49 protein-coding genes (2 of these 49 only partly in view) are annotated in these 57,671 nt (G+C 28.6%); 6 read left to right on the forward strand and 43 right to left on the reverse strand.

The features are described 5' to 3' along the window. From KGF41_RS06660 to KGF41_RS06695, 8 genes are all read right to left on the reverse strand, one after another. Positions 1 to 544, reverse strand: partial view of a sensor histidine kinase gene (locus KGF41_RS06660; RefSeq protein WP_227827227.1) — the start only. 848 nt of this gene lie to the left of the window's left edge; only the first 544 of its 1,392 coding nucleotides appear in the window; it begins with the start codon at positions 542 to 544; its stop codon lies off the left edge, out of view. A gap of 132 nt (positions 545 to 676) precedes the next feature. Beyond that, on the reverse strand, positions 677 to 1,432 hold the full coding sequence (locus tag KGF41_RS06665) for a lantibiotic immunity ABC transporter MutG family permease subunit (protein ID WP_227827226.1): 756 nt from the start codon (positions 1,430 to 1,432) through the stop codon (positions 677 to 679). 1 nt (position 1,433) lies between these two features. Further along, complete coding sequence (locus KGF41_RS06670) at positions 1,434 to 2,153, reverse strand: lantibiotic immunity ABC transporter MutE/EpiE family permease subunit (protein ID WP_227827225.1); 720 nt, start codon at positions 2,151 to 2,153, stop codon at positions 1,434 to 1,436. Position 2,154: 1 nt separating this feature from the next. Further along, complete coding sequence (locus KGF41_RS06675) at positions 2,155 to 2,862, reverse strand: lantibiotic protection ABC transporter ATP-binding protein (RefSeq protein ID WP_227827224.1); 708 nt, start codon at positions 2,860 to 2,862, stop codon at positions 2,155 to 2,157. Between the two features lie 127 nt (positions 2,863 to 2,989). Then, positions 2,990 to 3,520 (reverse strand): hypothetical protein, encoded by a 531-nt coding sequence (locus KGF41_RS06680; RefSeq protein WP_227827223.1) that lies wholly within the window; start codon positions 3,518 to 3,520, stop codon positions 2,990 to 2,992. Between the two features lie 101 nt (positions 3,521 to 3,621). Beyond that, positions 3,622 to 4,695 (reverse strand): DUF4097 family beta strand repeat-containing protein, encoded by a 1,074-nt coding sequence (locus KGF41_RS06685; RefSeq protein WP_227856516.1) that lies wholly within the window; start codon positions 4,693 to 4,695, stop codon positions 3,622 to 3,624. Continuing rightward, positions 4,688 to 5,614, reverse strand: coding sequence for a DUF1700 domain-containing protein (locus tag KGF41_RS06690; RefSeq protein WP_227827221.1), 927 nt, complete (start codon positions 5,612 to 5,614; stop codon positions 4,688 to 4,690). Before KGF41_RS06690 ends, KGF41_RS06685 begins: the two co-directional genes overlap by 8 nt. Next, the gene (locus tag KGF41_RS06695) at positions 5,601 to 5,933 is read right to left on the reverse strand and encodes a PadR family transcriptional regulator (protein ID WP_009889116.1); all 333 of its coding nucleotides are present in this window, start codon (positions 5,931 to 5,933) and stop codon (positions 5,601 to 5,603) included. The genes KGF41_RS06690 and KGF41_RS06695 overlap by 14 nt, the downstream gene beginning before the upstream one ends. Positions 5,934 to 6,122: 189 nt before the next feature. On the opposite strand from KGF41_RS06695, the gene KGF41_RS06700 reads away from it, so the two are divergent. Continuing rightward, positions 6,123 to 7,253 (forward strand): MGDG synthase family glycosyltransferase, encoded by a 1,131-nt coding sequence (locus KGF41_RS06700; protein ID WP_227827220.1) that lies wholly within the window; start codon positions 6,123 to 6,125, stop codon positions 7,251 to 7,253. A 143-nt stretch (positions 7,254 to 7,396) separates the two neighbouring features. On the opposite strand, the gene KGF41_RS06705 is transcribed toward KGF41_RS06700, so the two are convergent. Continuing rightward, positions 7,397 to 9,295: a glutamine synthetase gene (locus tag KGF41_RS06705; protein ID WP_227827219.1), complete on the reverse strand. Its 1,899-nt coding sequence runs from the start codon at positions 9,293 to 9,295 to the stop codon at positions 7,397 to 7,399. Positions 9,296 to 9,608: 313 nt separating this feature from the next. On the opposite strand from KGF41_RS06705, the gene KGF41_RS06710 reads away from it, so the two are divergent. Continuing rightward, a complete protein-coding gene (locus tag KGF41_RS06710; protein WP_227856517.1) occupies positions 9,609 to 10,385 on the forward strand; it encodes a 3'-5' exonuclease in 777 nt (258 codons plus the stop codon). Positions 10,386 to 10,477: 92 nt separating this feature from the next. Here KGF41_RS06710 and KGF41_RS06715 read toward each other — a convergent pair whose 3' ends face one another. Both KGF41_RS06715 and galT read right to left on the reverse strand, forming a co-directional pair. Then, positions 10,478 to 11,230, reverse strand: a complete 753-nt coding sequence (locus KGF41_RS06715; protein WP_227827478.1) for an exodeoxyribonuclease III — start codon at positions 11,228 to 11,230, stop codon at positions 10,478 to 10,480. 135 nt (positions 11,231 to 11,365) lie between these two features. Continuing rightward, the gene (gene galT / locus KGF41_RS06720; RefSeq protein ID WP_227827217.1) at positions 11,366 to 12,316 is read right to left on the reverse strand and encodes a galactose-1-phosphate uridylyltransferase; all 951 of its coding nucleotides are present in this window, start codon (positions 12,314 to 12,316) and stop codon (positions 11,366 to 11,368) included. Positions 12,317 to 12,690: 374 nt separating this feature from the next. Between galT and KGF41_RS06725 the strand changes: the two genes are divergently transcribed. Continuing rightward, positions 12,691 to 13,887 (forward strand): pyridoxal phosphate-dependent aminotransferase, encoded by a 1,197-nt coding sequence (locus KGF41_RS06725; protein ID WP_227827216.1) that lies wholly within the window; start codon positions 12,691 to 12,693, stop codon positions 13,885 to 13,887. An 87-nt stretch (positions 13,888 to 13,974) separates the two neighbouring features. Here KGF41_RS06725 and KGF41_RS06730 read toward each other — a convergent pair whose 3' ends face one another. The 3 genes from KGF41_RS06730 to KGF41_RS06740 all read right to left on the reverse strand — a co-directional run bounded on the left by KGF41_RS06730 (position 13,975) and on the right by KGF41_RS06740 (position 17,235). Then, a complete protein-coding gene (locus tag KGF41_RS06730) occupies positions 13,975 to 14,427 on the reverse strand; it encodes a MarR family winged helix-turn-helix transcriptional regulator (protein WP_227827215.1) in 453 nt (150 codons plus the stop codon). Between the two features lie 310 nt (positions 14,428 to 14,737). Then, entirely contained in the window at positions 14,738 to 16,183 is a 1,446-nt protein-coding gene (purB, locus tag KGF41_RS06735; RefSeq protein ID WP_227827214.1) for an adenylosuccinate lyase, read from the reverse strand. A 140-nt stretch (positions 16,184 to 16,323) separates the two neighbouring features. Further along, the gene (locus tag KGF41_RS06740) at positions 16,324 to 17,235 is read right to left on the reverse strand and encodes a tyrosine-type recombinase/integrase (RefSeq protein WP_227827477.1); all 912 of its coding nucleotides are present in this window, start codon (positions 17,233 to 17,235) and stop codon (positions 16,324 to 16,326) included. A gap of 255 nt (positions 17,236 to 17,490) precedes the next feature. Between KGF41_RS06740 and KGF41_RS06745 the strand changes: the two genes are divergently transcribed. Both KGF41_RS06745 and lepB read left to right on the forward strand, forming a co-directional pair. Further along, positions 17,491 to 18,315, forward strand: a complete 825-nt coding sequence (locus KGF41_RS06745; RefSeq protein WP_227827213.1) for an undecaprenyl-diphosphate phosphatase — start codon at positions 17,491 to 17,493, stop codon at positions 18,313 to 18,315. A 39-nt stretch (positions 18,316 to 18,354) separates the two neighbouring features. Further along, on the forward strand, positions 18,355 to 18,885 hold the full coding sequence (lepB, locus tag KGF41_RS06750; RefSeq protein WP_227827212.1) for a signal peptidase I: 531 nt from the start codon (positions 18,355 to 18,357) through the stop codon (positions 18,883 to 18,885). Positions 18,886 to 18,962: 77 nt separating this feature from the next. Here the strand turns inward: lepB and KGF41_RS06755 are convergent, their stop codons facing one another. The 29 genes from KGF41_RS06755 to KGF41_RS06895 all read right to left on the reverse strand — a co-directional run bounded on the left by KGF41_RS06755 (position 18,963) and on the right by KGF41_RS06895 (position 57,304). Then, a complete protein-coding gene (locus KGF41_RS06755; protein WP_227827211.1) occupies positions 18,963 to 20,750 on the reverse strand; it encodes a UvrD-helicase domain-containing protein in 1,788 nt (595 codons plus the stop codon). A gap of 381 nt (positions 20,751 to 21,131) precedes the next feature. Further along, a complete protein-coding gene (locus tag KGF41_RS06760; RefSeq protein ID WP_227827210.1) occupies positions 21,132 to 23,471 on the reverse strand; it encodes a diguanylate cyclase in 2,340 nt (779 codons plus the stop codon). Between the two features lie 536 nt (positions 23,472 to 24,007). Then, entirely contained in the window at positions 24,008 to 25,549 is a 1,542-nt protein-coding gene (rny, locus tag KGF41_RS06765; RefSeq protein WP_227827476.1) for a ribonuclease Y, read from the reverse strand. Between the two features lie 175 nt (positions 25,550 to 25,724). Then, complete coding sequence (gene recA, locus KGF41_RS06770) at positions 25,725 to 26,771, reverse strand: recombinase RecA (RefSeq protein ID WP_227827209.1); 1,047 nt, start codon at positions 26,769 to 26,771, stop codon at positions 25,725 to 25,727. A gap of 289 nt (positions 26,772 to 27,060) precedes the next feature. Further along, entirely contained in the window at positions 27,061 to 27,603 is a 543-nt protein-coding gene (gene pgsA / locus KGF41_RS06775) for a CDP-diacylglycerol--glycerol-3-phosphate 3-phosphatidyltransferase (RefSeq protein WP_227854578.1), read from the reverse strand. Continuing rightward, the gene (gene rimO, locus KGF41_RS06780; RefSeq protein WP_227854579.1) at positions 27,590 to 28,924 is read right to left on the reverse strand and encodes a 30S ribosomal protein S12 methylthiotransferase RimO; all 1,335 of its coding nucleotides are present in this window, start codon (positions 28,922 to 28,924) and stop codon (positions 27,590 to 27,592) included. The genes pgsA and rimO overlap by 14 nt, the downstream gene beginning before the upstream one ends. Beyond that, positions 28,918 to 29,976 (reverse strand): tRNA 2-selenouridine(34) synthase MnmH, encoded by a 1,059-nt coding sequence (gene mnmH, locus KGF41_RS06785; RefSeq protein WP_227839909.1) that lies wholly within the window; start codon positions 29,974 to 29,976, stop codon positions 28,918 to 28,920. The genes rimO and mnmH overlap by 7 nt, the downstream gene beginning before the upstream one ends. A gap of 2 nt (positions 29,977 to 29,978) precedes the next feature. Beyond that, positions 29,979 to 32,390: an FtsK/SpoIIIE family DNA translocase gene (locus KGF41_RS06790; protein ID WP_227827205.1), complete on the reverse strand. Its 2,412-nt coding sequence runs from the start codon at positions 32,388 to 32,390 to the stop codon at positions 29,979 to 29,981. Positions 32,391 to 32,512: 122 nt separating this feature from the next. Beyond that, a complete protein-coding gene (locus tag KGF41_RS06795; RefSeq protein WP_227434232.1) occupies positions 32,513 to 33,247 on the reverse strand; it encodes a ClpP family protease in 735 nt (244 codons plus the stop codon). 111 nt (positions 33,248 to 33,358) lie between these two features. Then, a complete protein-coding gene (dapG, locus tag KGF41_RS06800; protein WP_227827203.1) occupies positions 33,359 to 34,582 on the reverse strand; it encodes an aspartate kinase in 1,224 nt (407 codons plus the stop codon). Positions 34,583 to 34,591: 9 nt separating this feature from the next. Further along, positions 34,592 to 34,837 carry a YlmC/YmxH family sporulation protein gene (locus KGF41_RS06805; protein ID WP_003419503.1) on the reverse strand — a complete coding sequence of 82 codons (246 nt, stop codon included), beginning with the start codon at positions 34,835 to 34,837 and terminating at the stop codon, positions 34,592 to 34,594. A 34-nt stretch (positions 34,838 to 34,871) separates the two neighbouring features. After that, entirely contained in the window at positions 34,872 to 36,119 is a 1,248-nt protein-coding gene (locus KGF41_RS06810) for a M16 family metallopeptidase (RefSeq protein WP_227856518.1), read from the reverse strand. Positions 36,120 to 36,275: 156 nt separating this feature from the next. Then, positions 36,276 to 37,019, reverse strand: a complete 744-nt coding sequence (locus KGF41_RS06815) for a polysaccharide deacetylase family protein (RefSeq protein WP_227827201.1) — start codon at positions 37,017 to 37,019, stop codon at positions 36,276 to 36,278. Positions 37,020 to 37,403: 384 nt separating this feature from the next. Then, positions 37,404 to 38,804: an MDR family MFS transporter gene (locus tag KGF41_RS06820; protein WP_227850158.1), complete on the reverse strand. Its 1,401-nt coding sequence runs from the start codon at positions 38,802 to 38,804 to the stop codon at positions 37,404 to 37,406. A gap of 47 nt (positions 38,805 to 38,851) precedes the next feature. Next, a complete protein-coding gene (locus tag KGF41_RS06825; protein ID WP_227854606.1) occupies positions 38,852 to 39,268 on the reverse strand; it encodes a MarR family transcriptional regulator in 417 nt (138 codons plus the stop codon). A 250-nt stretch (positions 39,269 to 39,518) separates the two neighbouring features. After that, complete coding sequence (pnp, locus tag KGF41_RS06830) at positions 39,519 to 41,630, reverse strand: polyribonucleotide nucleotidyltransferase (RefSeq protein ID WP_227836148.1); 2,112 nt, start codon at positions 41,628 to 41,630, stop codon at positions 39,519 to 39,521. 124 nt (positions 41,631 to 41,754) lie between these two features. Then, positions 41,755 to 42,600 carry a DegV family protein gene (locus tag KGF41_RS06835; RefSeq protein ID WP_227854582.1) on the reverse strand — a complete coding sequence of 282 codons (846 nt, stop codon included), beginning with the start codon at positions 42,598 to 42,600 and terminating at the stop codon, positions 41,755 to 41,757. A 238-nt stretch (positions 42,601 to 42,838) separates the two neighbouring features. Beyond that, positions 42,839 to 43,096 (reverse strand): 30S ribosomal protein S15, encoded by a 258-nt coding sequence (rpsO, locus tag KGF41_RS06840; RefSeq protein WP_227434225.1) that lies wholly within the window; start codon positions 43,094 to 43,096, stop codon positions 42,839 to 42,841. A gap of 103 nt (positions 43,097 to 43,199) precedes the next feature. Next, a complete protein-coding gene (locus tag KGF41_RS06845) occupies positions 43,200 to 44,129 on the reverse strand; it encodes a bifunctional riboflavin kinase/FAD synthetase (protein ID WP_227856519.1) in 930 nt (309 codons plus the stop codon). A 131-nt stretch (positions 44,130 to 44,260) separates the two neighbouring features. Next, positions 44,261 to 45,166 carry a tRNA pseudouridine(55) synthase TruB gene (gene truB, locus KGF41_RS06850; RefSeq protein ID WP_227827196.1) on the reverse strand — a complete coding sequence of 302 codons (906 nt, stop codon included), beginning with the start codon at positions 45,164 to 45,166 and terminating at the stop codon, positions 44,261 to 44,263. Between the two features lie 12 nt (positions 45,167 to 45,178). After that, on the reverse strand, positions 45,179 to 46,162 hold the full coding sequence (locus KGF41_RS06855) for a DHH family phosphoesterase (protein WP_227839921.1): 984 nt from the start codon (positions 46,160 to 46,162) through the stop codon (positions 45,179 to 45,181). Then, entirely contained in the window at positions 46,143 to 46,523 is a 381-nt protein-coding gene (gene rbfA, locus KGF41_RS06860; protein ID WP_227434221.1) for a 30S ribosome-binding factor RbfA, read from the reverse strand. Before rbfA ends, KGF41_RS06855 begins: the two co-directional genes overlap by 20 nt. 42 nt (positions 46,524 to 46,565) lie before the next feature. Next, positions 46,566 to 48,506 carry a translation initiation factor IF-2 gene (infB, locus tag KGF41_RS06865; protein ID WP_227827194.1) on the reverse strand — a complete coding sequence of 647 codons (1,941 nt, stop codon included), beginning with the start codon at positions 48,504 to 48,506 and terminating at the stop codon, positions 46,566 to 46,568. 21 nt (positions 48,507 to 48,527) lie between these two features. Beyond that, positions 48,528 to 48,839, reverse strand: coding sequence for a L7Ae/L30e/S12e/Gadd45 family ribosomal protein (locus KGF41_RS06870; RefSeq protein WP_227434219.1), 312 nt, complete (start codon positions 48,837 to 48,839; stop codon positions 48,528 to 48,530). After that, positions 48,829 to 49,110, reverse strand: coding sequence for an RNase P modulator RnpM (gene rnpM / locus KGF41_RS06875; protein WP_227434218.1), 282 nt, complete (start codon positions 49,108 to 49,110; stop codon positions 48,829 to 48,831). Before rnpM ends, KGF41_RS06870 begins: the two co-directional genes overlap by 11 nt. 6 nt (positions 49,111 to 49,116) lie before the next feature. Then, positions 49,117 to 50,271 (reverse strand): transcription termination factor NusA, encoded by a 1,155-nt coding sequence (gene nusA, locus KGF41_RS06880; RefSeq protein ID WP_227827193.1) that lies wholly within the window; start codon positions 50,269 to 50,271, stop codon positions 49,117 to 49,119. Positions 50,272 to 50,300: 29 nt separating this feature from the next. Further along, on the reverse strand, positions 50,301 to 50,762 hold the full coding sequence (gene rimP, locus KGF41_RS06885; protein ID WP_227856520.1) for a ribosome maturation factor RimP: 462 nt from the start codon (positions 50,760 to 50,762) through the stop codon (positions 50,301 to 50,303). A gap of 212 nt (positions 50,763 to 50,974) precedes the next feature. Next, the gene (locus tag KGF41_RS06890; RefSeq protein ID WP_227827191.1) at positions 50,975 to 55,273 is read right to left on the reverse strand and encodes a PolC-type DNA polymerase III; all 4,299 of its coding nucleotides are present in this window, start codon (positions 55,271 to 55,273) and stop codon (positions 50,975 to 50,977) included. 213 nt (positions 55,274 to 55,486) lie between these two features. Continuing rightward, on the reverse strand, positions 55,487 to 57,304 hold the full coding sequence (locus tag KGF41_RS06895; protein WP_227856521.1) for an SH3 domain-containing protein: 1,818 nt from the start codon (positions 57,302 to 57,304) through the stop codon (positions 55,487 to 55,489). 314 nt (positions 57,305 to 57,618) lie between these two features. Between KGF41_RS06895 and KGF41_RS06900 the strand changes: the two genes are divergently transcribed. Beyond that, positions 57,619 to 57,671 carry the beginning of an NAD-dependent protein deacylase gene (locus KGF41_RS06900; protein WP_227827189.1) on the forward strand. Its footprint extends 685 nt past the window's final position, so only the first 53 of its 738 coding nucleotides appear in the window; the start codon lies at positions 57,619 to 57,621; the stop codon falls past the right edge of the window.

The raw sequence follows: 57,671 nt of genomic DNA on the forward strand, positions 1-57,671 counted from the left end.
TTTTACCAAAGGATTTTGATAGTATAACCATTTCAATAAAAAATGCTATAACAAAAATAATAATCCCTAATACTTCTGGTTTTGGTAAATATTTTCTTAAAGCTGGAGAATTAAATTCTGATACTATATCATATCTTATTATACATACTTCATTTGGTCTAAAAAGTTTTATATAATTGTCTGACGAATGGCCGCTTTTTACTTCGATACCTTTCATTAAATTCCAGGTTTCTTTTGCTTCTTCATTATTAAAAGTTCCTGAAGTTAATCTACCATCTAAAGTATAGATTCCATAATCACAAAAATCTGGTATTATATCTTTAGTTACTTTTTCACTTGAAATAATTTCATCTTTATATTTATAGATTTGCTTTTCTGCATAATTGGATGGCAATACTACTCCTAATGATAATAACACAGAAAACAAAAATACTAAAAGAATTCCCAAAGTAATTGTTATAACAAAGAATACAGATAAATATCTTACAAAAATAGTTCTTAACTTTACAACTTTTTTATTATTAAACTTTTTTTCCCAAAACATTCGTATCATATCCTCCAAACAGTTTAATTAACAAATAAACAACTATGTATCTGATTATTTTTATCTCTTTTATGCTATCAAATTATACTATAATATAATAATACAAATAATCTAAATAAACAATTAGTTATTTTATTCTTCAGATTTCTTACCTTCCCATTTAGAAAACCAAATACATAAAATTACAAATGCAAAAATAGTTGCAAAACCACAAATTAAACCTATTAACTGAAACTCTTGAATGGATTCAATTTCTTTAGAACTTGAAAAAGATGCCCAAACACTTACAAATCTAACGCCCCATGCACAAGGAATATATTGCCATATACCATCTCCTAGTCCAGTTAGTAATAGTGCTGAGAGTAAAGTTTCCACTATACCTACTCCAATTGATGCTCCTTTTCCAAATCTCAAACTTAAGAATAAATGTAATATATATTCAAATAGATTACTTCCAACTAAAATTAAAATTGAAATCATATAAAAACTTAGTGTAAAAAGATTATCATTAAAAATAGTATTTATACCAAATTTAAAACCTAAAACAGAAACTAATGTTGCTCCAAAACCAAGGCATATTAAAATTATATATTTACTCATGAGTGTAAGGTATTTTGGATTAGATGCTGTTAGTATATGCTTATAATTTCCTGAGTAATATTCTTGTTCAACACACATTGAACACATAATACTTGATAATAAAGGAAAAGCTATAGCTATAACTTGTAAATATACTACTATCTTTGATATACTATCATAACCTGAAATATTGTAATATCCTAAAAATAAGCCTATTCCTACTAATACAATACAAAAGTGTATTAGTACTATGTAAGTTCTTTTTAGTTTTATCAAGTCAGAATTAAATAGTCTTATTAGTTGTGCCATATTATTTCACCTCTCTATTTTTAAACCAAACACTTGTAGCTAAAGTAAATAATATAAATAAAACAATAGATATTAATATCCCTGGTAAAATAACATTAGTACTTAAAAGTTCATTCCCTTCTGGTACAGGAAGCCCATTTGGTAAAATATGCAATACCGCAGCCATTAATCTTGATGGAATTGAATATGGAAATAAGTACCATGAACTTGTAGTTGAAAAAACAGCTACTCCAAGCACAGTGAAAAACATATTTATTAAAACTGTAATAAACAAACCAAATTTTGAAGCTAAAAACATACAAAGTGGAATTTGCCACATAAATAGTAAGATAAGTACTATAGTTCCAATAATATTTTGATTTATTAAAATAGTTTTCTTATAAACTACTCCAATAAAAACTATCCCTATCATGAAAATAATTGAAGATATACAAAGTATAATGGTACAATAAAGTATTTTTCCAGTCCAGATATTTTTTTTGTCAACTGGCAATGACAAGACACCTTGATACTTCTTTTTTTCATCTTTTTGTACTACTAAAGAACAAATTAAAGTTATTGCTCCTGGAAGAAACATAGTATACCACCAATTGTAAGTACCATTTTGTCCTCCACCTAGTCCAAAACAGATAAGTATAGAAAATATTGGGGCTATCCAAGACAATCTCATTCCAAAAGTTCTTTTCATCTTTTGGAACTCTGCTCTAACAAATCTTTCCATCTTACTTACCTCTCTTTCTATTTTCAGCTACAACTTTCATAAAAAGTTCTTCTAAATTTTGTTCTTTTGATACTTCTCCTTGATACCCTATTACTCCATTAGAAATTATTCCAATTTCATCTACAACTTGCTCAACCTCAGACAAAATATGACTTGATAAAATAACTGTAATTCCTTGCTTTGGAAAAGAACGAATCAATTCTCTAAGTTCTTCAATTCCAATAGGGTCAAGTCCATTTGTAGGCTCATCTAAGATTAAAAGTTTTGGGTGATTTAATAATGCGATAGCAATACCAAGACGCTGCTTCATACCTAGAGAAAACTGACCTGAACGCTTTTTAAAAGTATCTCTTAAATCAACAATCTCTAAAACTTCTTCAATGCGAGAGTCAGGAAGACCAAGTAATGTAGTATGAACTTTTAGATTCTCTCTTGCTGTTAAATTCTCATATATAGCAGGTGATTCAATAAGAGACCCAATGTTTGCTAAGTCTTTTCTAGTCCATCTATGACCTTCAAATAATATCTTTCCAGAAGTGGGGTTTAAAATCCCTGTTATCATTTTTAATAAAGTAGATTTCCCTGCTCCATTTGGTCCTAATAATCCATAAATAGAATTATGTTTAATTGCAATTGAAATATTATTAACTGCAGCCTGCTCCTTAAATTTTTTAGAAACTCCTTTTACCTCCAAAATATAATTACTCATAATTTTCATCCTTTCTTTTGTCAAACTTATTTACAAGAATCATTTTAAATCATAAATATAAGGATTTTATAAGGATTAAAAAATTATAAAAAAAAATGATGTGCTTTTAAATAAAACACATCATTTCTTATGTTAACTCTATTAATTCTCCATTGTAGTATATCTCTACTTCTTCAACCCAAATACTATTATCATCTTCTTGAATGACATTTTTGATAATATTATTTATAGTATATATTATATTTTGTTCATTTAAATAATCCTCTTTCCAAGAAACTCTCCCCTTTTCATCAGGTTCAACTAAGTTTATCTTTACTAGACTATCTTTTTCCTGAACTTCAACTTCCATATCTAAACCATTAAAATACTCATGTGATAAAGTATCTAAGATTAACTGTAGTTTATCTTTTAATGTACTTTCTTCATCTATTTGCAAGTATTTTACTATCTTTTCATCCTTTGAAACTATCTCTATAGGTATTTTAGCTGTTTTTTTAGGATTAATTGTATCAGTTTCTTCTTTGATGTCTTCACCTTTCTTTACAACTGCAGAATCTCTAGAATCAACCAATTCTACTTTGTCAACTTTATAATCCATACATGCTGTACTCAATAAAGTAGTAGCAATTATTAAAAAACTTACTGCTATTTTATTCATAAGTATCCCTCTCCCAATTCTATTTCGATACTTATTATACCATAGTATAGACTATATTTTTATACTTTTAGGTCAATTTATTAATTATAGTAATAAATTATTTACATTTCTAATTTATTTGAATTTATTTTTATAGTATACTCTTGTTCTAAATTCGACAAGTTTTCATTTAAAAGCCCTTTTATTTCTCTTATATTTTTATATGAGTTATGATTTTCTTCACTGTGTTCATATCCATCTGAACTATCACTGTAGTCTTCTGCTTCATCATTAATATCTTCTATTCTTTCTTTAGACTTTATGTCGCAATTAAACTTATACTTATTTACTGGTAGAGTAAGACTTACTTTAGAATTTGGAACATCTATATCTAAATTTTTAGCAATTGGAAAATCACAATATATGCTAAAGTTGTTATCATAATGCGAATTCCTACCTATTTTTTCCTTTATGTTTATATTTTCAGGTATATATTGTTCTACATTATTGACAAATATGTCTTCATATTCTGAAGATATATCTAATGATTCTGATTCTATATTTACGTTTTTAACACCTAAAACTGATTTTGTAGATAATTCAAGATTATTACTAGATATTAAATTTAATGTATCTAGCTTATTTATATTATTTTCAGTTATAACTCTCTCAAATCTTCCATAAGAACTCTTATATGTTATATTATTTGAAGCTACATTATCATATACTAATAGAGAAGAATCTACACTTGATACATTTATATCTACATTATTTGGTACATAGATTACTATTTCCCTATAATCTCCTGAAAACATACTATTTATAGATGTATTAAATAATTGGTCAAAATTTTTAATTTTTTTAACACGATTTTCATATTTTCGTTCACCTTTTACAACTAATGTCTTATCCTTTAAAGTTACATTATATTTGTAAAACTCATTATTTCCCCTTGTTGTCACACGTACATCTTCACTTGAGTGTCTCTTTATCGTAACATTTATATTGTCAACAGATACATCTAACTTGTCAATATTTACTTTTTCTTGATAAAGTTTATTTTCTTTTTTAAATTCAGCTTCTTTTTCGAGTCCAAAGTTTATTAAACTTGGCATAACTAAAATCCCTGACCATGTTGTTCCAATTATACCTATTACTAATAAAACCGCAGCAAATATGGCAAGTTTCTTATTCATGTTTATCTTCTCCTTTCTTATCATCTATCTCTTCAAAATCTTTATACATTGACTCAAAATTTATGCTATCATCATTGTAATTATCAGATTCCTTTATATCTTCTTTTTCTATATTGTAATAATCATCATATAAATCTTCATCACTATCTTTATTCAAATCTTTCTCACTTAAAGTATCTTTATTTCTTTTTTCCATCTTTTCATTTGCATTTATATAAATGTTTTTTCTCTTTATCCAATTTATATAACTACTTAACAATTGTTTGCCTAACTTTATAACAAACAGTAAAATTTGCCATGCCAGTATCTCTAAACCTATAAATGCTATAGTCGCAAATATACAAAACATTGTAACATCTGGAACCATTGAAATAAATTTAATTACAAATGGAATTGATATGACAAAAGCAATCAATGTACATACTAACCCAATAGCAACTGAAATAATAGCACATACAAATGCAAATGCTGGAATAATCAATAATAAGGATAAAAATACTAATAAAATCTTTATAGCTTCTCTAGATACTCCTACAACACCTTCTTCTATACTTGGAGTAAGTTTATCATTTACTCTTTCTTTCGATTTATTGTATTTTTCTTTAGCTTCATCTTTTAAAATAGAATATCCCTTTTTCATATCTAACTTGAATTTACTAAACTTATCATTTAAAATATCTGTGTTTATTATTTTTTCATCTTCAATGTTTTTTTCTTTCGTCTGTAGAATAAGTTCTCTTGCTATAGATTTTGGTGAACCAAGTGATGATATTATCTCCATATCACTCTTTCCTTCTATAATCCCATCTACAAAATATTCTTCATAATCTCTCAATATATCATTAACTTCGCTCTCAGAAAAATCCTTTCTTAGATAATCCTTTAAAATTTCCAGAAACTCAGTTTTATTCAAGTTCATTACCTCCCTCATCTTCACTTATTAAAATCTCAACAGCCTTTACAAATTCTCTCCATTCTTCCATCAAATTGGATAAGTTTTCTTTTCCTAGTGAAGTTATTCTATAGTATTTTCTAGCAGGACCCTCATTAGATTCTAGTATATATGTTTCAAAATACAAATCTTTTGTCAGTCTTCTTAGAATAGGATATATCGTTCCTTCATTTACATCTATTACTTTAGAAATATTATGTACTATTTCATATCCATACATATCTTTTTTAGATATTAGCGCGAGTACACAAATTTCTAAGACACCCTTTCTAAATTGTGTGTTCATATACTCCATCCTTTCTTTAAATACACAGTATTGTGTTTTACAAGGTACTATGTTAAAACTTCTTATGCTTTCATAATAACACAGTACTATGTTTTACACAATAGTTATTTTTTAATATTATTATTGATTAAATTCTTCTGTAAATGTATAATACTCTAATCAGATATATTTTATGAAAGTGGTGATAAATTGTCTAAAACAAAAGAAGATAAAACTATATTAATCTTAACAGCTCAATTTGGTGCTGGTCATATAAGTGCTGCAAAAGCAGTTAAGGAATGTATCATTGAAAAATATAGTAATTACAATGTTGTTATACAAAACTTTATAAATGCAAGTATCCCTATGATGAATAAGCCTATGGTGAAGCTTTATGAAAACAATACAAAATATACTCCTGGATTATATAATTATTATTACTATTTTAAGAAATCGTTTGACTCAAGACATGATTTCTCTCATAAATTATATACACCTAAACTTTCTGAGTATATTTCTGATATAAATCCAGATTTGATTATCTCTACATTTCCACTAGCAGCTGCTTGTGTAAATAATTTTAAGATAAAAAATCCTGACATAAATATACCCACATTGACAGTTATTACAGATGTTGTAGACAGTATGGAATGGGTTTTTGAAAATACAGATTTATATTTTGTTCCATCTCCAGAGATAAAAAATAGATTTTTTCAAAAAGGAATAAACCCAGATTCCATAAAAGTTACTGGAGTTCCTGTAGATAAGAGATTCCAGATTGAAAGTAAAGAACCTTGTTATGGAAAATATAGATTATTGCTTTTAGGAGGAGGAAGAGGTCTATTTGATATAGATGAGGATTTTATGCATTGGATAGATGACTTTATTGAAGAACATATTAATTCCATAGAGATTACAATAGTTACAGGTAAAAATAAAAAACTATATGATAATTTAACTCATAAAAAACCTCTAAAAAATATAAAAGTACTTGGATTTGTAAATGATATGTACAATCTAATAGAAGAATGTGACTTAATGTTGACTAAACCTGGAGGAGCAACTATATTTGAAGCAATCCAGTCTCAAACTCCAGTGCTCGTAAAAATGCCAAAAGTTGGTCAAGAAATTGAAAATGCCAAATTTATAATAGATAAGGGTCTTGGAATGATTTACAGCGATGACCTAGACCTAAAAAATATATTTTATAAGTTAGTGTCAAATGAATTTGATTCTATAATAAATTTTATGAAAAAGAATCTAGAAGAATTTAAAACAGTCATTCATCCAGATGAAATTGCTGATTATATATCAGAATTAATAGATAATCAATATAATTAATTTAGATTAATTTTATTGTAAAACTTAAAATCAAAAATTAAAGGCAATTGAGTATGGTTTTTACATTTGAGATTTAACTCAAAATGATTTAATCATACTCAATTGCCTTTATAATATCAAAATCAAATTATTATTATTTTATCTTAATATATATTTTTCTTGTATTGCATATATAATTGTTGTATTTCTTCCATGCTTCTCTTTAGTTCTATTTGTAAATCCGAAGCTGTTTGATAATCTTTATTTTCTACAGCTTCTCTTACTCTAGTAAATAGTGATTCTCTAGTTAAAGTATCTTTCATAATATTAAACTTTAAGTCTGATATTGAATTCCAAACTACTTCATCAAGTGCATCCATATTTTCTTTTGTGTGTACTTTTACAATACTTCTTATCTTTTGAATTCCCGCTTCTATTATTCTAGTTTTTAATTTTTTTTGCCACTTATCTATTGCCCCAACTTTAAATGATTCTATTATGCTATCAGTAAATACATCCCCTTGTTTTAAAGATTTTAATTTAGAAGCATATATCTCTAGATTTTTCATATTTTCATAAACTGTTGCTGGAGGTGTTCCAAATCTTGCATTTCTTTCTTCTAAATTATAATGTTCAAATACATCATTTTCATCTCTATATGCTCTGTCTTTTTCTAAATAGAAACTTTCTTCTCCCACATTTTTAGATAATTCTTTTTCTAGTTCTTTAGTACTAAGTCCACTCTTAGCTGCTGCTTTTATACCATCTAACATTGTTTGATAACATCCTGCTATTACTAGATAAGTATTAGATAGAGGACTTGGTGATCTTAACTCAAATCTTACAGTCTTTGGATTCTTTATATCTCTTATTAACCCAACAAGTACTGACCTATTTCTAGATGGCATTTCATAACTATGACCTAAAGATGTAACTATACATACAGGTGCTTCAAATCCAGGAACTAGTCTATTAAATCCATCATTAGAAGCTGTTACAATTGGATTTAATACTTCATAATTATAAAGAAGTCCCATAAGAGCTCCATACCCTAATTCACTTAGATAATCTTCTTTTAAATCTTTTGGAGCAAATAAGTTTTTGCTACTTCCATCTTTTAATTTTGCACTTACTCCTACATGTGTATGACCACCACTTCCTGCAACTCCATGAATTGGCTTTGCTTTAAATGTGACTTCTAATCCATGTGATGTAAATACATCTTCTATAACATCTCTTACTAATAATTCATTATCTGCCGCTTGTAATGGTGTAGAAAACTTCCAAGAAACCTCTAATTGCTCCATAGCATGGTTTGTCTTTCCATCTATACTTATAGAACTTTGAATTCCACCAACCTCTTTATGAGCCATTTCAGGGCTTACACCTAGCTTTTGAAGTATTATTAAACTTTGTTCTAGACAAGTTCTTATAATACCATGAGTTCTTTTCCAGTATTGTTCTTTTAAGCTTTGTGATACATATAATTTTTCTAAGTCAGCCTTATCTTCAGGAGTATTAACCCAAAATTCAAGTTCTGTAGCTGCTGTTAACATTATTTCTTCTATATCATCTACTGAGTTTATTCCTATATTGTTTATTACATGTGGATATTCTCTAAATATTTCAAACATAGATTTCTTAAAATATTTATCTGCTTTTTGAAGAATTCCCCTAGAACATACTTTTTTATTATCATGTATTAGAAATGCAGGTATCTTTAATGTTCCTACAGGTAATCCTGCTTCTTCATCTATGTATTCCATATTGTAATCTACATACCAATGACAACTTTTATCTGGCATTAAGTCTACTTTTGCATTATTTAGTGTTGCTATATTATAAAGCTCAACACTTGAACCATCAGTTTGTATAGCTGATTCTAAGAATTTATCTATATCCTCTAAAAATAATTCTACAGGAATTTTTTCGTCTGTTGCATTTCCTCCTAAGTCAACACCCATTAAAGAAACGAATCTTATGTTTTTATTGCTCTTTAGGATTTCTCTTATCTCTTCATTGGTATGCTTATCTTTCTCTATTACATATAATAAACTCTCCATCTTTTCACTCTCCTATGATTTTTGTGTAAATTTTATTTTATTAAATATACAAGATAGAATTCATTTTTCCTTATGTTTATGAATTTTTCTTGCAAAACATTCGTGTTTTATTCGTGTTTTTATTTATATTATTATATATCAAGTACAAAAAGTTCGCAATATTTTTTCTTGGAAAAATATTATACATACAATAGTTTAACATTTTTATAAATATGGGGTATACTAAAATAAAAGTATTTTTGTTTAAAAATTTAATTTAGCTTATAATATAATCTATACTAGTAATAATACAAAAATTTAGGAGATAAACTTTATGGAATACATAATTTTCGATTTGGAATTCAACCAAGGCTTTGACAAAAAACTCAATAAAACTGTGTCCAATGAAAAATGTCCTTTTGAAATTATACAATTAGGAGCAATTAAACTGGATTCTAAATTTAATATAGTAGATACATTTAATAGCTATATTAAACCTACACTATACAAGGCAATGCACCCTTTTATTAGTCGTATGACTAATATTAAAGACTCTGATTTTAACAATTCGCCTACTTTTCCTGAGGTTTACAACAATTTCATAAAATTTATAGCATCACACGACCCTATACTATGTGTTTGGGGAGTTGGAGATTTAAAGGAATTATACAGAAATATCAATTATCATAAGCTAGCATCAGATATTTTACCTAAGTCTTATATTAATATTCAACAACATGCATCTAAATATTTTAATAATCCAGCAGGAAAAAGTATTGGCTTGCAAAATGCTATTTCTATATTGGAACTTGATGAAAAAATGTCTTATCACAATGCTTTAAATGATGCATACTATACATCGAAGGTTTTTATTAAGATATACAATCCAAGTATAGTACCTGATATATATGTATATACAAATATTAAATCTAAATCTATAAAGTATTCTAATAAAAAAAGAGTTGACTATGATAAATTGTTTGATGAGTTCAAGAAAATTCTAAATCGCGATTTGACTAAAGATGAGAAAAAAATTATTAATTTAGCTTACAACATGGGAAAAACAAATCAATTTGAATTAGAAAATTGTAAACAAGGAAAAAATAAGTGAAATTTATCTAGGTTAAAAACAGGCATGTAGATTAAAAGAATAATTAACTTTAAATTTACATCTACAGCCCAATTTTTATCCTTATGAAACTTCTATCTTATCTCTAATTCTACTGGACAATGGTCTGACCCCAATACCTCAGTGTGTATATTTACATTTGTCAATCTATCTTCTAATTTTTTAGATGCACAAAAATAATCTATTCTCCATCCAGCGTTATTTTTTCTTGCATTAAATCTATATGACCACCAACTATACACTCCTTCTTTATCAGGATTAAAGTATCTATATGTGTCTATAAATCCACTATCTAATAATTTAGAGAATTTTTCTCTTTCTTCCTTTGTAAAACCTGCGTTCTTTGTGTTGTTTTTAGGATTTTTCAAGTCTATTTCTTTATGTGCCACATTCATATCTCCACACACTATTACAGGCTTATAATTATCTAATTTAACCAAATAATCTATAAAGTCATCTTCCCATCTAGTTCTATATTCTAATCTCTTTAACTCAGATTGAGAATTTGGAGTATATACAGTAACAAAATAAAAATCTTCAAATTCTAAAGTTATAACTCTACCTTCTTTATCATGTTCTTCTATATTTATTCCATACATTACTTTTAAAGGCTCTTTTTTGGTAAATATAGCAGTACCTGAATAACCTTTTCGCTCTGCATAATTCCAGTATTGAAAATAACCCGGCAAATCTAACTCTATTTGCCCTTCCTGTAATTTAGTCTCTTGTAGACAAAATATATCTGCATCAATATCTCTAAAAAAGTCTAAAAATCCTTTCCCTACACATGCTCTTATCCCATTAACATTCCACGATATAAATTTCATATTCCACTCCTCATCTAAATAGTAATTTTCTATTAGTTTTTTCATTTATTTTTCTATTTGTTTTTATTTTAACATTGATATACTATAATTTTATTTTAAAATTATTATTTCTTTAATACCTAAAAAGTACATCCTTTAATCAAATTTTAATTTTTTTGTTAATTCTTCAGGATTCATTGAAGAAACATACATATTTGTTCCAAGTTCAAATCCTCCAAGGTTATACTTTCTTGGTATTATGTGCATATGAACATTAAAGTATGATTTTGTTTCAATTTTTGTTGGATGAGTATGGATACACAAGTTAAATGGCATATATCCATTTATATTATATAATTTTTTAAATAACTTTTCGAATATCATAGAAAGCTCTTTTATATTATTATCTGTTAATTCATCAAACTTTATGCTGTCTTTAAATATTACTCTTACTTCTCCACTGTACTTAGTTGCATATGGTATAATTACTAAAAAAGCATCTCCATTATAAACCACTCTTTTATTTAAACTTATTTCATTTTCTACCAAGTCATTATACAAAGAGCTTTTATTGCTATCATAATACTCTTTTGAAACCAACAACTCATTTGTAATTTCAGGTGGAATAAAAGACATAGATAGTATTTGAGCATGTGGATGCATCAAAGATGCTCCAGCCTTTCTCAAGAAATTTTTAAAAATACTCACATATTCTACTTTGTCATCTTTCGACAAACGTTTAAATCTATTTCTATACATAAAAAAAACATCTTCAAATTCTTTTTGATTCATATTGTAAAAACTGCTGTTATGTTTATTACTTTCTATCATTACCTCATGAATACCATATATATCTCTTGCCAAATCATCAATTATAGGAAATTTATTATATATGGATTTTACAAGCCAACCTTCATCACCTTTTATTTCAAATAGTGTATCCGTTGCATAAACTTCATTTCCCTTACAAAATGGGCATCCTTCATCGTATTCATTAGTTTCTTCTTCATCATTTGGTACATCAATTGTATCTAATGGCCTTTTCAACCTATCAGTAGCAAATATAACAACATCATTAGTAATTGGATCTATTCTTAATTCTCTCATAATTAACACCTCTTAGTTAATAGCCTTTAATATAATTATATGATATTTATTGTATCTGTTAAATAAATTTATAATATTTTTTATAATTTTACATATTTAGTATTATGTATTTTAATTTTGTAATACAAAAAAATTATAACTAATATATACATATATTATCATACTATAAATAAGTTTATGTACATATAATTTATTAGTATAAATACGAGTATTTCACTCTAATTTGTTAAAAGTTTATTTTAAAGCTATATTAATTTTTTTTGATGATTTTTACCTATAAGTATGTTATTATTATCTTGTAAAGATGTCTTGTATTCCAATATACAATTTACATAATACAATATACGTATTTAAATTAAATAGGGGGTATTAAAATGAATTATTCAAACAGAGTTAGTGCAATGCAAGCCTCTCCAATCAGAAAACTTGTTCCATTTGCACAAGCAGCAAAAGATAAAGGAATCAAAGTATATCACTTAAATATAGGTCAACCAGACATAAAAACTCCTCAAGGGTTTTTTGATGCTGTTAAAAACTTTGATAGCGAAGTTTTAGAATATGCTACTTCTGAAGGTATTCCAGAATTATTAGAAGCACTTCAAAATTACTACAAAACTTACAATATGGATTTTGAAAAAGATGAATTATTAGTAACTAATGGTGGTAGTGAAGCTTTACTTTTCACTATGATGGCTGTTTGTGACCCAGGAGATAATTTATTAGTTCCAGAACCATTCTATACTAACTACAATGGATTTGGTCAATGTGTAAACGTAGAAGTTAATGCTGTTACAACAAAAGCAGAAAACGGTTTCCACCTTCCATCAAAAGAAGAAATAGCTTCTAAGGTAGATGATAGAACTAAAGCTATAATTCTTTCTAACCCAGGAAATCCAACTGGTGCAATTTATACAAAAGAAGAACTTAATATCCTAGCTGAAATAGCTAAAGAAAAAAATCTATGGATAATAGCAGACGAAGTTTATAGAGAATTTGTTTATGATGGACTTGAATACACTAGCTGTGGTAACTTAGAAGGTGTACAAGACAGAGTTATAATAATAGACAGTGTTTCTAAGAGATACAGTGCTTGTGGTGCTAGAATTGGTTCTATCGCTTGTAAAAATAAAGGTCTTATCGCTCAAATACTTAAATTATGCCAAGGAAGACTTTGTGTTCCTACATTAGAACAAATAGGAGCTGTTGAATTATACAAAACTCCAGTTTCTTACTTCAAAGAAGTTAATGAAGAATACAAAAAAAGAAGAGATGTATTATACAATGAATTAATGAAAGTTGAAGGTGTTATCTGTAAAAAACCAACTGGTGCATTCTATATAGTTGCTAAATTACCAGTTGAAAATGCAGAAGATTTCACAATCTGGATGTTAAAAGAGTTCAGTAAAAATAATGAAACTGTTATGGTTTGCCCTGCTGAAGGATTCTATGCTACTCCAGGTTTAGGACGTGACGAAATAAGATTAGCTTACATCTTAAATGAAACTGACCTTCATAGAGCTGCTACATTATTAAAAGAAGGTTTAGAGCAATATGTAGCTTTACACAAATAAATTTTAAAAGTTTACCTTATGTAAATTTTATTAGATAAAAAATCCCCTTTTCAACCAATATTTGAAAAGGGGATTTTTCATAGTTTCCTATTTAAATTCATCTTTATTTAATATATACTGAAGAGTATTTATTGCTCCTAGATAGTTCTTTCTATCTTCTTCAGTTAGTCTAGAAAGCTTTTCTTCCAATCCATCACTTAATTTATCCATAAAATCAGAAGCTATCTTATCTCCTTCTTCTGTAATGTCAATTAAATACTTTCTTCTATCAACTAAATCTCTTTCTCTTGTTACATATTTTTTTTCTGTTAAATCATCTACCATACTAGTTAGACTGCCTTTTTCTATATTTAATTTAGAGCATAAATCAGTCATGCTTATTACTCCATAATTTCTTATAAATACTAATGCTCTCAATTGTGTTTTATTTACATTATAGTCTGGTGCGAATTTTTTTAGGTCTTCTAAATATAAACTAGAATAAATCTTAGGAAATGTTTTTACCAAAAAACTTATAGTATCTTTTACTACGTATTTCATACAATCACCTCGGTTGTTTTAAAATTTATTAAATTATCTAACTAACTTTATTTCAGTTTACATTAAAAATATTGCAAGTACAATAGTTTTTGAATAATGATTAAATTTAATTAGTAATCTTATTATTTTTCTTGTTTTTAATTATATTTTTCTGATTAAATATTATTTATATAGCTATTTTATTGAATTCATGATATAGTAAATAAGGAAGAACTCTTCACAGCGGTGAAGAGCAGACGCTAGCCCATTAAAATGGCTATCTTATTTATAAATAAGATAGCCGTTTTTAATTATATTTTATCTATAAAACTTACACTCTTAAATCCACATCTACTTTTCCTAAATCTTCTTTATAATCTTTTATAGTTGGTTCTACAACTTCATTTACAAATTCTACAACTTGTTCTGGAGCTCTACCTATAAATTTTTTTGGGTCCATTATAGATAATATTTCTTCCTTGCTCATTTTAAATGAATCATCATTCATTATAAGCTCAATTAAATTATTATCTTTTCCTTCATGTTTAACTCTATAAGCAGCTTTCATAGAATATTCTCTTATTATCTCATGTAATTCCTGTCTATCTCCACCTCTTTTTACAGCTTCCATAAGTATTGTTTCTGTAGCCATAAAAGGAAGTTCTTCATTTACACGTTTATTTATCATATTTTCATATACTACTAACCCATCAGTTACATTTATACCTATTTCAAGTATAGCATCTGCTGCCATAAAAGCTTGAGGTATAGCTAATCTTTTATTGGCTGAGTCATCTAATGTTCTCTCTAACCATTGAGTAGCCTGTACCATTGCAGGGCTTATAGATTCAGATATTATATATTTAGATAAAGAAGCTATTCTTTCACTTCTCATTGGATTTCTTTTATAGGCCATTGCTGATGAACCTATTTGATTTTTTTCAAATGGCTCTTCTAATTCTTTTAGACTTTGTAAAAGTCTTATATCATTAGTCATTTTATGCATACTTTGAGCTATTCCTGATAATACACTTATTACTTGATAGTCTAGCTTTCTAGTATATGTTTGTCCACTTACTGCATAAGAAGAACTATATCCCATTTTTTTACAAATTTTCTTATCTAACTCTTTTACTTTTTCATGGTCTCCTTCAAATAAACTTAAAAAACTTGCTTGAGTCCCAGTAGTCCCTTTAACTCCTCTTAATTTCATATTATCTATTCTATAATTTAAGTCTTCTAAATCAAGGATTAAATCTTGAGCCCACAAACAAGCTCTTTTCCCTACTGTTGTAAGTTGTGCTGCTTGAAAGTGCGTAAAACCAAGAGCTGGCATATCCTTATACTTAAGTGCAAATTCTTTTAAGTTATTTATTAAATTTACAAGCTTTACTCTTAGAAGTTTTAAGGCTTCATTCATTTGTACAACGTCTGTATTATCTCCAACATAAGCAGATGTTGCTCCTAGATGGATGATTCCTTTAGCTTTTTCACATTGTAAACCATACGCTTTTACATGAGACATTACATCATGTCTTACTTCTTTTTCTATTTTTCTAGCTTCATCAAAATTTATATTATCTATATTAGCTCTTAACTCATCTAATTGTTCTTCAGTTATATTGATTCCTAACTCATGCTCACCTTCAGCAAGAGCAACCCATAATCTTCTCCATGTAGAAAATTTAAATTGTGGAGAAAATATATAACTCATATCTTTACTACAGTATCTATCTGTAAGCGGATTTGAGTACGTAGTATATTTGTTATCTATCATTATATTAGCACCTTCCTTAAATCTTTTGTTGTATAGTTATTATGTACATATTAGTACATAAATAATTATATATAATTTTACGAACTATAACAAGACTTTTTTATTTTTTGTTCATATTTATATAGAGTATTTTTTACGTGCTAATACTTTTTATTTATATCTAGATTATCTTTCTCAATTAAATAATCCACAATCTCGCTATCAACAAAATTCAATACATATTTATATCTAATTGCATAGTATTTATCACTCCAGCCAAGTTGATTTTTTACGTCACTCTCATCCGCCCCAAGTCTTAAACTTATTGCTGCAAATGAATGTCTAAAGTCTCTTGCTGAATATTGAGAAAGCCCTGCTAAATCTAATGCTTTTTTTACTATCAATCTGACATTTCTATCTGTTATAGAATTGCTTTTTTGAGTTGTAAAAATAAAATCATCATTAGGTATTATTACTTCTGGAAGTCCAGAATAATTTCTGTAGTCTTCTAAAAGCCTAAAAAAGTATGGATGTAACTTTACTACTCTCTCTTTTCTTCCCTTTCCTAGTCTAACATACGAGTTATCGTTTTCATCTACCATAAGGTCTTTCCACTTTAAGCTAACTAATTCATTTAATAAACACCCAGTAGTAACTAGACAGACTATTATCACTCTATCTCTTATATTCAGTTTTGGTAAAATACCTATAAGCTTATTTATTTCCTGTATGCTTAAAACATCATCCTTTGTCTTTATTCTAGTTACTGTTGGTTTTTCTACATGCCTAAATGGATTTATATCTATATATCCTTCTTTTTTTAAAAAGTTATAAAAACTATGTAAATAACTATATATCTTTTCACAAGTTGATTTTGCATATTTGGTTTGTATATAGTCCACAAAATTTTTACAATCTTCTTTTGTTACATAAATTAATTCTTTTCCTTTTAGAAACTCTTTAAATAACATAACCTTTGATAAATAATCGTGTTTTGTACTTGGGTTTAATTTTGTAGAAAAAACATTAAAAGTTTCATACTCATAATCATCCAATATTTTCGTAATATACATAATAACTCCTTTCCTTTTCATAAAATAAAATAGTTATACTTTTACTATACCATATATTTCCCCTTCATATATACCCCTTATTCAATAGACAAGTTTCAAGTTTATTTTTTTAAATTATGAAGGTTTTATGAAAATATCAATCTTCCATTGTGCACTACACAGTACTGTGGTATTATAAGTTAGTAAAAGGTGGCATATTTTATTAATATTTGAGTAAAATATGCTACTATAAATTTGTATTGGAGGTATTTAAATTTGGAAACATTTAGTTTGCTTGAAGTTTTTAAAGCAGTCATTTTGGGAATAGTTCAAGGAATTACAGAATGGCTACCAGTAAGTAGTACAGGGCATATGATATTAGTTGATGAATTTATAAAATTGAATTTTTCATCTACATTTATAAATACATTTTTAGTTGTAATTCAATTTGGTTCAATATTAGCTGTACTTGTTATATTTTTTAGGAAGTTAAATCCTTTTGATAGTGCAAAGAATACTAAACAAAAAAAAGAAACAGTTCGCTTATGGCTTAAGGTTATAATTGCAGTTATACCATCTGGAGTTATTGGTATACTGTTTGAGGATGATATAGACAGATTATTCTTCAATTCAACAGTAGTTGCAATTGCTCTTATTGTATATGGTATAATAATGATAGGACTTGAAAGTAGAAATAAAAGACCAAAATATAAAGATTTTTCTCAAGTTACATATAAACTAGCTCTTTGTATAGGTTTATTCCAATGTCTAGCTCTTATTCCAGGTACATCTAGATCTGGTTCAACTATAATTGGTGCAGTATTACTTGGTACTTCTAGATATGTAGCAGCAGAATTTTCATTCTTCTTAGCTATTCCTACAATGCTTGGAGCTAGTGCATTAAAACTTTTAAAAGCTGGATTTGGATTTACTGGATTTGAATGGCTTATTTTGGGTGTTGGCTCTGTAGTAGCTTTTATAGTTTCAATCGTAGTTATTAAGTTTTTTATGGATTATATCAAAAAACACGATTTCAAAGTCTTTGGTTATTATAGAATAATTTTGGGTATAGTTGTTCTTGGTTATTTCTTTTTATTCTAAAGTATTTTAATTTAATGACAAATGATAAGGAGAAAAATTATGAGTGTTAAAAAGGAAATATTTGATTGGATTAAGTCAATAGCCATGGCTATTGTACTTGCATTTGTAATATTACAATTTATAAGACCTTCTATTGTTAGTGGAGAATCAATGTATCCTACTTTAGACGATAAAGACTATTTAATTTTAAATAGAATATCATATAAAGTTGGTAAACCTGAAAAAGGTGATATTGTAGTTTTTAAAACTGATTTAGTTGATGGAGATACTGGAAAGAAAAAAGATTTAATAAAGAGAGTTATAGCTACTGAAGGTGATAGTATAAAAATATCCAATTCTAAAGTATATGTAAATGGCAAATTAATAACTGAACCATATATACATAATAATTATACTTCTGGAGATGTAGACACAGTCGTTCCAAAAGGAAAGTTATTTGCAATGGGTGATAATAGAGAAAATAGTAATGATAGTAGATTCCCAGATGTAGGTATGGTTGATGAAGATGAAATTATTGGTAAGGTCATGGTAAGATTATTACCTTTTGATAATATTGGAAAAGTAAGTTAAAAAAATAAGAGACTGAATTGGTAATATTTATTCTACACAATTCAGTCTCTTTTAATTTTTTGAATTCAAAATACGTTTTATTCCCTATCCTCTTTTGATTCTGTAATAATTCTTATTATATCACTTGCATCTTCATTAAAGGTTGTTACTATACTTAGATAGTCAGTGGCCCTACTCATAGCCAAATAAACCTTATTTAAATCACCTACAAAGTCATTTACTTGATAATCTTGCTCTGTATCATTTATTGTTTGATTATATAACATTTCTAACTCACATATTATTATCGCTTTATATTCTAAATTCTTTATTGTATATATATTTGCTATTGTCGTTCCTACCTTCTTACTTATGTTTGTTAAGTTATCTTCTGCACATATATAAGGAATTTGTGCTTCTTCTAATGCCTTTTTTAACATGTATTGAAAATAAATAGTTTTTCCACTTTTTAATTTCTTCTTATTATAAGGATATACAATAGCAACTTCAGAATAATCAAGACCTTTTTGGCTTATCAAATATTCGATTTCCCATATTACAGAACTTATTTGGTCATCTAAATCACTTACTTTTATTATATCAACCGACTTATTACCACCTCTAAGTGCTTTTGTATTAAAAAAAGTATTAAACTTTGTATTAGGTCTTAATTCATTAATATAAGCATTAGAATTATTTGAAAAATTATTTGTAAAATCAACAATTTCTTTAGCTTGCCTATAATTTTTATTTAATATGATTTTATCATCAAACTCTATATTACTATATAGTTTCCTAAATATATTTAATCTATTAAAGATATTTAAAGAGTTACAAGAATACACATTAAATATGAATTTTGTTTTATATAAAAACTCTCTTATAAAATCTATTTCATAATCTAAAAAACTTTCTGCTTCATCAATAAAAATAGCCTTAAACATGTTTTTATTCTTTATAATGTTTTGTGCTTGCTTTACAAGATTATTAAATGTTTTTTCATAATCATTTTTTAACATATTGTAGTCAATGATTAGATTATATTTTTTAGCTAATTTAAATATAAAAGAGCTAAATGTATGAACTTCTAAATTGTTGTTATCTTTATATAATAATTCAATTCTTTCTCGAAGTTCATTACATAGTTGTTTTGTATGTGTAAATATTAGTAATTTATGATGTGGATATACTTTTGCCAGTTTTATAGCTCTAGAAAGCATATTTGCCGTTTTCCCTATACCAGAACCGCCTTCAATAAGTGTATTTCCATATTTAATAGAAATAGCATCTTTAATTTGAATTTCTTCCATCATAGTTGCTGTATATTTATAGTCATCATTGTAGAAGGAAATTTTTTTAAATTTTTCGTTTAGGTGAAGTGTGTCATTTATTATATAGTATTCTGAACATATATCTAATAAAAATAAATTTAAATTTATTTCATCATTTTTTTCCTTAAGATATTCATCCAGTGAAGCACTAGCCATTATATCTTGAAGCTTATTTTTATCTATTATATTATTATTCACAAATTCTTCAAACTCATAAGCTTCGTCTACTTCAACATATGGCATAATATAAACATAATTATAGCTTATATTTCTATTCTTTTGTCCCATTTTTAGTTTCAAAAGCTCATATTCCTCATGCATAACTTCAAGTAACTCTTCTTCCAAAATAAAATATATATCTTCTGTTGTATCCATAAATTTTATAAATAAAATTTTTCCATCTTTTACATACAACAAGTCAGTATTTATTCCTTTAAAAGGAGTAACTTTTGGCACTACTTTAACGTCCTCATTGATATTTTCGTAAAATACTTTCTCGAATTCTTTCAATTTCAGGGCGTCTAACTGAGAGTTTATATTTATGTATTGGCTCACTTACATTACCTCCTTCTGTTATAATTAATTATACCATTTTAAACTATATTTTTATATATACTTTTTATAGGCAAATTTAGCAAACAAATTCAAAATAAGTACAAATAAATACAAAACTATTAAAGAAAATTTGCAATAACTATAGATATTTATTGTTATAAAATATTTTATGTAGATAATAAATTGATAAATTTCATAATTAATGTTTAAAATAATAAGTAAAATCTTTAAAATGGCGAATCTTCTCGTCTAGAAACATAAAAACTTAGTATTAAAAAATTTAAAAACCTGCTAATAAAATAGATTGATTTTTAGCAGGTTTTATTTATAATCTTCGTATATTGATGCTATTATATTAAATTTTATATTTTACTGTAACATTTAATTTTTATTTTCTGATATGATACTAAGACTTGATATATCTGTATAAATCGCATAAAAAACAGGATAACGATTTTGATATAACTCGTTTACAAATGTACCTTGCATTCTTACAGGAAAAATATGACCATCTGTATGACACAAACGGAAAACCACTTCAAAAGTCTCTCTCTTAGAAATTGCTTCTCGTAATGTATTAAGTACTATTTGTAAGTCATCTTGTAATACCGGTGAAAGAACATCAAAGTTTGCAGATGAAACAACGTGTGCAGAATATCCAGTGAATTCAAGCATTTTTTGATTAAAATAAAGTAATTTCAAATTTTCCATACAAGCAAATTTGACAATACCATCAGTAGCCATTTCCAATAATACTTTTATATCTCTAGGATTTATGTGAAATGACATACTATCCATAGAATCATCCGAAAATACATGATAAGAATTTTTCCCATGGCTTTTTGCATAATAAAGTGCTTGGTCTGCTTTTTCATATAACTCAGAATATACGCAACCATGTTCAGGATACATTGCTACACCAATACTACATGTAATAGAAAACTCCGCTTGCTCAGCAAATTTCTTCTGATTAATTTTAGAACATAAACGCTCTAATTTATCTATAAGTACATAGTTATTGCTATTAAAATTTTTTATCAATACTACAAACTCATCTCCACCAATACGTCCTACAATATCATCCTCTCGAAATTGAGATTTCAATTCTAATGCAAATTCATTTATAATAAAATCTCCAAATGCATGACCATATTTATCATTTACATTTTTAAAATCATCAATATCAAATATTAGAAAAACATGTTCTGAATCTTGATTGTTCTTGTTTTCTAGAAATGAACTAATAAATTCCTCTGTTACCCCCTTATTGTAAAGGCCAGTAAGAGAATCAAGTTGTGAGCGTTCAAGTAGTAATAATTCTCTATTTTTTTCCTCATCTATATTTTTACGATAAGATATCATACGAACAGATTCATCTGATGTCCAAAAGAAAATTCGTGCATTAATTCTAATCCAGTGATAATTTTCCCCATCTTTCTTAATTAAAAAATCATAGCTTATATTATTAATTCCGCTATTATAACACTTAAGAACATTTTCTGGTAAGAACGTCTCTAAATAACCCTGTGCATACTCTCCTTTGATTTGTTCTTTAGCAATTGTATATAGTGCTTCATCATAGGGTGTATTAAGCCCTAAGCCAAACTCATGAAAATATCTATTTGAATCTTCACAACCAGCTCTATTATTAGTAACATCAATCTCAAAAATATTTTCATAAAGTTCTTCAGTAGATTGACTTAACAACTTTTGATATTCTAATTTCTGAGAAACACTAAGCTTCATTATTTGACTTTTATACTTCTTAAGTACACGTGTAATTGTAAAAAGTACAAATATTATAATCAAAATTATAACTGCAATTCCTTTTAAAAATTGTATCTGAAGTTGCTTACTCATTACAGTCAAATCAGTCTCTAAAACAAGATGCCATTTTAAACTAGGTATATACTGACATACAACATAACTTTTTGATTTTTCAGATGAATGCCAAAAACTCCTCTGCTCTTTTTTATTATTTAATATTAACTCCTTTGAATCAGATAAATCACTACTAGAATTTTCAAAGAAATTTATATGCTCATAACCAGTTTTTTCTGATGTTAATTGTACAAATCCCTTATCATCAATTAAATGTGCTACAACATCAAATTTATCATCATATTCTTTAAGCAACATTTGTAATGAATTAACCTTTAATCCAACTCCTATAATTCCCATAGTTGATCCATCATCATCTTTTATCTTACAATTTACAAATACTGTAATACTATTATTGCTTGCTTCATCATTATCAACATTTAATGAATATTCATCATTACTCTTTAAGAAATTATAATACCATTGATTCTCTGAATTATTAACACTAAGATTTCTATCAAGCCCATTAAAATGATAATAGTTATTTGTTTTAGCAGATACTAGAAAAATAGAATCATATGAGTATTTATTCTTGTATGCATTCAAGTAATCTTGTAATTTATAAGTAAATTCCTCATCATTTATATGTTCTTTCTCACCATCTAAAAAGTTTTTTAATAAACTATCATTTGCCATGGTAAGAGATACATTTATAGGTTCTGAAAGGAGTTTATCTATCTGATAATAGATACCTTCAGCAGCCAATGTGGATACATGCTCAATATCATTTTTAAAAATATTAGTATTAGATTGGTATCCAATTACAGAAGTAGCTACAAAACCAAGAGTAATAATAGTGCAAACAATAACATTTGTATGTAAAAGTGTATTTTTTTTCATAGTATGTCCCCTCTTTAACCCTCACTTTGGCTTCATTGTATTTTCACCTTCTTTAAATATAATTATTTCAAGTAGTAAACTCTTTAAAACTTTAAATTTTTATATTCATCTGTTACTTTTTATAAAACAACAGAAATATACAAATACATCATATAAAGAACATCATCAAAATTAAAAGTCTAAAAAGATTTATATTTTTTTCAAATATATTATTTATCGTTCACAATAACGTTGATTAAAAGTTTTTTGATATGACATTCCTGTAGTCAATTCTGCCTAACTATAATTTGTCATATAATAGATTATTTTATCACTTCATTATATCAAACAAACTTAAATAATTATACAAACAATGTGTATATAAGGATTAATTTTATTAATTCTTTATAATTAATTAATCTTTATCCCCTTTATACTTATTTCAAATTGTATCATTTTAAGCCCTAAAAATTAAAAAACCACAGGATAAATCATTCTATCCTGTGGCAAATTTAAATTTTTAAAAATATTTTTGTTATCATTTAGATATTTATATTTTATTTTGCATATTCTATAGCTCTTGTTTCTCTTATTATACTTACTTTTATTTGTCCAGGATATTCAAGCTCATCCTCTATTTTCTTAGTCATATCTCTCGCTAATAAGTGTATTTCTTCATCATTTATGGCTTCTGGTTTTACCATTATTCTAATCTCTCTACCAGCTTGTATAGCAAATGATTTTTCTACACCTTCGTATGAATTAGCTATTTCTTCTAATTTTTCAAGTCTCTTAATATAAGCTTCTAAAGTCTCTCTTCTAGCACCAGGTCTAGCAGCTGATATCGCATCTGCTGCTGTAACTAATACAGCTTCTACGGTCTGAGGCTCATAATCTCCATGATGTGTACTCATAGCATGTATAACTTCTTTAGATTCCTTATAACGTCTAAGTAAATCCATACCTATTTCAACATGTGTACCTTCCATTTCATGGTCTACAGCCTTACCTATATCATGTAATAAACCAGCTCTCTTAGCTAATCTAATGTCTGCACCTATCTCAGCAGCCATTATACCAGCTATATGAGCAACTTCTATAGAATGTTTAAGAACATTTTGTCCATAACTAGTTCTATAATTAAGTCTACCTAATAATCTTATTAATTCTGGATGAATTCCATGTACACTAGTTTCAAATGCAGCTTGTTCACCATATTCTTTTATAATATTGTCAACTTCTTTTCTCGCTTTTTCAACCATTTCTTCAATTCTAGCTGGATGTATTCTTCCATCTGCTATTAATTTCTCTAGAGCAATTCTTGCAATTTCTCTTCTTATTGGATCAAATCCTGATAAAATTACTGCTTCTGGAGTGTCATCTATTATAAGGTCTATCCCTGTTAAAGTTTCTAGAGTCCTTATATTTCTACCTTCTCTACCTATTATTCTACCCTTCATTTCATCATTAGGTAAGCTTACTACTGTAACAGTAGTTTCAGCTACGTGATCTGCTGCACATTTTTGAATTGCATATCCTATAATTTCTCTTGATTTCTTATCAGCTTCTTCTTTAGCTTGACCTTCTATCTCTTTTATCATTATAGACATTTCACGTCTTACATCTCTCTCAGCATTTGTTAAAATAATTTCTTTAGCCTTATCAGATGTAATTCCTGATATGCTTTCTAATTTTTCCAATTGTTGAGTTTTTATTACTTCGACTTCTTCTTCTTTCTTTTCAACTGTCTTTAATTTTTCACTTAGATTTACTTCTTTAGATTCTAAATTTTGTAATTTTCTATCTAAGACTTCTTCTTTTTGTACTACTCTTTTTTCATACTTTTGTACTTCTGTTCTTCTTTCTTTGTTTTCTCTTTCAGCTTCTGTTCTCCACTTATGGATCTCTTCTTTAGCTTCTAATAACTTTTCTTTCTGTACTGTTTCTGAGTCGTGGTGTGCTTTATCTATTATTTCTTTGGCCAAGTTTTCAGCTTGTCCAAGTTTTGCTTCAGATATATTTTTTCTAACAAAATATCCAGCTATAATACCAACAGCTGCACCTATTACAATCATTACTACACTATCTATGACATCCACCTCCTTCGTTAATAATCCCAAAATGTCATCACTATGATTAAAAAATATTCCTAATAATTAAAATTAAATTTAGATATTTTATCCTCACTTAATTTTATAATTTTTTCAACATTGTGTCAAGCTAATAGGGAGCGTGGTATGTCCTTATTTAATAGTTATTTTTTTATATTTTCACTTATTTTTCAACAACGTCTTCTGATACCAAAGTACCGGCTTCTTCACTAACCTCATTTAAATTGTAAAATGTTCTAACTTTTTCATCTATTTCATTAGTTAAATCCATATTATCCTCTAGGAATTTTTTTACATTTTCCCTTCCTTGTCCAAGTTTAGTATCATTGTAACTATACCATGAACCTGATTTTTTAACTATATCTATGTCAGCAGCTATATCTAAAAGATCTCCAATTTTTGATATACCTTCTCCATACATTATATCAAATTCAGATTGTTTAAATGGTGGTGCTACTTTGTTTTTAACAACCTTAACTCTTGTTCTGCTTCCTATAACCTTGTCACCTTGTTTTATTGTGTCTATTTTTCTAACATCCAATCTAACTGATGAGTAGAACTTTAATGCACGTCCTCCAGTAGTCGTTTCTGGATTTCCAAACATTATTCCTACTTTCTCTCTTAATTGGTTTATAAATATAGCAACACAATTTGATTTTTTAATCGAACCAGTTAATTTTCTAAGTGCTTGAGACATAAGTCTAGCTTGTAAACCTACATGAGAATCACCCATATCTCCGTCTATTTCTGCTTTTGGAACCAATGCTGCAACTGAATCTATTACTATTATATCAATTGCACCACTTCTTATTAATGCCTCTGCTATTTCTAAGGCTTGTTCTCCTGTATCTGGTTGAGATATGATTAGATTATCAACATCCACACCTAATGCTTTTGCATATACTGGGTCAAGTGCATGTTCAGCATCTATAAATGCAGCTATTCCTCCATTTTTTTGAGCTGATGCTACACAACTAAGTGCAACAGTCGTCTTACCAGAAGATTCTGGACCATATATTTCAACTATTCTCCCTCTAGGTAGACCTCCTATACCAATAGCTATATCTAAACCGATTGCTCCTGTTGATATAACATCTATAGACATAGACGTTGCTTCTCCCAATTTCATTACTGAACCTTTACCAAAATCTTTTTCAATTTTACCTAAAGCTTCATTCAACGCTTTTAATTTTTCTTGATCTACACTCATCTCTATACCATCCCTTCATTTATCTACAAACATTTGTTCTCTTGTTATATATTAATTATATAACATAAATCAAACCTAGTCAATTTAAAAACGCTCCTAATGATTATATTTTTATTTGCTACATTTTATTTATAAACCATTATCAATAATTATATACACAAAAGAAAATATTACCGAAAAAGAAAAGAGGTATACTATAATAGTATACCCTTTTTTACATTTTTAAAGTTTTAAGTTGCTATTTTTTATTTATTAATCAATCAATTTATGTTTTTTAAATGATAATATTCTATTTTGAAGACATGAAAAGTTCTTTATTTTTATATAGGTATTCCCATCCAGAATATAAAGTAAGCAGTGTTGCTATAAGTATAAGAATTCCACCTATATTTAGTATTAATTCATTTTCAAACTGAGCTCCTAACAATAAAATCACTACTGATACCATTTGAGTTATAGTTTTAAGTTTTCCACTGCCACCAGCTGCTATTATTTTTCCATCAGCAGCTGCTATAGCCCTCAATATACTAACTGTAAGTTCTCTAGCTACTATTATAATTACCATCCAACTACTTACTAGACCATCTTCTATCATACATGTAAGTGCTGAGATTACTAATAATTTGTCTGCTAATGGGTCCATAAACTTCCCAAAATCAGTGACTAAGTTATACTTTCTAGCTATTTTTCCATCTAGTGCATCAGTAATTGAAGCTACTATAAAAATAATACAAGCTAATAAAAACTTGTTTGGTACATTAAATAACATTATTAAAACAAATACTGGAATTAAAAATATTCTAAACAAAGTTAATTTGTTAGGCAAGTTCATATACAACATCTCCCATTAAATCGTATTCCATTGCATCATTTATTTGAACACTTACGAATTCTCCTACTTCAAGATTATCTACACTTTTTACATATACTATACTATCAATTTCTTCTGCATCGCCCTGTGTTCTTCCTGTATATACATTATCTTCTATTTGCTCTTCTATTAGTACTTCATATGTTTTTCCTATTTTTTTATCATTAAGTTCTTCAGATATTTTTTGTTGAATCATCATTAAAGTATCTCTTCTTTGTATTTTTACTTCTTCATCTATATGATTTGGTAATTTATCTGCTGGTGTATCTTCTTCTCTTGAATATGCAAATGCACCTAACCTATCAAATTTAACTTCTTTGACAAAATTTACAAGCTGTTTAAAATCTTCTTCTGTTTCACCAGGAAAACCTACTATTATTGTAGTTCTAAGTATAGCATCTGGTATATTCTTTCTTATAAGTTTAATTTTATTTAATATATCCTCTTTACTAGTTTTTCTATTCATTAACTTTAAAATACTGTTACTTGCATGTTGTATTGGCATATCAAAATAGCTACATATATTATCATGTTCTTTTATAACTTTAATCAATTCTTCTGTTATTGATTCTGGATATGAGTACATGACTCTTATCCATTTAAGCCCATTTATCTTTGCAAGTTCTTCTAAAAGTTCTGGTAATCTCTCTTTACCATATAAATCAAAACCATACTTTGTAGTATCTTGAGCTATAACTACAAGTTCTTTTACTCCAGATTCAGCCAATTTATTTGCTTCTTTAATTATATCTTCAAATCTTCTACTTCTATATTTACCTCTAAGCTTAGGTATTATACAATAAGTACAATTATTGGAACATCCTTCTCCAATTTTTAAGTATGCCATATAGCTAGGCGTAGATAGATATCTTGGTAAGTCCTCATTAAATACAAACTCTATATCATCAAGACTTACAATTTGATGTTTCTCACTCAAATCTTTAAGTATATCATCTATATTTTGGTAGCTTCCTGTACCAACTATTGCATCTATTTCTGGAATTTCAGTTTTTAATTCCTCAGAGTATCTTTGAGCTAAACATCCTGTTACTATCAACAGCTTTAGATTCCCAGTCTGTTTTAATTCTGCAAATTCTATTATAGTATCAATTGATTCTTGCTTAGCTGACTCTATAAACCCACAAGTATTTACTATAATTACATCAGCTTCTGCAAAATCTCCTATCAATTTATAACCTTTTTTATTTAAAATTCCCATCATTATTTCTGCATCCACCAAATTTTTTGAGCATCCTAATGATTCTAATGCTATCTTTAACATTTTTTCTCTCCTTCCAATATGCTCTCATATAAGCCTATAACATATTCTAGGGCTTTTTGTGTGTCATCAAAATTTACAATTTTATTGTACTTATATTTTTCCACTGAATGCATATAAAGTGGGTCGTAATATTCTATAAGATATTTTTTTACAAGTTCTTCATATTTGCCTAATTCTAATAAATCAATATATTCATCTACTGCTTTATGACCCAATCTTTTTCTGAATTTATTTATACACTCTTTTAAAACCAATATATTATCTTCATCTTTACCATAAATATAATCTCTACAAAGTCTATTGACTCTATTATCAATATCACATTCCAGTAGTATATGATACCCATCTCGTATCATTGCATCGAAGATTTCATTAGGAACTGTGACACTTCCAACTCGCTTACTTTCACTTTCAACAAATATATAATCCTTTTTTGAGAAAAATATACTTTCAAATAATTTAGTTTCAAAGTTCTTTTGAGATGGTGGCTTCTCATCAAATGTTATAAAACCAAAAGTTGAACCACTATTTTTAGCTATTCCTTCTAAATCTAATACATCTATTTCTTTTTTCTTCAATAAATGCAATAAATCAGTCTTTCCTGAGCCAGTTAATCCATGCACAGATATAAAGTTCTTTGTATTCATTATATTTCTTAAGTAATCCAATACAAAGTTTCTATAAGCCTTATATCCACCTTCAAGTTGATAAACATTTACACCTAATGATGACAATACATTTACTATACTTCCACTTCTCATTCCGCCTCTTGCACAATATATGACAATATTATCATAATTTGCTGTAAGCTCTGCTGCTTGTAAATATATATCCTTTAGCTTATACGATACATAATCAAATCCCTTTTGTATTGCTTCATGCTTTCCCTGCATCTTATAAATAGTTCCAACTTCATTATGCTCATTGTTTTTAAAAAGGGGCATATTAAAAGCATTTAATATATGGTCTTCTTCATATTCCCCTTCTGTTCTTACATCTACAAAAACTACTTTTTCTAGCTTAAGTGCCTTTTCTATTTCTATAACCGACAATTCTATTCACCTTCTAAATTCTGCAAATCTTGTTTGCTTATTAGTACCTTTCTTGGCTTACTTCCCTCGCTAGCTCCAATTATACCTCTTTCTTCCATAGAGTCAATAAGTCTAGCTGCTCTATTAAATCCTATTTTAAATCTTCTTTGCAACATAGAAGCAGATGCTTGACCACTTTCTACAACAAATTCTATTGCCTCACTTAAAAATTCATCCTCATCGCTAGATTTTGATGTATTAACTTTAGATATAGTTTCAATTATATCTTCCTCATACTTTATTCCATCCTTAACCTGGTCTTTTACAAAATCAATTACTCTTTCTGACTCACTTTCTGATATAAATGCACCTTGAAGTCTAACTGGTTTTGCCGCTCCAAGTGGATAAAATAGCATATCACCTTTACCTAAAAGTTTCTCTGCCCCACCCATATCAAGTATTGTTCTTGAATCAGTTTGAGATGACACTGCAAATGCTATTCTAGACGGTATATTAGCTTTTATAACACCTGTTATGACATCAACGGATGGTCTTTGTGTAGCTACAATCAGGTGCATTCCAGCAGCTCTGGCCATCTGAGCTAATCTACAAATATAATCCTCTACATCATTTGCGCTTGCCATCATTAAATCTGCTAACTCATCTATTATTATTACTATTTTAGGTAATTTTTCCTCTGATTTTTCATTATAACTTGTTACATCTTTTACTTGAGCATCTGCAAATAGTTTATATCTTCTATTCATCTCTGTCACTGCCCAGTTTAAGGCATTAGCAGCTTTTTTAGGGTCTGTAACTACAGGTATCAGAAGATGTGGTATTCCATTATAATTTGCAAGTTCAACCACTTTTGGGTCTATTAAAAGTAATTTTACTTCATCAGGGTTTGCCTTATATAATATACTACTTATCAAAGTGTTTACACAGACACTCTTTCCTGAACCTGTAGAACCAGCTATAAGTAAATGTGGCATCTTACCTATATCTCCAATTATAATTTTGCCTGCTACATCTTTCCCAAGCCCCATTGCAAGAGGAGAATCAAAATTATTAAACTCTTCACTTTCTAGAACTTCTCTTACTCCAACCATTTGAGCTTCCTCATTTGGAACTTCTATTCCAATTGCACTTTTCCCAGGAATTGGCGCTTCAATTCTTATACTTTTAGCTGCTAAACTTAAAGCTATATCATCAGTTAAGTTTACAATTTTACTTACTTTAACCCCTGGACTTGGCTGTATCTCATATCTTGTTATAGTTGGACCAACTGTAACTTGATTAATCTTTGCTTCTACTCCAAAATCTGAAAGTGTCTTTTCTAAAAGAGAGGCATTTTTTAAAACCTTCTTTTTGCCATTTTCATCAGATTTTTTATTTACTTTATTTAAAAGTTCAACACTAGGTTTTTTATAATTTGAATAGTCTTCATTATTTGACTCTGATACAATGCTTATTGGTTGAGTTTTTTCTACATCTAAATTAGATTTGCTTATATCAACTTTCTTTTCTGGTTTAGTCTCCACAACTGAATTTTCATTTGTAGCTTTCTGTAACTCTTTTAAAACATCTAGTTCTGGCATACTTTGAGTTCCTTCTAATATTTCTAAATATTCATCTTCTGCCTTGTTAAAACCAACTATTTTAATAGTCTTATCGTCTACACCATCACCATTTTCTTCTTCTAAATATTCATCTTCTTCATCTTCATTGTCACGGCCTTTTGACATTAACCCTTTAAAAAATCCAGGCTTCTTATTTACAGTAGTATCGTCCACTTCATCAGTTATCATATCTATTGCAGATTTTTTCATATTTGAAATTTTATCTTTAAAAGTTAAATTACTGTCTTTTGATGCTTTAGATTTTGACTTTGCATTTGATACCAAATCTTTTATAGAAATATTAAATATAAACATTATAGAAAGTATAAGAGCAAATATACTTATTAGCCATCCACCTGCTATACCAAATATTTTACTCATATAATACGCAATGGTTGTTGCTATTAAGCCACTACCTTGTCCACTTACACCCAATTTCATAACATCATCAAACATATTACCTTTTAGTGGGCTATCTACAGGAAGAGTTCCTGCATTTAACAATCCATAAAATACAAAAATAAATAAAATAATTATGTAGTATAATTTAGTCTTTCTCAATCTATATATATATTCATTTCCATCAAAAAACCCTAGAAGTCCTGTTATAATTACTATAAATGGTATTGCTATGGAAAGTCCTCCAAATAATCCTTTAAAGAGATTTTGCATTATCACAGGTATCCATCCCATAGAATTAGAATTTAAACTATATAATAAAAATACACCTATAAATATTGTTATCAAATTATGATATTCTGCATTAAAGCTTAAGGTATTTACCTTCTTTTTTTTCTTCTTTTTCGTGGCCATTAATATCACTCCTTATTTTTAGCAAGTTTTACCCCTTCATAGCAAAAAGTGCTAATGCCTTAACACTAACACTCCTACTTTATTACATCATTATATCATAAATTTTATTATTTAAACAAATTTTAATCATTATTTTTTTCTTCCTCTGATTCTTTTATAAGCTCTTTTAATTTTTTAATAGCATCTTTTAATCCACCAACTTCATCTATAAGCCCGTAATCTACAGCTTCTTTTCCTATTAAAACACTACCAACATCACTTATAAGCTCATCTTTCTCATGCATAAGTTTATCAAGTATATCTCTTTCGATATTAGATGTTCTTATGATAAATTGAATTATTCTCTCTTGCATCTTTTTAAAATACTCGAAAGTTTCATTTATACCTATTACAAGTCCAGTTGTTCTTACAGGATGTATAATCATTGTTGCAGTTGGAGCTATAAATGAGTAATCACCTGCAGTAGCAAGAGGAACACCTATACTATGACTTCCCCCTAATACAAGAGTAACTACTTTTTTGGATGTACTATTTAAAAGTTCTGCAATAGCTAGACCTGCCTCAATATCTCCTCCAACAGTATTTAAAACAACTAGTACTCCTTTAACATCATTACTTTCCTCAATTGAATAAAGCATTGGAATTATATGTTCATACTTTGTAGCTTTTTTCTGAGGATTTCCTATAAAATGACCTTCAATTTCTCCAATTATAGTTATACATTGGGTATCTTTAGGAGGCTGAGGAGGCATCTCACTAGTGCCAAATTGTTTTATACATTCTCTTTCCTCACAGCTAGAATCTCTTCTACAATTATCTTTATCAAATGTTTCATTATCATCTTTATAATCTTTCATAAAAAAACTCCTATCAAAATATATTTAACTTAGTTTTGCCAAATAAATCAAATATATTAAGATATACGAAAAATTATTAAATTTTGAATAAAAGTAATTGCATTACGATTCTTATTTTACATAAAATTGTTGGTGTATTGCATGTACTGCTGTATGCATATCTTCTTCACTAACTAAACAAGATATAGTCATATTTGAATCTGATGTTTGTAAAAGAGATACTCCTGCTTTTGATAAACCTCTAACTACTTTTGACATGATACCAGACATTTCATCAGCTATTCTTGAACATATCAATGTTACTTTAGCACAATCTCTATTTACTTCATAATCTAATTCAAATTTATCTAGTATTTCTTTTAATTCTTTTATATCAGCATCTTCAATAACAAAGGCTTTTTCTGATATAAAGAAATTTATCATATCTATATTTATAAGTTTCTTTTCTATTTCATTTAATACTTCTGTAAACACTTCTTCTGCTGATTTAATCTTAACTTGAGCAACACTATCTTTATTTGCAACAGCAACTTTAAGGTCTTTTTCTTGTTCATATTCTATATTTTGTTCTAAATGCTTACATAAAGAACCTATTTTTGTACCTTCAAAAGTTGGATTCATTGTATTTTTTATTGCTAGAGTTATATTTCCACTTTTAGCTAACTGTACTGCTCTTGGATGTATTACCTTAGCTCCTTTATCTGCCATTTGAAATACTTCTTCATAATCTATAAAACTCAATACTTTAGCATTTGGTTCTACTCTAGGGTCTGCAGTCATTATACCATCTACATCAGTGTAAATTTCAACTGTCTCACATTCCAAAGATTTACCAATAGCAACTGCTGATGTATCACTTCCACCTCTTCCAAGAGTAGTTACTTCACCATCATCTGTTACACCTTGAAATCCAGCTATAACAACAACTTTGCCATCATCTAATGCTCTTTTTACCTTTTTAGGGTTTATATATTTTATTTTAGCATTAGAATACTCATCACTTGTAATTATACCTGCTTGTTGACCAGTAAAGAAAACAGATTCTATACCTTTTGCATTTAATAAATTAGCAAGAATTGTCCCTGATATTATTTCACCACAAGACATTATTAAATCAAGTTCTCTTTTATTTGGTTCATCATTTACTGAATTACACAGATTTATAAGTGTATCTGTTGCATATGGAGCGCCCTTTCTACCCATTGCTGAAACTACTAATACTAATTGTAACTCTTCATCATTATCTCTGTATGCTTTTACTATCTTACATACTTCATTCATTTTTTCATATGATTCTACTGATGTCCCACCAAACTTTTGCACTAAAATACTCATTTTTTCCTCCTAAATATATCCCTCATATTCTATAATTATCATATCATTGCCTATTTTTTTTACATTTCTCCATGGAACTTCTAAAAATGACTTATCTTTTCTTCTGGCAAAAAAGCCTTTTTCTTTTGGAATTAAAAGCGCCAATATCCCGCCTGTAGTTTCATCTAGTATAAGGTCACACTCTCCAATAACTCCTAATCTTTCTCCTGTGACTAAGTTAACTATTTCCTTACCTGCTATTTCAGATAAATTCATATTTTATACCTCCAGAGATTCACTTTTTAAAATATTAATCCAAATGCAGAATATCTTCTACATCTCTTCCAACTATACATGTACCAATATTTTCTATATTGAATACCTTATCAACAACTTTTTTTACTGAATTAATATCAACATTATTTATACATTCAAGTATTTCATCTGTAGTTTTTACTTTTTTACTCAACAACATAGATTTACCAGTAGACATCATTCTACTGCTAGTACTTTCTAAATCCAATATATAATTACCTTTTAGTTGTTCCTTACTTTCAAATATTTCTTTTTCTGTAAGATAATTTTTTCTTATATTTTCAATTTCTTCTTTTATTAAATTATAAACATCTTGCAAATTTTCTGTACTCATACTTGCGAATATACCTAATTCACCACATTTTCTGTATAGTGTTTGTGACGAGTATATTGAATATACTAAACCTTTTTCCTCCCTTATCTTCTGAAAAAGTCTTGAGCTTATACTTCCACCAAAAATATTGTTTACCACCGCCATTGAATAAACTTCATCATCATTTTCAAATGGAATACCTTTTAGACACATAGCTAAGTTTACCTGTTCAGTATCTTTGTTTTTTGATATAAAACAAGGATTAAACTTGGCCTCAGTTATGTCTATACTTAAGCTTCTCTTTTTCCAGTTTCCAAATTTAGATTTAAGTTTATCTACCATATCATCAAAATCAAAGTTTCCAACTATAGAAATAACAGCATTATTTGGAATATAATATTTGTTTAAGTACTCTAACATAGACTCCTTAGTTATATTGTATAGAGAATCTTTTGTCCCAATTATATTCATCCCTAAACCATCATTAGCATATATATTTTCGACTAATAAATCATAAGATAAATCGTCTGGAGAATCTTCATACATCTTAAGTTCCTCCAATATTATAAGTCTTTCCTTATCTATATCATTTTTATCAAATCTAGAATTTAGTATCATATCACTTAATACATCTATTCCTGTATCTATATGCTCATCTATTAATTTTACATAATAACATGTACATTCTTTACTTGTAAATGCATTGATTTGCCCACCTAAATTGTCAATTGTGCTAGCAATCTCTTTTGAGGTTCTATTTTTGGTTCCTTTAAACATCATATGTTCTATAAAATGAGAAGTTCCACTTACCTCTTCTTCTTCTATTCTAGACCCTGCATTTATCCAAATACCTAACGTTATTGACTTTAGATATGGTATTTCTTCCCCAATTATTGTAAGCCCATTTTCCAGTATTTTTGTCTTATACATTACATTCTCCTAAAAATTTATTCTTTATGTTACATTGGATTATTGAAAACACTATGTTCTAATTCTATTTATTTTTATATGTATTACATTATAAGTCAGTCTTTTAATTAATTCAACTACAACTTATACAATCTTAATCAAATATTTATACTTTGTCTACTTAAATACATCACTAAGTTTACCTGGTTTTAATCCTTTTTCTCTTACAATTGCTATAATATCATCTATACATTTTGTCGTTGCATCAGTTGGGTGCATTAAGATTATACTACTATCTTTAATATCTTTTTTCTTCATTCTATCTATAATTACTTCTGGTTGATCTTTATATTTCCAGTCTATAGTGTCAGCATCCCATTTAATTGAAGTATATCCTAATTCTTTAGCAGCCTTTACTGTTTCTGCTCCAAAAGAACCTGCTGGAGCTTGAAAAAACTTAGTCTTCTCATTTATAATTTCTTCAATTATCTTTTTAGAGGTTTCTATTTGTTCATAGTTATCCTCATATGATAGTGTCGAATAATCTAAATGTTTGTATCCATGATTGCCTATTTCATGCCCTTGTTTCTTTATCTTCAATAATTCGTCTTTATTTTTTTCTGCCCACTTCCCAGTTACATTAAAAGTAATCTTTACATTCTCTTTTTTAAGAGTTTCCAAAATAGATTCTATGTACTCTGTTTCCCATCCAAGGTCTACGTTGCATGTTAATGCAACGTATCCACTTTTATCTTTTGTACCTCTCTCATATGGTAAATCTACTCCATTAAACAAGTTAAAAACGGGCTTATTGTTAAACAATTTTAATACCATTACCCCTCCTGATAATCCTAATAATATCACTAAAATTAGTATTATAATTTTTTTGAGCTTACTCTTATTAAGTACCATCATTATCATTAAAACTCCCCCTAATTATGTACAAATTGTTTCTTATTTAATACTATTAAAGGAAAGCTCTATTTATGCACTAAATATAACATAAACCTTTCTCTGTATATCAATAAAAAATTCTATTAAAAATCTCTTAAATAAACCTATATTATTAAACAGCTTTTTAATTAGCTCTTTACTTTTCCTATCATTTTAGAATTTCCTACAGTACTTTCTACTGTTACTTTTAATACAAGAGTATGTAATACATTTTATATAAAAAGCCTCTGTTAGAAAGAGTAACAGAGGCTTTTTATTTCATGTTCAAAAGTTTAATTTCATACTTGAAAATATATTATAATAACTAGAATATGTTTATGTAATTGTACTTTTGAAATCTATAAATAATCTTTAATTTGTTGATTTCTTTAAACTTTTTCTTTCTATAAAAAAGAGAGCCACTAAAAGCTGAACTACTGCAACAATTGAAATACAAATAAATGCAACATCTATTCCAAATACATTTGCTGTAGTATTTGTCATACCTCGTGATGTTACTGTAGCAGTTGTCATTACTGCAACAAAAACTGCTGAGCCAATAGCACCAGCTATTGTACGCAATGAAGTAAGTAATGCTGTTCCATGAGCAATATTTTTTTCCCCAAGCACACTCATTCCCCAAGTAACAATAGGCATCATAATTAATCCAATAGCTATCAGACGTATAATATAAAAAACAGAGATATACAATACTGAAGTATCTTTTCCTACAAAAGATACACCAAGACAACTTATTGCCAAGAATATACTTCCACATACAACTAGCTTTCGTATTCCAAACCTATCATAAAATCTACCTGCAAAAGGACTTATAAGTGCCATTACAAGAGAACCTGGCATCATAATGAGACCACACTTAGTTGCTGAAAATCCTCTTACTGTCTGGATATATATTGGAATTAAAGTGGAACCTGCCATCATTACAACATATAGAAGCATACTTATAATTACAGCAAGTCTATAACTTTTATTCTTAAGAATACGAAGTTCTAGAAATGGCTCTTTTGAGTGAATCTGACGCAAAGAAAATGCTATAATTGATACTATACCTACAAATAATGGCAAAGCAATATTTATACTGAAAAACTCAGTTGTTCCAATATTCCCAAGTCCAAGCAAAAGGCCACTAAATCCCACTGCACATAAAATCATAGAAAACGTATCAAATGATTGTTTTTTTGTCTCTATTACATTTTGTAACACTCTAGATGCTATAATAATGTCAATAATACTTATAACTAAAGAAAACCAAAAAATAGCTTGCCAATTAAAAATATCAATGACAATTCCTGCTAGAGTTGGCGCAAATATTGGAGCAGCACCAGCAGCCAAACCGTATATACCCATTATGGAGCCCATTTGTTCTGCAGGATAAATTGTTAAAATTATTACTTGTGTCATAGATAGCAACACTCCATTACCCATTGCTTGCAATATACGTCCAAACAAGAGAGGTGTAAATGAAGATGCACTAGCAGAAAGCAACAATCCTACCGCAAAAAGACTCATAGCACTAATGAAAAGTGGTTTTGTTGGAAATCTCCTAATCAAAAATGCAGTTGCAGGAACCATAATTCCCATAGCAAGTGTATATGCACTAGTAAGCCATTGAGCTGTTGTGGCTGATATATTTAAATCCCCCATCATAACTGGCAATGCAGTAGTAAGAGATGTCTGAAGTAATGAGCCAACTATAGATCCAATCAATAGTACAGCAAAAATCATATTTCTAGATTGCTTATTTAAATTCATGTCTTTACCTTCTTTCTGTTTTTATTAGCAACGCTTAAGAAATATCTCTATTTTTTATCTTCAAAAAACTTTATAATCTTTTTTTGAATACGTATGTAAGCAATAGCATCTTCTGGACCTAGTGCTTTTAAAAATTTAACTGTATACTCTAAAAATTCTTTTTCATTTATTTTCTGCTGTTGTATTCCCTTAGGCATTAATTGAACTAGTGTCTGTCTACCATTTTGTGGGTCAACACAGCGCTCAATCATTTCCTTTGATTCTAACTGATTAAGAATAGCAGACATTCTAGCAGTACTAACATTCATAGTACTACTTATTTCTTTTGGGTTTACTTTTTTATTGTTTTTAGATAAATAACCCAATACAAATTTTTCACCACTTTGTATATCTGCAATTTTATCTTTATGTGGTATTTTTACCATCAACGTCTTAACCTTTCCAAGTTCAAGTGCTAATTCCATATAGTCCACATTATCACCTCCTTAATCGCTAACACTATTAGTAATTTACCATATATTGTCAATAAAATCAATATTAACATGATGTTTAATAGTCATTATCACATTAGCAATAAAATATTATAATAAGAGATTATATATTCGTAATGATACTTAATTATTTAGCACTTAAACTTCTCAAATATTTGTACTAAGTATATTTATACAATAAAAAAGCAAAACCCTAAGATTTTGCCTTTAATTATTTAATACATTATTTATTTTTATGCTCTGGTTTTGGTAAAAGAACTTTTCTAGATAAGTTAACTCTTCCTTTTTCATCTATTTCTGTAACTTTAACTTCAACTTCATCTCCTATATTTAATACATCTTCAACCTTAGCAACTCTTTCATGAGCTATATGAGATATATGAAGTAATCCTTCTTTTCCTGGAAGTATTTCAATAAATGCTCCAAAATTCATTATTCTACTTACTTTACCTTTGTAAGTTTTTCCTACTTCTGGTTCAATAACTATATTATTTATAAGTTCTTGAGCTCTATTAATCATATCAATTTCAATACCTGATATGAATACTTCTCCAGTTTGTTCAATATCTATCTTAACTCCAGTTTCATCTATTATCTTAGTTATTATCTTTCCACCAGGTCCTATTACATCTTTTATTTTGTCAGGATTTATTTGCATTTTAACAATCTTAGGTGCATATGGTGAAAGCTCTGGTTTTGGTTGAGATATAGTTTTTCTCATTTCTCCTAGTATATGAATTCTACCTTCCTTAGCTTGTTTTAAAGCACGTTGTAGAACTTCTTTATCTATACCATCTATTTTTATATCCATTTGTATTGCAGTTATACCATGTTCTGTCCCAGCCACTTTAAAGTCCATGTCTCCTAAGTGGTCTTCCATACCTTGTATATCTGAAAGCACTGCTACCTTGCCATCATGCTTTATAAGTCCCATTGCTATACCTGCAACCATGTCTCTTATAGGCACACCTGCATCAAGCAGAGATAATGTTGAACCACATACACTCGCTTGAGATGTAGAACCATTTGAACTCAATACTTCAGAAACTAATCTAATAGCATAAGGGAAGTCTTCTTGAGATGGTATCACTGGTAATAAAGCTCTCTCAGCTAAAGCACCATGTCCTATTTCTCTTCTACCTGGACCTCTTGATGGTCTAGCTTCTCCAACACTATATGCTGGGAAATTATAGTGATGCATATATCTTTTGTTTTCTTCTTCATCTAATCCATCTAACTTTTGAACATCTCCTAAAGCACCTAAAGTAGCTACATTAAGTACTTGAGTTTGTCCTCTAGTAAATATAGCTGAACCATGAGCTCTAGGTATCATACCAGTTTCACACCATATAGGTCTGATTTCTTCTAATTTTCTATTATCTGGTCTTACATTTTCATGCACTATAAGTTTTCTTACTTCTTCTTTTATTATATCTTGTAATACTTCCTCTATATCACCAATAAGTTCTTCAAAATTTTCAATAGTTTCTTCAAAATGAGCTAGAGTTTCTTCTTTAACTCTATCCATCTTTTCCATTCTTTCTAATTTTTCAAAAGTTTGAACTGCATCTTTCATCTTAGCAGTTGCAAATTCACGAACCAATTGAGTTATTTCTTCTCCTGCATGGTATAATTCAACAACAATTTTTTCTTTTCCAACTTCTGCAACTATACCATCTATAAATTCAACCACTTTTTTTATTTCTTGATGAGCAAATAAAATAGCATCTAGCATTATATCATCTGGAACTTCATCTGCTCCAGCTTCAACCATCATTATTGCTTCTTTTGTACCTGAAACAACTAGATGCATTGAACTTTTCTCTCTTTGCTCTGCATTTGGATTTACAACGAATGCACCATCTACAAGACCAATACATACTGAACCTGTTGGGCCATTAAATGGTATATCTGATATAGAAAGTGCTATAGATGAACCTATCATTGCTACTATATCTGGTGTGCAGTCTTGATCTACTGATAAAACTGTTGCAACTACCTGAACATCATTTCTAAATCCTTTTGGAAATAATGGTCTTATTGGTCTATCTATCAATCTTGATGTAAGTATCGCTTTTTCTGAAGGCTTACCTTCTCTCTTTAAAAAACCTCCAGGTATTTTACCTACAGAGTATAATTTTTCTTCATAATCTACACTTAAAGGGAAAAAGTCTATTCCGTCTCTAGGCTTAGCTGACTTAGTTGTATTTACCATTACCATACTGTCGCTGTATCTAACTATACAGCTACCGTTAGTCATTTCACAAATTTTTCCTATTTCTACAGAAAGTTCTCTCCCTGCGAAATCCATTTTAAATATTTTATGTTCAAACATTAATGCTTGTCCTCCTCTTATTAAAAACACGTATATCACTCTATTTACTATATTATCAAAAATACTATAAATTAACAATATAAAAATTATCTTTGCCTATATATGCAAGAAGCTTATATTTCTGCTAATTAGAACAACTTATAGCTAATATATCTGGCCCTGTATGAGAACAAATAGAAACTCCACCTCTAGTAAACAAGACTCTTCTTGCTTTTATTCTTTTATTTACTTCTTCTTTTAATATTTCACAATCATGTAGATTATCTCCACAACCTATTGTTACTATTTTCCCTTCTAAAGACCCTTCATTCATTTCTAAAATTATATCTACTAGTTTACTTGCTATATTTTTTACTCCTCTAACCTTGTTTACCAACTTAGCTTCCCCATTATCAAAGAAAAATATAGGTTTTATATTCAACATATTTCCTATTAAAGCAGTTGCTACTGGAACCCTTCCACTTTGTTTTAAGAAATCAAGGGTATATGGAGCAAAAAGTAATCTTATACTGCTACGAATGTTTTCTAACTCATTTATTATTTCTTCAAACCCTAAACCTTCTTCAACAAGTTCACAAGCCTTTATAACATATTGCCCACTACCAAGTGATAAGTTTCGAGTATCAAATATATGTATTTTTTCTTTTTCATTCATATCATTTTTAGCTATTACGGCACTTTGAAAAGTTCCTGAAGCATTTGATGCACCTGTTAAACAGATTATATGGTATCCATCTTCTATAAACTTATCAAATACTTCTTTAAACTCCATATATGTAGCTTGTGAAGTCTTAGGTATTTGTTTTATTTCTTTTACTTTCTTGTAAAACTCTTCTTTATCTATATCCACTCCTTCTATATATTCTCTATCATTAAAAATAACTGTAAGTGGAACTATTTCTATACAATCTTTCTCTGATATTTCATCTGGAATATCGCACAAACTATCACATACTAACTTTATTTTCAAAATAATTTCCTCCTTATTCTAACTAAATATTATAGTATAAAATTTCTATATTTATCTTGTCTTTCCTTTTTAATTGATTATGTATTTATATATTACCTTATATTCTTACCCAATATTATTCATTTTATAATTTTTTATAATGTATAAATTACTTTTATTATTAACTATTTTACTCTATAATAAATTAACTATAAAAAAGCAGGTATACACTATACCTGCTTTTTTATAAAGAATGAAATTACTTTCTTAATCCTAATTTAGCTATTAATGCTCTATATCCTTCAAGATCTTTTTCTTTTAAGTAAGCTAATAAGTTTCTTCTTCTACCAACCATTTTTAATAGTCCTCTTCTTGAATGGTGGTCTTTCTTATGAGTTTTTAAATGTCCATTTAGATCATTTATTCTAGCTGTTAATAAAGCTATTTGTACTTCTGGAGAACCAGTATCTCCTTCAACTCTTCCATATTCTTTGATTATTTCTGTTTTGTTTATCATTTAGATTACCTCCGTATTTTTTTAGAAACGCCTATTACTAAGCATTGATTGGAGTATTCAAAAGCTGAGTAATGGTTATTTTCCTTAATCATTTTATCATACATTACTTGTTTTTGCAAACATAGTTTTCATATACATAGTTTGTGTCATTAGACAATTGATTTTTTAAGTCATTTATTGAATTAAATTTTCTCTCATCCCTTATTCTTTCCAAAAATTCAACAATTATATTTTTACCATAAATATCTCTGTCAAATTCTAAAATGTTTGTTTCAATAGACAAAGATTTTCCATTAACTGTTGGGTTATAACCTACATTTGTAGCACCAAAATAAACCTCATCTCCAATATGTACAATAGAAGCATAGATACCTCTCTTTGGAACGAGCATATTATTCTTAAGGTCAATATTTGCTGTTGGGAATCCCATAGTTCTTCCAAGGTGTTTAGAATGTATAACACACCCTTCTAACTTGTAATTACGACCTAAATACTCTTTAACATTAGTCATATCACCTTGGGATACTAAACTTCTAATATAAGTACTACTCACTCTTACATCATTTATTTTGATTGGTTTTATTACTTCCACCTCAAAACCAAATTCATTTTCTAAGCTCTTTAATAGATTGACATTCCCTTCTTTAGCTCTGGCAAACGTAAAGTCATGTCCAATCACTATTTTTTTAGCCTTTAATTTTTTTACTAGTATCTCCTCTACAAAATCATTTGCAGGTATTTTAGTCATATACTCATCAAATGGTATAATTACAACTATATCTATTCCCAATTCTTCTAATAAATTTATTTTGTCCTCATTACTTATAATATTTTTTGTTGAGTTTGGTCTAAAGTAGTTTACAGGATGATTTGCAAATGTAAATACAATACTCTGTATATTTTCTTTTTTTGCATATTCAACTGCTTTTTTTATAAGAACTTGATGTCCTTTGTGTATGCCATCAAAATTCCCTATGGTAATGACACTTTCTTTTATGTTTGCTATTTCTGCTATAGATTTTATAATCACCATAATAAATTTTCCCCGCTAAAATTATAATTTACTCTTAACTTATTCACAAACTATTATAGCATAAGTAAAAGAGATAGACTATAGAAGTTATTATAGCACTATCTCTTTTGGTGTTTTTTCAAATACATTGATTATATAAACATCTTATCACTTTTAACACTTACTGTATTATTATGTTTTGATAATTTTCCTAATCCTAAGAAGTTATCTTTACTATATACTCTTACAAATTCATCATCTTTACTGAGATTGTTCTTTAAAAATCTCTTATCATCTATTGAACCACCATTACTATAATATTTTATAGCATTAGGGTTTAATACAATATAATTAAACGAATCTAATACATAATCTATATCATATAAGTGTTTATCCAGAGTTTCATTTGCATAAAATAATTCTAATTCTTCTAGCGTTATCGAATTTTCCAAGTTAAATTTACCAGAAGATGTTCTATTTAAAAATGACATATGTCCTCCACATCCTAGATATTCTCCTATATCATGGCAAATGCTTCTCACATAAGTCCCTTTAGAACATTCAACATAAAACATTACTTTATTACCTTTTATACTAAGGATTTTTATATCTTTTATGTTTATTCTTCTAGTTTTTAAAGTAATCTCAGAGCCTCTACCACTTCTTACTAAATCACACATTCTCTTTCCATTTACTTTTAAAGCTGAGTAAATTGGAGGAAGTTGATCTATTTCACCTTTTTGTGTATCAAAAGCTCTTTCTATATCTTCATTACTTAACTTAAAATCATCAATTTTTTTTATAATTTCTCCAGATGAATCATAGGTATCTGTACTTATACCTAAAGTAAGTTCACATATATACGATTTATCTTTGTTTAAAATAAGTTCACATACTTTTGTAGCTTTTCCTGTACATATTGGTAAAACACCTGATGCATCTGGGTCAAGAGTACCTGTATGCCCAACTTTTTTCATATTTAAAATCTTTCTTACCCTACTTACAACATCATGAGATGTCATACCTGTGGGTTTCAATATATTTATAATCTTATTCATTTTATTGTCACCTTAAATTGATTTTAACACTGCCTCTAATACCATTTGTTTAGCATTATCAATACTATCTTTGATAGTACATCCAGCAGCTCTTATATGACCACCGCCACCAAATACTTTAGCTATTTCACTTACATCAACATAATTTTTTGACCTAAAACTCACTTTAATTTCATCTTGTTTTTTTTCTTTAAATAAAATTCCAACTTCAATACCTTTTATATCTCTAGTATATGTTGTTATACCATCAACATCATTGAAACTCATGTTATTCCTATTCATCATATCCTGAGTTAAAATTATACTAGATACCTTTGAATCAAATATCTCCAAAGATTTTAAAGCTTCACCTAATAATTTGTAATAATCAGAAGAATTACTTTGATATATATTTTGTATTATAGTGTTTTTTTCTGCACCTAAAACAAGTAAATTCTTTGCCATCTCAAAACTACTTGCATGCACATTTGAATAGGAAAAATTTCCAGTATCAGTCACAAGACCTGTATATAAACATGTTGCTATATCTTTATTCATAATCTTAATGTCTTTTATTTCTTGAAATCTAACTAATAAATTATACACTAGTTCACAAGTAGAAGATGCATCAATATCTACATAGTTTAAATCTCCATATGAATCATTACTAGCATGATGGTCAATACAGATTACTTTTGATGCATTATTTTTGATTTCATCACTTACACATATTCTCATCTTATCTCCGCAGTCAAGTGCAATTAGAGAATACTTATTTATATCAAATTCATGAGACTTATAAATTTCTACACCTTCAACTAAAAACTTCAAATTCAATGGGGCTTCATCATCAAGTACATAATATACATTTTTCCCTAAACTTTTTAGTGTATAATACATTGAAAGTGTTGAACCAATATTATCTCCATCTGGACTAATATGAGAGGTAACTATAAAATAGTCACCCTCATATATATAATTTATAATACTATCAATATTATTCATCATAATTTTCATCCTCATTTTTTTGAGTATTTTTTTCATTTACTCTCTTTATAAGGCTATCCATATACATTCCTTTTTCTATTGAATCATCAAGTTTAAATATTATCTCAGGAATATATCTAAGCTTTATATTTTTTCCTACTTCTCTTCTTATATACCCTCCAGCACTCTTAAGTCCTGCTAATGTAGATTCTTCATCTCCACCTAGAATACTTACATATACATAAGCATATCTTAGGTCATTTGTAACTTCTACATCAGTTACACTTACCAAAGATGTTATTCTAGGGTCTTTTACTCCATTTATAAGCATAGTGCTTACTACTTTTCTTATTTCTTCTGCAATTCTTCTTGTTCTATTATATGATGCCATACCATCGACCTTCTTTACTAACTGATTTTCTTTGATACGAATTTATAATTTTCTTTCTACTTCTTTAGTTATATAAGCTTCTACTATGTCGCCTTCTTTTATGTCATTATAATTTACAAAACTCATACCACATTCGTATCCAGAATTAACTTCTTTTACATCATCTTTAAATCTCTTAAGTGCTGCAAGTTCACCTTCATGTATTATTATACTATCTCTAACTAATCTTATTTTACAGTTTCTAAATATTTTACCATTAGTTACATAACATCCAGCTACTGTTCCAATACCAGATATTTTATATATTTCTCTTATTTCAGCTTTTCCTGTTTCTTCATCAACATATTCAGGGTCTAACATACCAGTCATAGCAGCTTGTATATCTTCTATAGCCTTGTATATTATAGTATATGTTCTTATATCAACATTTTCCTTTTCTCCTAGAGATTCTGCGCCTGGAACTGGTCTTACATTGAATCCTATTATTATTGCATTAGAAGCTGCTGCAAGTAATATATCTGATTCTGTTACAGCTCCAACACCTCCATGTATTACTTTAACTTGTACTTCTTCATTTGATAATTTTTCTAAAGATTGTTTAACTGCTTGTACTGAACCTTGTACATCTGCTTTTATAACTATGTTAAGGTCTTTTATAGCACCTTCACTCATTTGACTAAATAAAGCATCTAGTGATAATCTTTGAGTTGATTTTAACATCTCATCTCTAGCTAATTGTTGTCTTCTTGCTGCTACACTTCTAGCAATTTTATCTGTTGGAACCTCAACGAATTGGTCTCCACCTTGTGGAACTTCTGATAGCCCTAATATTTCTACTGCTGTAGATGGTCCTGCTGTCTTAACTCTTTTACCTTTTGCATTTATCATAGCTCTAACTTTACCACATGCAACACCTGCAACGATTGGATCACCTACTGTTAGAGTACCACCTTGAACAAGTACTGTTGCAACTGGACCTCTTCCCTTATCAAGCTCAGCTTCTATAACAGTTCCTACTGCTCTTTTATTTGGATTTGCTCTTAATTCTTCTATTTCAGCAACCAACAATACCATTTCTAAAAGTGTATCTATTCCTTCTTTTTTCTTAGCTGATACTGGAACTGCTATTACTTCTCCACCCCAGTCTTCAACTAATAATCCTTGGTCTGCTAATTCTTGTTTAACTTTATCTGGGTTTGCACCTGGTTTATCTATTTTATTTATAGCAACTATTAAAGGTACTCCTGCTGCTTTAACATGGTTTATTGCTTCTACTGTTTGAGGCATTATACCATCATCTGCTGCAACAACTAATATTGCTATATCTGTAACTTGTGCTCCTCTTGCTCTCATTGATGTGAAAGCCTCATGTCCTGGTGTATCTAAAAATACTATTTTTTTGTCATTGATTTTAACTTCTGAAGCACCTATATGCTGAGTTATTCCTCCAGCTTCACCTGAAATTACATCAGTTTTTCTTATTGCATCTAGTAAAGATGTTTTACCATGGTCAACATGTCCCATAACCGTAACAACTGGTGGTCTAGATTTTAAATCCTCTTCATTATCTTCTTCAATTTCCATTAAAGCTTCTATTTCTAAAGCTTCTGTATCATCACTTTCTGCTACTGTTAATTCAAATCCATAGTCTTTGGCAGCTAAAGCAGCAATCTCAAAATTTATCTCTTGATTTATTGTTGCCATAGTTCCCATTTTCATAAGCTTCATAATTATTTCTGATGGAGATTTATCTAATTTAGTTGCTAATACTTGTACTGTCAACTGTCCATCTATTTCTATAACATTTCCATTTTCTTGAGATGAATCTTCACTTAACACTTCAAGTGCTAATTCTAACGCTTCACCTTCTAATACTGAATCTTTGTCAGTTACATTAATATCTAATTCAGCTAACTTATTTATAAGCTCTTCATTTGATATATTTAATTTTTCTGCTATTTGGTATACTCTTGTTTTTGACACAAGATCACCCCCTATTTTATTTTAAATTTCTATTAGTTCAATTATCTTTTTAGCGAAATTTTCATCTTTTATTCCTACGACTGCTCTTGGAGATTTTCCTATTGCAAATCCTATTTCATCTTTTGTTGAAAAAAATAGATATGGAATATTTCTAAAAGTTGATTTATCTTTAAAAAGTTTTTTTGTGTTATTTGATGCATCTTCTGCAATTAAAATTAATTTTACTTTTCCTTTTTTTAAGTCAAGCAAAGTTGAATCATCACCAGACACTATTTTCCCTGCACGAGTTGCGAGTCCTAAGAACGAGTGTATCTTTTCTTTATTATTTTTCATATTCTTCTAACTCCATAAGTAGATTATCATAGACTTCATCAGGAACATCAATTTTAAAAGCTTTATTTAATGCTTTGCTTTTTATAGCTTTTTTTAGACATTCAGAGCTTTTGCATACATATGCTCCTCTTCCATTAGCTCTTCCTGTTGGGTCTAAAAATATTTTTCCTTCTTTATTTTTAACTATTCTTATAAGCTCTTTTTTAGAGTCTCTATCTTGACATGCTATGCATTTTCTTTGAGGCACTTTTTTTACTTTTTTCAAAGCCATCCCTCCTTACTCTTCTTCTTTGAAATTATCATCTGAGACATCTAACTCATCTTGATTGATAAATTCAACTTTAATACCCTCATCTTCTATTTCTTTGGATTTTTCAAGATTTATCATTTCTTGTTCTGCTTGAGATTCGCTCTTAATATCTATCTTCCAGTTTGTCAATTTTGCTGCAAGTCTTGCATTTTGACCTTCTTTACCTATAGCAAGTGATAACTGATAATCTGGAACAATAACTAAGGCAGATTTTTCATCTTCATTTATATCTACTTTAACAACTTTTGATGGGCTAAGTGCTGCTGATATAAACTCTGCTGGATTTTCACTATATTTTATTATATCTATTTTTTCATCACCAAGTTCATCCACTATATTTTTTACTCTAAGTCCTTTTGGACCTACACAAGCTCCAATTGGATCTATTTTTTCATCTATAGATCTTACTGCCATTTTAGTTCTTGACCCAGCTTCTCTTGCCACTGATTTTATTTGAACTATACCCTCATATATTTCAGGAACTTCTTCTTCAAATAATCTCTTTACTAGACCTGGATGACTTCTTGATACAACTATTTGAGGTCCTTTGTTAGTCTTTTTAACTTCAAGTATATAGAATTTTATTTTTTGACCTGCTTTGTAATTTTCAAATGGGATTTGCTCACTTTGAGTCATTATCCCTTCTATTCTTCCAAGATTTACATAAACAATATTTTTATTTGCTCTAGCAACCTCTCCTGTAACTATTTCATTTTCTTTTTCTATAAATTCATTATACACTATTTCTCTCTCAGCTTCTCTTATTCTTTGAACAACTACTTGTTTTGCTGTCTGAGCTGCAATTCTTCCAAAGTTTTTAGGTGTAACTTCATGCTCTATAATATCACCCAATTCATAATTAGGGTTTATCTCTCTAGCATCTGCTAACTCTATTTCTAAGAAAGTATCATATAGGTCTGATTCATCGACAACTACTCTTTGAGAAAATACTTTTATATCTCCTTTGTCTCTATCAAACTCAACTCTAACATTTTGTGCTGAACCAAAGTTTTTTTTGTATGCAGTTAAAAGAGCTTGCTCTATAGTATCTATAAGTATTTCTTTATCTATACCTCTATCAACTACTAATTCGTTTAGTGCTTCCATAAATTCATGATTCATTTTTTATTTCCTCCCTATTTAATATACCACTAAAACTTTATTGCTAATCTAACAATAGCAACATCTTTTCTATTAAATTCCATTTCTTCACCATTTATAATGATTTTTATATTATTATCTTCTGTTAATCCTACAAGTTCACCTTCAAATTGTTTACATCCATTTAATGGTTTATATAATTTTAAATCTACATCTCTACCTTGGTATCTAACAAAATCTCTGTCTTTTTTTAATGCTCTATCAAGCCCTGGAGAAGATACTTCTAAAAAATAATTCTCTTTTATAGGGTCTTTTTCGTCTAATATTGGGCTTAGTTCTCTACTAACTAATTCACATTCGTTTAAAGATATTCCTTCTTCTTTATCTATGTATACTCTTAAGTAGTATTCTCCCGCTTCTTTTACATATTCAACATCAACCATTTCAAATCCATATTCATCCGTTATTTTAGTTACAATTTCTTCAATTGCTGCTTCTAAATCTTTTTTCATTAAATTACCTCCTATTCAATTGTAAATGACTAGTTTAATTTTATTAAATAATTTTTAAATTAAATGTATTCAATAAAATTAAACTAGTTCTTAATAATATATTTAAAATAAAAGAGTGAGAACAGCTGTCTCACTCTTAGTTTCTGCAAAGTATACTATTTTCTATACTATGATATCATAAAATTCTTTTATTTGCAACTTTTTGAACTAACCTAAAACAGAGACAATTGGTTTTCATCGCTCATATTTTCAAGTGAGCCATGATTAGTAAGTGTTTCTATTACTGTTTTTGATACTTTTGCTCTCTTTCTTAAATCTTCTTTTGATATAAATTCACCATTTTTTCTTTCATTTTGAATATTTAAAGCTGCATTTCCTCCAAGGCCTTGTATTGCTGCCATTGGTGGAAGTAATGTTTTTTCTCCAACAACTATAAAGTCACTTGCATCTGATTTATATATATCAACTGGTAACAACTTTATCCCCCTTGCATACATTTCAAGAGCAACTTCTAATACAGTCAACATACCTTTTTCCTTTGTAGTTGCATCATTTCCCAATGATTCAATCTCATTTATTTTTGATTTTATAGTATCCAAACCCTTAACAATTAAATCTGCATCAAAATCTTCCACCTTTGTAGTAAAGTAAGTTGCATAAAAGGCTTCTGGGTAATGTACTTTACAATATGCAATTCTAAATGAGGTCATAACATAAGCAACAGCATGTGCTTTGGGGAACATATATTTAATCTTTTTACATGAACCTATATACCATTCTGGAACATTATTTTTCTTCATTTCTTCAATATGTTCTGGTTTCAAACCTTTCCCTTTTCTTACACTCTCCATTATTGTAAAACTCATCTTAGGAGGTAAGCCTTTAAATATTAAGTAGTTCATTATGTCATCTCGTGTAGATATAACATCTTTTAATCCCACTATATCTTCTCTAACTAAATCTTGTGCATTGTTTACCCAAACATCCGTACCATGAGAAAGACCAGATATACGTACGAGCTCTGCAAATGTAGTGGGTTTTGTGTCAAGAAGCATTTGTCGTACAAACTTAGTTCCAAATTCAGGTACAGCAAGACATCCTATAGGACAATTTATCTCTTCTGGTGTAACTCCTAACGCTTCTGTAGATGTAAATAAAGACATAGTTTCTTCATCGTCTAGAGGAATTTCTGTTATATTTATTCCAGTAATATCTTCAAGCATTCTTATGATAGTAGGACCGTCGTGTCCAAGTATATCAAGTTTAAGTATCCTACCACTTATTGAATGATAATCAAAGTGAGTAGTTATAACACCACAAGAAGTATCATTTGCTGGATATTGTATAGGTGTAAAATCATATACATCTTTATAGTCTGGTATAACCATAACTCCACCAGGATGCTGTCCTGAAGTTCTTTTTACACCAGTACACCCATTTGAAAGTCTAAGTACCTCTGCATTTGGTACACTTATATTATTTTCTTCTACATATTTTCTTGCATATCCAAAAGCTGTTTTTTCTGCTACAGTACCTATAGTTCCTGCTCTATATACATATCCCTCTCCAAATAATTCTTCAGTGTATTTGTGGATTGTAGGCTGATAATTTCCTGAGAAATTTAGGTCTATATCTGGTTCTTTATCACCTTCAAAACCTAAGAAGACCTCAAATGGAATATCATGACCATTTTTAGCAAGTTTTCTTCCACATTTTGGACAATCCTTATCTGGCAAGTCAACACCTGACCCCCATTCACCTATTTCATAAAAAAAGGAATATTTACAATCTTCATTTTCACAAATATAGTGAGCTGGTAGAGGATTAACTTCTGTTATATCACTCATAGTAGCTGCAAATGATGAACCAACAGAACCTCTTGAACCAACTAAATATCCATCTGAGAGAGATTTTGCAACTAGTTTTTGAGCTATGATATACATAACTGCATATCCATTACTTATTATTGAATTTAATTCTCTATCCAATCTCTTTTGAACTATTTCTGGTATTGGCTCTCCATAAATCCGTTTAGCTTTTTCATAGCACATTTCCCTTAATTCTACATCTGAACCTTCTATAATTGGTGGATATGTATCATCTGGTATAGGTTTTATATTTTCAACCATATCAGCAATCAAATTACTATTTTCAACCACAACTTCATATGCTAACTCTTCTCCAAGATAACTAAACTCCTCCAACATTTCATCTGTTGTTCTAAAATGTAAATAAGTCTCTTCTTCATCTACCTTAAATCCTTGAGAATACTTTAGAACTTTTCTTAAAACAGCTTCATGTTTATCTAAAAAATGAACATCTCCAGTAGCTACTGGAATTTTATTAAACCTCTTAGCTGTATCAATTAATTTTCTATTTAATTCTCTTAACTCTTCTTCATCCTTTACTTCTCCTTTATCAATCATAAACCTATTGTTATCTATAGGCATCACTTCTATATAATCATATAAATCTATTATTTTTTTCATTTCTTCATCAGGTACATTTTTCTTTACAGCTTGAAAAACAACCCCGGCTTCACAAGCTGAACCAATTATGAGACCTTCCTTATACTCATTTAAAATACTTCTAAGGATTCTTGGTGCTCTAAAAAAATGATTTACATGTGCATCTGAAATTATCTTATATAAGTTTTTTATACCTACAGAATTTTTTGCTATCAAAGTTATATGGTTTGTACTAAGCTTTGTATAATCAATTTTTCCAAGAATATTATTCACATCACTTAAAGTTTTTGCACCTTTTTCTGTAAGCATCTGTAAAAATTTATTAAATATAAGTGCAGTTGCCTCTGCATCATCAACTGCTCTATGATGGTTTAAAAGAGGTATACCAAGCTCTTTAGCAACAACATTTAACCTATGTCTTTTTAACTTTGGAAGCATTACTCTGGCTAACATAAGTGTATCTACCTTTTTGTGATTATACATTATCCCCTGTTCTCTACACTTCTGTGATATAAACCCAGTATCAAACTCTGCATTATGTGCAACTAGTACACTATCTCCAACAAACTCCATAAATCTTGGAAGAACTTCTTCAATAGTTGGCTTGTCTTTAATCAATTCATTAGTTATTCCCGTTAATTCTTGTATCTTATACGAAATATCTTTTTCAGGATTTATCAGTTCACTAAATCTATCTACAATTTTAAAATTTTCTATTTTTACAGCACCAATTTCAGTTATTTTATCATTTGTATTAGAAAATCCAGTAGTCTCTATATCAAATACAACAAACGTCTGAGAAAGTTCTTTATCATTTGCATCTTCTATAATAAGAGAATCATCTTCAGCTAAATACCCTTCTACTCCATAAAGTATTTTTATGTTGTTTGCCTTACCAGCATTCATAGCATCTGGGAATCCCTGTACAACACCATGGTCTGTTATAGCAATCGCTGGATGTCCCCATTTGGCTGCACGTTCTACAAGTTTTTTAACAGAACAAATAGCATCCATAGAGGACATCTGAGTATGTGCATGAAGTTCTACCCTTTTTTCTTCTGAAATATCTTTTCTCTCTGGTCTATTTTCTTGTCTAATTCCACTAATCATCATACTAATTTCTCTTTGATATGTATCATAAACTATGTCACCTTTAAGTTTTAAATAAGCTCCTTTTTTAACATTTTCAAGTACTCCATCTTTATTGGTATCTGTTAAAAATAGCTTACAACTTATTGAACTAGTATAATCTGTAATCGATGCTATCATAAGTATTTTTCCATTTTTAAGTTCTTTAGTCTCAACATCAAATATATCCCCAACAACTGCAACTGTTCCAGAAGATGCATTTAATCCAGATATATTTTCAATCATAGCATTTGCATTATCTCCATAGACTAAATTTTCATCAACTTCTGATTTAATAACATAACCTTCTTCTTCATTTTCTTCACACTTATTAATTTGTCCAATTTCCAATGCTCTAATTTTTTCTTCCATTTCCCTATCATTTATTCTTATGAGTCTTTCTACATTTACCTTTTCATCAACAGCTTTTTCAATAGTTATATCTAAGTCCAATCCCAATTCTTCACTAAGAACAGTTTTAAGTACATGAACTACATTTTTTCTTATTAATCTCTCATAAAATATACCCTTTGGGAGTTTTATTTTTAATTCTTCATCTAAACAAAGAAATTCAACTTGCTTATACCATCCTGCAATGGACGGACACAAGTACTTTAATATATACAAGATATTATTCCAATATTTTTTTATAACATCTTTGTTAGATTTTCTTTCAAACCCAGTAAATCTTATTTTCATCTTTATATCTTTAAAATAATCAAGCTTATACATCAATTCTTCTCTAAATTTATCTAAAAGTTCATGGGAAACAATCTCTTTAGACGTTAGGTAAAAGTAAACAATTTTATTTTCTTTAAAATAAACTACTCTATTTATGTAAACTTCTTTAAGTTGTTTTCCAAGGCCACTGTTATTAATTTCTAATTTATCTAAATATTCCTTAACACTTTCCATTTATATCCTCCTTTCCTAACATTATATATATATTATTACCACTTTTTCTCTATTTCTATCTATTACTCACTTATATTTACTTAGAATTAATATTATAACATAAAAATTTTACTAATATTAAGGTTTATATCTAGTAAATTATATACAAAAAGACTACAGATAATTTAAACAAAATGAAAAACTACCCATAGTCTATATTTTTTTACTTATGTATTACTTATATTGTGGTACTTCAAAGACTAAACTACTTCCACCACCATAAAGGCCAATTAAATTTTCCATAATTCCAGAAATTCCATTAGCCCAATTTACATCAGTTGCATATTGGTGCCATGTATAATCATAATTCCACTTCATCTTGTAAATAGTATTTTGATTGTACTTAGAACTATTTGCATAGTTTTGAGATATCCATTTTGCAGAACCATCTATTGTAGCTCCAATACTAGTCCATCCATTAGAATATGCTGCCTCTGCTCCTGAAACATTAGCACTTTTATCTATTGCTCCTATTCCAAAAAAATTATACACTTTAACTGGCTTGCTAAGAGCTTGACCTTTATAAGAAGTCAATGTCTGACCTTGTGCAAGTGTAGATTTACCATAAGCAGTTTCCCACATAGCATGAGATACTAGATATACTACATCTATATTATACTTCTTAGCAGCGTTTATAAATGCAGCTCCTTGATTCTTAAATACACTAGAAGATAATCCATTAAGGTACGAATTTAAACTTGACTCTGAGATACCACTTCTATAACTATTAATTTTCAAAAATTGCATCATACCTTTTGTAGTGTTTGTAAAGTTTTTAGGATTTAAATAATATTCTATATCACTTGAACTAGCATTTACAAATGAACTTGTTCTTTGTGCTGAAAATGTACTAAATTCAGGACTTGGAGTACTTTTTCTATTACCTGGAGCTATTACATTCCCTCCCGCTGTTGCTTTCTCAACTTGTTTATTTATATGAGAAGCTAACGTATAGCTTAGAGATTTGTAATCAATCTTAGCCCCACTTATATTTGCCATACCATTTACTTGTCCTGATGTTGTAGAATCATTATTTCCATTATTGTTAGAATTGTTATTTGAGTTATTATTATTTGAAGTATCTGTTGAATCAGATAGATAATTTCCCACAACAAATGCTTCTTTATTATTAAAATTAATTTTAGCCCATCCACTACTTTCTGATATCACAGTTACTTTGCTTCCCTTATAGACCTTTCCTAATTTACTATATGTAGAACCTGGACCACTTCGTACATTTAAAGAAGCTGTATTTACAAATTTATTAGTATCTTTTTTATCAGTACCTTGGCTAGAATCATTTGTATCGCTCTGACCTGCATTTGATAAATACATACTAGATACATATCCATCTTTTCCATTATACTTTATTTTTGACCATCCATTAGATTCTGATATTACTTCTACCTTACTTCCTTTTTGTAACTTACCTAATACACCATAGCTTGTATTTGGACCACTTCTTACATTTAGTGAAGTTGTATTTACCTGCTTAGTTTTTGATTTATTAGTTGAGCTTGATACATCTCCTAGATAAGAACTCGATACATAACCTAGTCTTCCATCATATTTGATTTTTGACCAGCCATTACTTTCTGATATTACTTCTACTTTTTGTCCCTTTTTTAATACAGTTATAACTCTATAGCTTGTTCCTGCTCCATTTCTCATATTTAAACTATTTGAAGTAACTTGTTTTTCTTTATTTGTAGATGTTCTTAAAAAATTACCATTAGATTTTGCTATATATTTTGATGAAGCCCAACCTTCTTGTCCAGATTCAGCTTTTATTTTATACCATCCATTAGAAGAGTCTTTTATTAAAACTTTATCATCTTTTTTAGCAACAAAAGATATACTACTTTCGGCAGTTGGTTCATTTCTTACATTTAAATAATTTATAGTCACTATACCTATTTCTCCATCAGCATGTGCATTTACCATAGTTAATGGTAATACAGCTAATGTTGCTAAAGCTGCTCTTTTCTTCACTTACTTCCCCCGCCCTTCTTTTAACACTAAAACAATTTTAATATAATTATACGACAACTTATGATTTTAGTAAATATTGTCTATTTATATTATGTATACATTTTATTTATACTTTCTTTATTTTTATTTCTGATTTTAATCTATATATTTATATATTGAAAAATATAAATTTTTTTAGCTCGTATAATTTTATTTATGCCCACTCTTTAAATTGATTTTTAAAACATTAAGAAAATACTCAGAATCTAATAAAGTAACATAAACTTTATATTATGTAGTACAATCTATATATAATAATTTTGGAGGTGTAGACTATGGATGCAAATAACCTAAAAGACTTAATATCTAATCATAATAATATAGTATT

This window comes from Clostridioides sp. ZZV14-6150 (assembly GCF_020657875.1).
Taxonomy (GTDB): domain Bacteria; phylum Bacillota; class Clostridia; order Peptostreptococcales; family Peptostreptococcaceae; genus Clostridioides.

Coding starts and splice junctions, on each gene's coding strand:
- KGF41_RS06670 (WP_227827225.1), bottom strand. CDS start 2,153: ATGGAAAGATTTGTTAGAGCAGAGTTCCAAAAGATGAAAAGAACTTTT.
- KGF41_RS06740 (WP_227827477.1), bottom strand. CDS start 17,235: ATGTATATTACGAAAATATTGGATGATTATGAGTATGAAACTTTTAAT.
- KGF41_RS06710 (WP_227856517.1), top strand. CDS start 9,609: ATGGAATACATAATTTTCGATTTGGAATTCAACCAAGGCTTTGACAAA.
- KGF41_RS06845 (WP_227856519.1), bottom strand. CDS start 44,129: ATGGTGATTATAAAATCTATAGCAGAAATAGCAAACATAAAAGAAAGT.
- KGF41_RS06665 (WP_227827226.1), bottom strand. CDS start 1,432: ATGGCACAACTAATAAGACTATTTAATTCTGACTTGATAAAACTAAAA.
- rnpM (WP_227434218.1), bottom strand. CDS start 49,110: ATGGCTTTGAAAAAAGTAAAAAAAGTGCCTCAAAGAAAATGCATAGCA.
- KGF41_RS06890 (WP_227827191.1), bottom strand. CDS start 55,273: ATGGAAAGTGTTAAGGAATATTTAGATAAATTAGAAATTAATAACAGT.
- pnp (WP_227836148.1), bottom strand. CDS start 41,630: ATGTTTGAACATAAAATATTTAAAATGGATTTCGCAGGGAGAGAACTT.
- KGF41_RS06825 (WP_227854606.1), bottom strand. CDS start 39,268: ATGGAATTAGCACTTGAACTTGGAAAGGTTAAGACGTTGATGGTAAAA.
- dapG (WP_227827203.1), bottom strand. CDS start 34,582: ATGAGTATTTTAGTGCAAAAGTTTGGTGGGACATCAGTAGAATCATAT.
- galT (WP_227827217.1), bottom strand. CDS start 12,316: ATGAGAGAATTAAGAATAGATCCAATTACTAATGATGTTGTTATATTT.
- KGF41_RS06685 (WP_227856516.1), bottom strand. CDS start 4,695: ATGAATAAGAAACTTGCCATATTTGCTGCGGTTTTATTAGTAATAGGT.
- KGF41_RS06870 (WP_227434219.1), bottom strand. CDS start 48,839: ATGAAAAATAATAAAGAAAAGATACACTCGTTCTTAGGACTCGCAACT.
- recA (WP_227827209.1), bottom strand. CDS start 26,771: ATGAGTGTAGATCAAGAAAAATTAAAAGCGTTGAATGAAGCTTTAGGT.
- KGF41_RS06810 (WP_227856518.1), bottom strand. CDS start 36,119: ATGTATAAGACAAAAATACTGGAAAATGGGCTTACAATAATTGGGGAA.
- KGF41_RS06725 (WP_227827216.1), top strand. CDS start 12,691: ATGAATTATTCAAACAGAGTTAGTGCAATGCAAGCCTCTCCAATCAGA.
- KGF41_RS06690 (WP_227827221.1), bottom strand. CDS start 5,614: ATGAACTTGAATAAAACTGAGTTTCTGGAAATTTTAAAGGATTATCTA.
- KGF41_RS06760 (WP_227827210.1), bottom strand. CDS start 23,471: ATGAAAAAAAATACACTTTTACATACAAATGTTATTGTTTGCACTATT.
- KGF41_RS06695 (WP_009889116.1), bottom strand. CDS start 5,933: ATGAACACACAATTTAGAAAGGGTGTCTTAGAAATTTGTGTACTCGCG.
- lepB (WP_227827212.1), top strand. CDS start 18,355: ATGAGTGTTAAAAAGGAAATATTTGATTGGATTAAGTCAATAGCCATG.
- purB (WP_227827214.1), bottom strand. CDS start 16,183: ATGATAGATAACAAATATACTACGTACTCAAATCCGCTTACAGATAGA.
- KGF41_RS06820 (WP_227850158.1), bottom strand. CDS start 38,804: ATGAATTTAAATAAGCAATCTAGAAATATGATTTTTGCTGTACTATTG.
- rbfA (WP_227434221.1), bottom strand. CDS start 46,523: ATGGCATCATATAATAGAACAAGAAGAATTGCAGAAGAAATAAGAAAA.
- KGF41_RS06795 (WP_227434232.1), bottom strand. CDS start 33,247: ATGAAAGATTATAAAGATGATAATGAAACATTTGATAAAGATAATTGT.
- KGF41_RS06790 (WP_227827205.1), bottom strand. CDS start 32,390: ATGGCCACGAAAAAGAAGAAAAAAAAGAAGGTAAATACCTTAAGCTTT.
- truB (WP_227827196.1), bottom strand. CDS start 45,166: ATGAATAAGATTATAAATATATTGAAACCCACAGGTATGACATCTCAT.
- nusA (WP_227827193.1), bottom strand. CDS start 50,271: ATGAATCATGAATTTATGGAAGCACTAAACGAATTAGTAGTTGATAGA.
- KGF41_RS06805 (WP_003419503.1), bottom strand. CDS start 34,837: ATGAATTTATCTGAAATAGCAGGTAAGGAAATAGTTAACTTAGTCACA.
- KGF41_RS06680 (WP_227827223.1), bottom strand. CDS start 3,520: ATGAATAAAATAGCAGTAAGTTTTTTAATAATTGCTACTACTTTATTG.
- KGF41_RS06855 (WP_227839921.1), bottom strand. CDS start 46,162: ATGAAAATTATGATGAATAATATTGATAGTATTATAAATTATATATAT.
- KGF41_RS06675 (WP_227827224.1), bottom strand. CDS start 2,862: ATGAGTAATTATATTTTGGAGGTAAAAGGAGTTTCTAAAAAATTTAAG.
- pgsA (WP_227854578.1), bottom strand. CDS start 27,603: ATGAACTTGCCTAACAAATTAACTTTGTTTAGAATATTTTTAATTCCA.
- KGF41_RS06705 (WP_227827219.1), bottom strand. CDS start 9,295: ATGGAGAGTTTATTATATGTAATAGAGAAAGATAAGCATACCAATGAA.
- rimP (WP_227856520.1), bottom strand. CDS start 50,762: ATGAAAAAAGATTTAGAAGCAGCAATTGAAGAAATTGTAACTAAAATA.
- KGF41_RS06730 (WP_227827215.1), bottom strand. CDS start 14,427: ATGAAATACGTAGTAAAAGATACTATAAGTTTTTTGGTAAAAACATTT.
- rpsO (WP_227434225.1), bottom strand. CDS start 43,096: ATGATAAACAAAACAGAAATAATCAAAGAATATGGAAGAGTTGAAGGA.
- KGF41_RS06715 (WP_227827478.1), bottom strand. CDS start 11,230: ATGAAATTTATATCGTGGAATGTTAATGGGATAAGAGCATGTGTAGGG.
- KGF41_RS06815 (WP_227827201.1), bottom strand. CDS start 37,019: ATGATAATGATGGTACTTAATAAGAGTAAGCTCAAAAAAATTATAATA.
- rimO (WP_227854579.1), bottom strand. CDS start 28,924: ATGTTAAAGATAGCATTAGAATCATTAGGATGCTCAAAAAATTTGGTG.